This window comes from Aldersonia sp. NBC_00410 (assembly GCF_026342035.1).
Lineage (GTDB): Bacteria > Actinomycetota > Actinomycetes > Mycobacteriales > Mycobacteriaceae > Aldersonia.
This window is the reverse complement of sequence record NZ_JAPENM010000001.1, coordinates 171789-227768: the sequence shown is the minus strand read 5'-3', so window position 1 is coordinate 227768 and position 55980 is coordinate 171789. Positions and strand designations below refer to the sequence as shown.

Here is a 55980-nt window from a genome sequence, read left to right as displayed (position 1 = left end):
CGGAGCCTCGGTGGTGTCCGTCGCGCTGGACCGGGCCGATCGCTCGCTCGTGCGCCAGACCGGCACCGGGCTGGCAGGCCGGACCGCCGCGGTGATCGGTGCGGGCTCGATGGGTGGACTTTCGGTCGCACATCTCACCCGCGCCGGAATCGGGCGCATCATCATCGTGAACCGCACCCGCGAGCGCGCCGAACGTCTCGCTGCGACCGCCGTGGCCAACGGCGTCGAGTCGTCCGTGATCGACCTCGCCGACCTTGCCGACGCAATTTCGGCCGCCGACGTCCTGGTCACCTGTACCGGCGCGGTGGGTGCGGTGGTCACCATCGGCGACGCGCACCGCGCGTTGTCGCAGCGCGACGCCGTATCTCGACCGCTGGTGATCTGCGACCTGGGCCTGCCGTTCGACGTGGAACGCGCCGTCGGCGGCCTGCCCGGCGTCTCCGTCATCGACATGGAGACGCTGCAACGCGATCCCGCCGCCGGTGCCGCCGCGGCCGACGCGGAGGCCGCACGGGCGATCGTCGCCGAAGAACTCTCCGCGTATCTGACCGGACAGCGCCAGGCCGAAGTCACCCCGACCGTCACCGCCCTGCGGCAGCGGGCCGCCGAAGTGGTCGAAGCCGAACTGTTCCGCCTCGAATCTCGGCTACCCAACCTCGACGACCCGCAGCGCGACGAGGTCGCCCGCACCGTGCGCCGCGTGGTCGACAAACTGCTGCACGCACCGACCGTGCGGGTGAAGCAGCTCGCATCCACGCCGGGCGGCAACAGCTACGCCGAGGCACTGCGCGAGCTGTTCGCCCTCGAGCCCGGCGCGGCGGAGGCAGTGGCCGCGCCGATGGAGATCCGGACTGCTGCGAGCGACGAATTTCTCACCGCCGTTTCGGGCGAATTCCGCGCCGCCGACCTCGCCGACGACTTCACCACGGGTGGACTGCACGACGATCGGGGTCACACTCCGTGAGCACGTACACCGAAACGGCCTCCGGCCCTCGCCCGGGGAATACCGGCCGGGTGCTGCGCATCGGCACGCGCGGTAGCCAGCTCGCCACCACGCAGGCGGGCACCGTGCGCGATGCGCTGATCGCGGCCGGACACGCGGCCGAGCTGACCATCGTGCGCACTGCGGGCGACGCGTCCGCCGCGCCGGTCGCGGAGATCGGCGTCGGGGTGTTCACCACCGCGCTGCGCGAGGAACTCGCGGCCGGGAACATCGATATCGCGGTGCACTCGTTCAAGGATCTGCCGACCGCTCCCGACGAGCGGTTCACGATCGCCGCGATCCCGCCCCGCGAGGATCCGCGCGACGCGCTCGTGGCCCGCGACGGGCTGGTGCTCGGCGAACTGCCCGCCGGCTCGCGGATCGGCACTTCGGCGCCGCGCCGGGTCGCACAACTGCTCGCCCTCGGCCTGGGTCTCGAGGTCGTGCCGCTGCGCGGCAACCTGGACACCCGGCTGCGCAAAGTTGCCGACGGCGAACTCGACGCCGTGCTGGTGGCCAGGGCCGGTCTGTGCCGGATCGGCCGCGCCGACGAAGTAACCGAGGCGCTGGAGCCGGTGCAGTTGCTTTCCGCGCCCGCGCAGGGAGCGCTCGCGGTGGAGTGCCGCAGCGACGAACCCGACCTGGTGGCCACTCTCGGTGCGCTCGACGACGAGTCGACGCGCGCCGCGGTGATCGCCGAGCGCGCGCTGCTGGCCGAATTGGAAGCAGGCTGCACCGCACCGGTCGGCGCACTCGCCGAGGTCGTCGAATCACTCGACGACGACGGTCGGGTGTTCGAGGAGATCTCGCTGCGCGGTTGTGCCGCCGCCGCGGACGGCAGTGACGTGCTGCGCGCATCCGGGGTTGGCCCACTCACCGACGCCGCCGGTCTCGGCCGTGCCGTCGCGCGCGAGTTGATCGACCTCGGCGCACACGAACTGATGGGCGTCCGAACCGAATCGTCGGGCGCGAGCGGGGGTGCGACATGACCGACCTACCACGGGGTCACCGGCGAAAACGCCGATGGCCCCAGACCCCAAGAACCGACCGCATCAAGCTGGACGCTGGAAATGCACTGGAGAACCACCGATGAGCCGAGCACGTAAGCACACGACCGGACGGATCCTCTTCGTAGGATCGGGACCGGGCGACCCCGCGCTGCTGACCGTGCGCGCACGCGAGGTGTTGACACAGGCAGTACTTGCCTTCACGGACCCGGATGTCGACAGGGGCGTCGTCGCCCTCATCGGCACCGCGATCGACCCCGAGGCACACGGCGAGACGGCCGACGGCGAGGAACTCGTCGCCGATATCCGTCCCGCGCTCGGCGATCCAGCCGAGGTGGCCAAGACCTTGGTCGCCGAGGCCCGCAACGGCCATGACGTGGTCCGGGTCGTCTCCGGTGACCCGCTCACCACCGACTCGGTGATCGCCGAGGTCAACGCGGTCGCCAGGGCGCACGTGCAGTTCGAGGCGCTGCCCGGGCTGTCGTCGGGTACCGCGGTGCCCGCCTACGCCGGGCTCGCACTCGGCTCCGGGCACACCGAGGCCGATGTGCGCGGTGAGGTCGACTGGGCCTCGCTCGCCGCGGCACCGGGACCGCTGGTGCTGCATGCGACCTCGGGTCATCTCGCCGAGACCGCCAGTGCACTGGTGGAACATGGCCTGGCCCCGCAGACCCCGGTCGCGGTGACCGTGCGCGGGACGACGCGTCAGCAGCGCACTGTCGAAGCCACTCTCGCCACGCTCAACGAGTCCGCCTCCGAACTGGTCGGGCCGTTGGTCGTCACCGTCGGCAAGATCGTCGGCCAGCGCGCGAAGATGTCGTGGTGGGAGTCGCGCGCCCTGTACGGCTGGACCGTGCTCGTACCGCGCACGAAGGATCAGGCCGCCGAGATGAGCGAGCGACTGGTCACGCACGGCGCGATCCCGATGGAGGTGCCGACCATCGCGGTCGAACCGCCGCGCAGTCCCGCGCAGATGGAGCGCGCGGTCAAGGGCCTGGTCGACGGCCGCTACCAGTGGGTGGTGTTCACCTCGACCAACGCCGTGAAGGCGGTGTGGGAGAAGTTCGCCGAGTTCGGTCTCGATGCCCGCGCGTTCTCCGGTGTCAAGATCGCCTGCGTCGGTGAGGCGACCGCGGACAAGGTGCGCTCCTTCGGTATCAAGCCCGAACTGGTTCCCAAGGGTGAGCAGTCCAGTCTCGGCCTGCTCGACGAGTTCGCGGACTACGACGAGATCTTCGACCCGGTCAACCGAATTCTGTTGCCGCGCGCAGACATTGCGACGGAAACCCTCGCCGAGGGTCTGCGCGAGCGGGGCTGGGAGATCGACGATGTGACGGCGTACCGTACCGTGCGTGCGGCGCCGCCGCCGGCCGAGACCCGCGAGATGATCAAGACCGGTGGATTCGACGCCGTGCTGTTCACCTCGTCCTCGACGGTGCGCAACCTCGTCGGCATCGCCGGGAAGCCGCACGCGCGCACCATCGTTGCGTGTATCGGTCCCAAGACCGCCGAGACGGCAACGGAATTCGGTCTGCGCGTGGATGTGCAGCCGGAGACCGCGCAGGTCGGCCCGTTGGTCGAGGCGCTCGCCGAGCACGCTTCCCGGTTGCGCGCCGAAGGTCTGTTGCCGCCGCCGCGTAAGAAGAGCCGCCGCCGCTGACGTTCGGCACTCCAAGGAGGCCCGTGTTTCCTGCCGATCGTCCCCGTCGGTTGCGCGGCAGCGCTGCAATGCGCCGTCTCGTCGCCGAAACATCGCTGGAGCCAAGGCATCTCGTGCTTCCGATGTTCGTCGCCGACGGCATCACGGAGCCGCGTCCGATCTCCTCGATGCCCGGCGTGGTACAGCACACGCTCGATTCGCTGCGCAAGGCCGCCGTGGATGCGGTGGACGCCGGGGTGGGTGGTCTGATGCTGTTCGGGGTGCCGCGCCCCGACGACAAGGACGCCGACGGCACTTTGGCCAGTGCGCCCGAGGGCATTCTCAACCGTGGCCTCGCGGCGCTGCGTGCCGAGGTCGGTGCCGACACGGTCGTCATGGCCGACACCTGCCTCGACGAGTTCACCGACCATGGTCACTGTGGCGTGCTCGCCGCCGACGGCTCGGTCGACAATGACGCGACGCTGCGACGCTACGTGGATATGGCTCTGGCCCAAGCCGAATCGGGTGCCGTGCTGCTCGGTACGAGCGGGATGATGGATGGGCAGGTCGGCGTGATCCGGTCCGCTCTGGACGAAGCAGGCCACATCGACACCGGGATCCTCGCCTATGCCGCGAAGTACGCCTCGGCGTTCTACGGGCCGTTCCGGGAGGCGGTCGGCTCATCGCTGCAGGGCGATCGGCGTACCTATCAGCAGGATCCGGCGAACCGTCGCGAAGCGGTGCGCGAGGTCGATCTCGACCTCGTCGAGGGCGCCGACATCGTGATGGTGAAGCCGGCGATGGCCTATCTCGACATCCTCCGTGACGTCGCCGACCGTTCGACGGTTCCCGTTGCGGCATACCAGATTTCGGGCGAGTACTCGATGATCACGGCCGCGGCCCAGAACGGCTGGATCGACCGGGATGCCGCGGTGCTGGAATCGCTGCTTGGTATTCGTCGCGCCGGTGCGGACATCGTGCTGACGTATTGGGCCGCCGAAGTCGCGCGCCGACTCTCGTGACCCAACCGCCACGGCCGACGCCGGACGATGTCGTTACTGCGTTCCAATTGTGGTGGCTGGTGGCCGGGTTCGGCTTCGCGCAGTTGCTCTGCGCGCTGCTCGGTGCGATCGGTGACCGCGACGCACTCGTCGATCAGCTGCTCTCGGATATGGCCCGCCGCGATGCCGAATTTGCGTTGACTCGCAGCACCGCGGAGCTGTTTCTGTACGCCGGGCTGTTGATCGCGGTCGTTATCGGCGTGGTGGTCTGCACCGTGGTGCTCGTGGTCGCGTATCAGATGCGGCGCGGCCGTGGCTGGGCCCGCACGATTCTCACTGTGCTCGGTTCGTTTCTCGTCGTGCTCGCCGTGCCGTCGGTGTTCGGCCTGGGCACCGCGACCGGCGCGGTCGCGGTGCTGGCGGGCGGGCTGGCCATCCTCGGTGGGGTCGCGGCGGCCGGCGCGATTGTCCTGATGCATCGCCGAGAGTCGAATTCCTACTTCCTGCCGGGACCTCCGGTGCGCTGATCAGCGCAGCGATTGAAGATTTGTGTAGTGGGTATCGATGTGATTGTGTGAAGACCATCACAGGATGTGGTATCCGGGAGGAGCACGGCGGTATGCGGGTTGTGATCGAGCAGAGGCACAGTGCACGACGTGAAGTGGTGTTCCTGACCTTGATGATCCTGTTCGGTCTGATCACCGTCGCCGTGCTGCTGGTTCCCAGCCTGGTCGGCTGACCCCCCGCCTCATTCCGCACCGCATGCGTCACGCAGGATAGTTCCGTGTCGTCTTCTGCCAGTCCTCTGGAGTCTCCGCAGCGTCCGAACGTGGTGACCGCCGCGTATTGGGTCTGGATCGTCGCCGCCGCTGCGCTGGTGTTCTTCGGTGTCATGGCGTTATTCATCGCCGGCGATGCGACGCGCGAGTCCATGCTGGACAAAAACCCCGACGCCGACGTCGATGCCGCGCTCACCCTCATTCGCGGGTTCGGCGGCATCACCATCGTCGTCGGGCTGGTCATCGCGGCGCTGGTCGGGCAGGTCCGCAAGGGGAAAGCCCGGATGCGGCGCGCGCTCGCCGTCCTCTCGGTGGTGTTCGCATTCATGCTGGTCGTGACCACCACCATCGGCATCGCGTACTTCCCGCTGGTGATCGTCGCGGTGGCGATGCTGGTCGCCACGTTCCTTGTCTATCGTCCGGCCGCTGCGCCCTGGTTCCACCGTGTCCAATGACGGGCCCGACGGCACGCCGCCGATCGTGCTGTTCGCCGAGCCGGGGGCGCGTTGGCGCGTGGCCGGCTACGGGCCGCTGCTGTGCCTGGTCGTGCTGATCGTCGAACTCTCCACCGGGTCCGGGGTGCACTGGCTGACGTTGCCGATCTGTGCCGCCGTCCTGGCCGCCGCGGTGTCGGTACAGATCGTCGCCGCGCGCAGACACGCGAGCGTCGTGCTCACCCCCGAGGTGCTGCGCAATGGCACCGAGGAGCTACCGCTGCGCCACATCGTCGAGGTGTTCGGGCCGCGCGACGAGACCTCCCGGCAGTTCGCGCCCTGGGAGACCGCGCGCACGCTCGGTGAGTTGGCCGAGGTGCCGCGTCGGCGCAATCCGATCGGCCTGCAGTTGAAGCGTGGACGGCTGGTGCGCGCTTGGGCGAAAGACGAGACGATGCTGCGGCTGGCGCTTGTCGCCGCCCTCGGTGGCACCGGTGACCACTGGCGTGCCGAGTCGGCCCCGCGGCACGACGAACCCCGCCGCGAGGAACCGGCCCCGAGTGTGGACGAACCGGCCAACCTGCCCGATGACGAGGCCGCCGAATGATCCGCCGCACGGTGGTGGTCGCCGAGGTGGTGGGGTCGGTCGGACTGCTGGTTCTGACGGTGTTCTGCTGGCAGGCCGGCGTGCAGGTGACGCATTTCGGGCCGGTCCGGGAGGACGGGCCTGCCTTCGACAGCACCTATTACTCCGGGCCGTGGATCATCGCGGCGTCGGTATCGGTCGCGCTGGCCGGAGTGCTGGTGATCGACCTCGTTCGGCGGCTGCGCACCAGCTCGGAAACCCGGCCGGGAGTACCCGCCGGGGGTACCGTGGAGAGATGAACTCCTACTCGCCGGAGAAGGACGAATTGCTCAAAAGGCTTCGTCGGATCGAAGGTCAGGTCGCCGGTATCTCCCGGATGGTCGCCGAGGATCGGTACTGCATCGACGTCCTGACGCAAGTGTCGGCGGTGACCAGCGCGCTGCAGTCGGTCTCGCTCAAGTTGCTCGACGCCCACCTCGCCGGCTGCGTGGTCGAGGCCGCGAAACAGGGCGGGCCGAACGCGGACGCGAAGGTGAAGGAGGCCTCCGAGGCGATCGCGCGTCTCGTTCGCTCCTGATCGCTCCGGCGTATTTCGTCGAGTTCGGTCGGCTGCAGTCCACAACCGCGCTCGGCGATGGCTCGTTCCTGCTCACCACCGACAACGGTGGTGGTACGGATCAGGTGCTGCTCGTCAAGCCCGCGGGCTAGTCAGCCTTCGCCACCGCGCCCCTACGCCCTTTGTTGATCACGAGCCGGTGGCCCCCGTCCCGAGTTGATCACGAGCGAATGGCCTCAGTTCTCGGCGTGTCGGAGGCCAGATCAACACGGGCCGGCGGCCAGATCAACACGGCATCGGGGCGGGCCGCGCACCCCCCGTCAAAGTGCGCGGCCTGCGCCCGTCAGCCGTCGGTGCCCGGGCCGTCGAGCAGAGCGGCACCGAGCAGGTATTCCGGCACGCCGAGTCCGGTGGCGATCGTGTCGACGTGCGGCCGTAGCGAGCGGCAGCGCTCGTTGACGCCGCGGGTCACGGCCTTCGCGCGTTCCACCGACAGCCGCCGGTGTTCGATGAACCAGGCCTTGTTGTCCTCGATGACGGTCAGCGCGTAGATGTCGCAGAGTTCGCCGAGCAGTTCCTTGGCGGTTTCGTCCTCGCACTCGTCGATACCGGCGACGAAGGCCTCGAGCACCACCCGGTCGATATGCGCGCGCGCCGCCTCGAGCACATGGTCCTGGACGAAGTTGAACGCGTCGAACGGATCGTCCTCGCGCTTGAACGCGCCCTGAAGCCGGCGCGCCGCGCTGGCGAGCAGGTACTCCTCGCGCTCGCCGAACATGTCGAGCTGGGTGCCGCGGTTGAACAGGCTGCCCTCTTCCTCGTTGTCCTGGCGGGTGTCGAGCAGCGTCTGGATGATCTGCGTTGCGGCGGTGCGCTTCTTGACGACATCACCGACGGTGTCCACGGCGAACCGCATCCATTCCACCGGGCTCATGCCCTGCACCTCGTCGGCGTAGCCGGTGAGCAGCTCCTTCGCGACGAGCTGGGTGAGCACCGTGTTGTCGCCCTCGAACGTGGTGAAGACGTCGGTGTCTGCCTTGAGTGCGACGAGCCGGTTCTCCATCAGATAGCCGGCGCCGCCGCACGCCTCGCGGCATTCCTGGATGGCCCTCGTCGCGAAGGCGGTGTTGGCTACCTTCAGCCCGGCGGCGCGGTTCTCCAGTTCGCGTTGCGCCTGCGGGTCCTGGTCGGGCGAGGTCTGCAACCGGTCGAGGGTGGAGACCAGCTCGTTCTGCGCGAACGCGAGCGCATAGGCCTGCGCGATCAGCGGCAGCAGCCGTCGCTGATGGGCCAGGTAGTCCATGATCGCGATTTCAGTGTCGCCCTCCGGTGAGCTGAACTGCCTGCGCTGCAACGCGTACTTGGTGGCGATGGTCAGGGCCACCCGCGCTGCGGCCGCAGCCGAGCCGCCGACCGTGATCCGGCCACGGACCAGCGTGCCGAGCATGGTGAAGAACCGCCGGCTGACATTGTCGATCGGCGAGGTGTAGTTGCCGTCCTCATCGACGTCGCCGTAGCGGTTGAGCAGGTTCTCGCGCGGTACACGGACGTGATCGAAGACGATGCGACCGTTGTCCACGCCGGGCAGACCGCCCTTGTGCCCGCAGTCCGAGGTGGTGACACCGGGCAGGTCATTGCCCTCCTCATCGCGGATCGGTACGAGGAGACAGTGCACACCCTTCGATTCGGTTTCCTCGCCGTCGGTGCCGGGCACCAGGAGTTGCGCGAACACTGCCGCCATCGTCGCGTGCTGGGCCGCACCGCCGATGTAGTCCTTGCGCGCGGACGGGGTCGGGGAGTGGATGACGAACTCCGCGGCGTCGGGGTCGTAGGTCGCTGTGGTCTCGAGGGACTGCACGTCGCTGCCGTGCCCGGTCTCGGTCATCGCGAAGCAGCCGAGCAGGTCGAGATCGATGGTCGGTTTGACGTAGCGCGTGTGGTGCCGCTCGGTACCGAGGTTCTCGACCGCGCCGCCGAACAGGCCCCACTGCACGCCGGCCTTCACCATCAACGACAGGTCCGACATGGCGAGCAACTCGATGCTCGTCACGGCCGCGCCAACATTGCCGGTGCCACCGTGCTCGATCCGGAAACCGTTGGCGGCGTTGCCCGCTGCGGTGAGCAGCGCCATCTGCTCCAGTGTCTTGGCGCGCGCCTCGGCGAGGTCCGGGGTGTAATGCGGGAGAAACTCATCGCGGTTCAGATCGACGCGGACCTTTTCCTTCGTGTCGTGCCACGCTCCATCGAGCGTGCGGCGTAGATGATCCGCGGTGGTCAGCGTCGGTTCGCGGGTGATGGCCATGCCCGACGGTATCCCCACGGGCGAAGGCGTCGAAACCAAATCGGCGTTCGGCGGACGACGATCAGTTCGCGCGCAGACCGCGGCGGTCTTCGCCGATGGCCTCGGTGGCCTGTGTCCAAGCAACGCGCCGCACGGCTGTACGACGCGTACGTCCATGGCCGTGGCGCAGGCCCGCGAGCGGGTGGCTTCCGCCACAAAAATCCTCGAAGAAGATGCCGTGTTCCAGGCTGCGCAGCGCCGGAAATCGTTTCTTCGGCGCCTGACCTACGCGCTGCGCCACTGAGCGTGGCCCAGACCACTACACCCTGTCGTTTCCGATTTGCCATCGACTGAGACACTGGAAGTCGTGTCTTTCAGTTCCACGAAGTCGGCCGAGTTGTTCGAGCGGGCCAGTGCGGTGATTCCCGGCGGAGTCAATTCGCCGGTCCGCGCGTTTTCGGCGGTCGGGGGGACGCCGCGGTTCATTGCCAAGGCCGCCGGCGCGACGCTGACCGACGTTGACGGTAACTCCTACATCGACCTGGTCTGCTCCTGGGGTCCGATGATTCTCGGCCACGCGCATCCCGCCGTCGTCGAGGCCGTGCAGCGGGCCGCCACCGGCGGTCTGTCCTTCGGCGCGCCGACCGTCGGAGAGGTCGAACTCGCCGAGGAGATCATCGCGCGGGTCGACCCGGTGCAGCAGGTCCGGCTGGTGAACTCCGGCACCGAGGCGACGATGAGCGCGATCCGGCTCGCCCGCGGATTCACCGGCAAGACGAAGATCATCAAGTTCGCCGGCTGCTACCACGGTCACGTCGACGCGCTGCTCGCCGACGCGGGCTCCGGTGTCGCGACGCTCGGGCTGCCGACCTCGCCCGGTGTCACCGGCGCGCAGGCCGGCGAGACCATCGTCGTGCCCTACAACGATCTGGACGCGGTCGCACAGGCCTGTGCCGCCAACCACGGACAGATCGCCGCGATCATCACCGAGGCCGCAGCAGGAAACATGGGCGCGGTCGCGCCGGAGCCCGGCTTCAACGAGGGCCTGCGCCGCCTGGCCAATGCGCACGATGCGCTGCTCATCGTCGACGAGGTGATGACCGGCTTCCGGGTGAGCCGATCCGGCTGGTTCGGCATCGACGGCGTCGCGGGCGATCTGTACACCTTCGGCAAGGTGATGAGTGGCGGGCTGCCCGCAGCGGCATTCGGTGGCCGTGCCGACATCATGAACCACCTCGCCCCGGCCGGCCCGGTTTATCAAGCGGGCACGTTGTCGGGTAATCCGGTGGCCGTCGCGGCCGGCCTGGCCACGCTGCGCGCCGCCGACGACAGCGTCTACGCGAAACTCGATGCCAACGCCTTCCGCCTCGGTGACCTGCTCGGATCGGCGCTCAGCGCCGCAGGCGTGCCCCACCGGGTGCAGTTCGCAGGCAACATGGTGAGCGTGTTCTTCTCGGCCAAGCCGGTGACCGACTACGCCTCGGCGAAGGCGGCGCAGACCTGGCGATTCGCTCCGTTCTTCCACGCGCTGCTCGAGCGCGGCGTGTACGCCCCGCCGAGCGCGTTCGAGGCCTGGTTCGTTTCCGCCGCGCTCGACGACGCGGCGTTCGAGCGAATCGCCGACGCACTGCCCGCCGCAGCGGCTGCTGCTGCAACAGCTCCCGAACCCGAAGGAACGACGTCGTGACCGAACCCAAGTCCGAGCAACTGCGCACGATCGTGCACGTGCTGCGGCACGGCGAGGTGCACAACCCGCGCGGGATCCTCTACGGCCGGCTGCCCGGCTTCGCGCTGTCGGTGACCGGCCGCGCACAGGCCGCCGCGGTGGCCAAGGCGCTCGCAGGCCACGACATCACCCATGTGATCGCCTCGCCGCTCGAGCGCGCGCAGGAAACGGCGACGCCGATCGCCGCCGCGCACGGGCTGTCGGTGGAGACCGACGAGGACCTGATCGAGGCGGGCAACACGTTCGAGGGCCTGCGCGTCTCCGTCGGTGACGGTGCGCTGCGCAAGCCGCGGCACTGGTGGAAGCTGCGCGACCCGTTCACCCCGTCCTGGGGCGAGCCGTACCTGCAAATCGCGCACCGCATGCTGGCCGCGGTGAACAAGGCACGTGCCGAGGCCGCCGGGCACGAGGCGGTCGTCGTCTCGCATCAGCTCCCGGTGTGGACACTGCGCCGATTCCTGCAGGGCCAGCGGCTGTGGCACGACCCGCGCCAGCGGCAGTGCTCGCTCGCGTCGCTCACCTCGCTCGTCTATCTCGGCGACACGCTCGTCGACATCGTCTACTCCGAGCCGGCCGGCCAGTCGGATCCGAGGGTGACCGGGGCGTGACCAGGATTCGCCGTCGAACGGTGGCTGCGCTTGTCGCAGCCGTCGCGATGGGCGCTGTCCCGGCCTGCTCGACCGGCTCCGACGCCGTCGCTCAGGGCGGCACGTTCGATTTCGTGTCCCCGGGCGGCAAGACCGAGATCTTCTACAACCCGCCGGAGACCCGCGGCACGCTCGGCGACCTCGCCGGGCCCAGCCTCACCGAGGACGGCAAGACGGTGTCGCTCGACGACTTCGCGGGCAAGGCCGTCGTCATCAACCTGTGGGGCCAGTGGTGCGGACCGTGCCGTGGCGAGGCCGATGACCTCGAGCAGGTCTACCAGGACACCAAGGATTCCGGGGTGGCCTTCCTCGGCATCAACGTTCGTGATTTCCAGCAGGACAAGGCGCGCGACTTCGTCACCGACAATGCGATCGGCTACCCGTCCATCTACGACCCGTCGATGCGCACCCTGATCGCGCTCGGCGGCAATTTCCCGACCAGCGTCGTGCCAACCACGCTCGTGCTCGACAAGGAGCATCGGGTTGCGGCGGTGTTCCTGCGCGAGCTGCTCGCCGACGACCTCGAGCCGGTTGTCACCCGGGTGGCGGCGGAGCAGAGCTCGTGAACCTCGCGGGCATCGGGGACAGTTTCCAGAGCGCGGCGGCCGACGGGCCGCTGTTGCTCGCGCTCGGTGCCTGTGTGCTCGCGGGTCTCGTGTCGTTCGCGTCGCCGTGCGTCATCCCGCTGGTGCCGGGTTACCTGTCGTATCTCGCCGGCGTCGTCGGTGCCGACGCACCACCGGTGACGGTCGCGGAGCGGGGTAATACAGGCGCGGAGCCTGCGGAGCGCCCCAGAGGCACGGCGACGGCGGTCCGATCCGGCCGCATGCGGGTGGCCGGTGCGGCGGGATTATTCGTCGCCGGGTTCACCGTCGTTTTCGTGCTCGCCACCGCATCGGTGTTCGGACTCATCCAGACGCTTGCGGTGAATCGCGAAGTGCTGCAACGTATCGGCGGCGTCGTCACCATCGTGATGGGTCTGGTGTTCATCGGCCTGATCCCGGCGCTACAGCGCGACACCCGGATGGAACCGCGCCGGCTGACCGGCCTGGCCGGCGCACCTCTGCTCGGCGCGGTGTTCGCCCTGGGCTGGACGCCGTGCCTCGGGCCGACACTGGCGGGCGTGATGTCCGTGGCCGCCGGCACCGAGGGCACCACCGCGGCTCGCGGCGTCGCACTGATCGTCGCGTACTGCCTCGGGCTCGGCCTGCCCTTTGTGATCCTCGCGTTCGGTTCGGTGAGTGCGTTGCGCGGCGTCGGTTGGTTGCGGCGCAACGCGCGCACGATTCAGGTCGTCGGCGGCGTGCTGCTGGTGTGCGTCGGCGTCGCGCTGGTCACCGGCGTGTGGGACGACTTCGTCGGCTGGATCCGCGACGGGTTCGTGTCGGAGGTGACGCTGCCGATATGACGACCGTGCAAGCGCCGCCGAGCGCTCCCACCCCGCCGCGGCGCCAGTCGCTGTTCGGCCGGATTTTCGCGTTCGTGCGCAACACCTGGCGCGGGCTCACCAGCATGCGCACCGCACTGGCGCTGCTGTTCCTGCTCGCGCTGGCCGCGATCCCCGGCGCGCTGTTGCCGCAGCGCAGCCTCAACGCGCAGAAGGTCGACCGGTACATCGCCAACCGGCCGACGCTCGGTCCGTGGATGGACCGGCTCGAGCTGTTCGATGTGTTCTCCAGCTTCTGGTTCACCGCGATCTACGTGCTGCTGTTCGTGTCGCTGGTCGGCTGCATCCTGCCGCGCTGCCTCGACCACTACCGTGCGCTGCGCACCGATCCGGTACCGACGCCGCGCAACCTGGCTCGGCTGCCGCACCACTTCGAGGCAGGCGTCGACGAAACGCCCGAGCAGGTCGTCGAGCGGATCCGCGCCCGTCTGCGCGGCTGGCGCACGGTGGTGCGTCGCGGAACGGCGCGGTCCGCGCATTCGGGCGAGGTGACGCTGTCCGCGGAGAAGGGCTACACCCGCGAACTCGGCAACCTCGTGTTCCATCTCGCACTGGTGGCGCTGCTGGTGTCGATCGCGGTCGGCAAGCTGTTCGGCTACGAGGGCAGCGTCATCGTGATCGCCGACGACGGCCCGGGTTTCTGTTCCACTTCGCCCGCGGCGTTCGACTCGTTCCGTGCGGGCAATGTCCGCGACGGCACCGGAATGACGCCGGTCTGCGTCCGGGTCAAGGACTTCCAGGCCGACTACCTCGAGAACGGCCAGGCCGAGATGTTCACCTCGAACATTCAGTACCAGGCCGGGGACGATCTGGTATCCAACACCTGGCGCGACGACAAGTTGCAGGTGAACCACCCGCTGCGGGTGGCAGGCGACCGGGTGTATCTGCAGGGCCACGGGTACGCGCCGACGTTCACCGTGACGTTCCCGAACGGCGAGACCCGCACCGAGACGGTGCAGTGGCGGCCCGACGACGCGACCACGTTCCTGTCCAGCGGTGCGCTGCGGATCGACCCGCCCGCCGGGATGTACCCGGACGGCGACGAGCGCCGCAAGCAGCAGATCGCGATCGAGGGCCTGTTCGCGCCGACCGCCAGCTTCCACGGCTCGCTGCTCACCTCGGTGTACCCGAAGATGACCGATCCGGCCGTCGCGGTGGATGTCTACAAGGGCGACGCCGGCCTCGATACCGGTAAGCCGCAGTCGCTGTTCTCGCTGGACAAGGACCTCGTCGAACAGAACCGGCTGATCAAGCAGGCCAGGGTGAACCTGAAGCCGGGGGAGGCCACCACGCTGCCGGACGGCACGCAGGTGCGCTTCGACGGCGCGAAGGAATTCGTCAACCTGCAGGTGTCGCACGACCCTGCGCAGGGCTGGGTGCTGGTCAGCGCGGTGACGATGATGGCCGGGCTGCTGGTGTCGCTGCTGATCCGGCGGCGCCGGATCTGGGTGCGCGCTTACCCGGCCGATGGTGAGCAGCCCCATTCACCCGGGAGCGGAGCCTGCGGAGCGACCTATTCACGACGTACCGTAGTAGAGCTTGGCGGGCTCGCGCGGACCGATCATGCCGGTTGGGGCGACGAGTTCGACCGGCTGCGCAGCCGCCTACTTGAGACCGAAGCGGAGAAGGACCACCATGCCGATCGATGAGACCATCGCCGGATACAGCGACCTGGCATTCGAATCCGCCTGGGCGGTGTACCTGATCGCGTTCGTCCTGCTGATCTGGCAGTACGCCGGGGCGCGGTCGCAGCAGGTCCAGGCGCGCGAACTCGTCGGCGCGGGTGCAGCGGCGCCGCCCGCGGCCGGTGTGCCGGGGCGGATCATCGAGCAGCCGCGCAAACCGCTGTCCGAACGGCTCGGCAACATGGCCTACGCGGTGCTCGTGGTCGGCGTCGTGCTGCACGTGTCCGCGATCGTGCTGCGCGGCTTCGCCACGCACCGCTTCCCGCTCGGCAACATGTACGAGTTCGTCACCATGGCGACCGCCGCGGCGATGATCGTCGGGCTCGTGTTCCTGCGTGGTCAGCGCTACCGCGCGATGTGGGTGTTCCTGCTCGTGCCGGTGATGGTGTTGATGTTCCTGGCCGCGACGGTGCTCTACGCCGATGCCGCACCGGTGGTGCCTGCGCTGCGGTCGTATTGGCTGCCGATCCACGTCACCATCGTCAGCACCGGCAGCGGCATCTTCCTGGTCTCCGGAATCGCGAGCCTGCTGTTCCTGCTGCGGCTGCGTCAGCCCGAGGGCGAGGAGCGCGGTCGCCTCGGTGCCATCGCGCGCCGGCTACCGGATGCGCGCACGCTCGACCGGCTCGCCTACAAGACGACGATCATCGGCTTCCCGCTGTTCGGCGCGGGCGTGATCCTCGGCGCGATCTGGGCCGAGGCGGCCTGGGGCCGGTTCTGGGGCTGGGACCCCAAGGAGACGATGTCGTTCATCACCTGGGTGGTCTACGCGGCGTACCTGCACGCGCGGGCGACGTCGGGTTGGCGGGACACCCGGGCGGCCTGGATCAACGTCGCCGGGTTTACCGCGATGTTGTTCAACCTGTTCATCATCAACATGGTGGTGTCCGGGCTGCACTCGTACGCGGGGCTGAACTAGCCGGTGTGCGACTACTGCGGGTCGCGCTTGTCCGGCTCGGTGCCGTCCGTCCGGCGCGGCCGCGACATCCGCCAGATGAAGTCGGGATCGTCCTCCGGTCCGACGACGCGCTTGGGCGCGCTCGGCGCGCGCAGCTGGGGACCGAACGCCTTCCAGCTCAACACCGCCAGCGTCACCAGCACGATCAGGGCCAACAGGTAGATCACGACGCTCACCTCCTACACCCGAGACTAGCCCTCGCACAGCCGAGAAGGCACATACGTCGTCCGACGTGGGATTAGTGTGCGACTTTCGGTCGCCGCCGCACGGTGCGCAGCATTGCCTCGACGGATTCCACGACAATCGGCCGCAGCAGCGCGGGGTCGGCGTCGCCGTGTTCGACGACCGCGCTGTACATGCTGCCGAGCACCATGCTGGCCACGATCCGACAGGGCTCGTCCATGTCGGCGCCGAGCAGCACGGTGTCGATCCGGTCCTGGATTCGTTCGGCGCGGGCGAGCACCACCGGGTTCGCGCGGACCGCCGGATCGCGGGTGATGAAACCGATCATCTGGTGGTGCGCGATGAGTCCGTCGAGGAATCCGGTCAGTGCCGCACGGCGCGCCGCGGGGGAGGGCTTGCCGATCTGGGCGGCCTGCAGGCGCGCTTCGAGGTCGGCGAAAACGGGCTCGACGAGCGTGGCGAGCAGGTCGTCCTTGGACCGGAAGTGGTAGTACACCGCCGCCTTCGTCACCGGCAGGACATCGGCGATCTGCTGCAGCGACGTCGCCTCGAATCCATGCTCGGCGAACAGGTCGACGGCAGCGGCCAGAATGCGCTCTCTGGTGCCTTCCCTGGTGGGCGATGGGGCGGTCATCGTGCGAATTCTCTGTCCTCGGTCTCGTCGGCCTCGGTGGGCTGCCGGGCACGGGACCGCTTCCCGAACAGTACGACGACCGAGAGTGCGATCGCCAACAGCGCGGCACCGGCGACGGCGTCGAGCAGGAAATGATTGCCGGTCGCCATCACCACGACGATGGTGATGATGGGGTGCGCCAGTCCGAGCACGCGAACCCAGATCGGTTGCGCACAGGCGAAGATGACGAGGCCGACCCAGATCGCCCACATGCAGTGGACGGACGGCATCGCCGCATACGGGTTGGAGATCGCGTCGGAGGCGGGCGCCCCGCTGGGGGGCCACCAGCCCCAGTCGGCGAACTCGGCCATGATGTCGTGCAGTCCGAAGGCACCGCCGATGAGACGTGGTGGCGCCGTCGGGGTCAGGTAAAACCCGATCAGTGCAGCGCCGGTGGCCAGCATGAGCACGGTGCGTGCCCGGGGGTAGACCTGCGGGCGGCGAACGTAAAGCCAGATCAGCAGCGCCGGCGTGACCACGAAATGCAACGAGGCGTAGTAGAAGCAGGCCGGTACCGCGAAGACGGGGTTGCCGTGCAGCCAGTCGTTGAGGAAGCGCTCGACATCGAGCGCCAACGTGTTCTCGATGTGGCCGATCGTGTCCGCGTTGGCGTAGGCGGCAACGCGCACGTTTCCGACGTGGTTGCGAATCATGCTGTATATCGCGTAGCAAGCGGCGATCAGTGCGATCTCTAACCACCAGGCGGGACGCCGCGCTGCGCCGACCGTGCGCCGGGGGTGTGGGGCCCGCACGCCGGCGGTGAGCGGGAGATCGGGTGGCACGAGCTCCGCCGGCTTGCCACGCACGCTATCGGTGGGCGTGCGGCCCGGCCGGTCGGCCGAGTCGAATGACCTGACGCTTGGTGTCATCGGACCCTCCTGTGGACCCGAAATTACACCTGCTGTTAACCGTCCGGCAAGTAAGTTCCCTACCGGACGTTTGTTCAGCTACTGGAGAACGAACTCAGCCGACGGACGCCTCGGTGGTGAGCGACGCGAGCAGATTCATGACCTCGGACTCGCGGAACCGGCGATGTCCGCCCGGCGTACGCAGCGAACTCAGTCGTCCGGCGAGCGCCCACCTGGTCACGGTCTTGGGATCCACGTGGAAAAGCGCTGCCACCTGACCAGGTGTCATGAGCGCTTCGTGGCCACCATGGAACGCAGGTGAGGTCATTGGTTCGTACCCCCGGGGTAGACGGTCGGTTGACGTCGCCATAGTGGCACTCGGGACCGCAGGTACTCGAACTCTCTAATTCAGGTAAAGGGGAAGTAATGGACAAAACGGATACCGGGAGACGGCCCGGCGAAGCGTGGATCCCGGCGACAAAGCGGCGCGGCGGCATCGCCTACGCTGACCTGGTGGCCGAAGATACTCCGAACTCCGACGCGACGCCGAGCCCGGGCGGTCGGCTCGCGCGCAATCTCGCGCTCTACACGGTGGCACGGCTGTTGCTCGTCGTCGTTCTCGCGGCCGTCATCTTCGGTGTGGGCAAGTTGGCCGGAGTCACGATCCCATTCCTCGTCGTGCTGATCTTCGCGGTGGTCATCGCGCTGCCGCTTTCGCTGGTTTTGTTCAAGAAGCTGCGGATTCAGGTCAACGAAGCCATCGCCGACGTCGACGAGAAGCGGCGCAGGGACAAGGCCGACCTACGCGCGCGGCTGCGCGGTGATGAAGAAGGCGGCGACGCGTCGCGATGACCGCATGTGACCGCAGTACCCCCCGCACCTGGGTGGACAATGCGGTCCGGCTCATCGACGCGGACGCTCAGCGCAGCGCCGACACCCACCTGCTGCGCTACCCGCTACCGGCCGACTGGCCGGTCCAGCTCTATCTGAAGGACGAGTCGACCCACATCACGGGCAGCCTCAAGCATCGGCTGGCCCGATCGCTGTTCCTGTATGCGATCTGCAACGGCTGGATCACCGAGGGGACCACCGTGGTCGAAGCGTCCTCGGGATCCACCGCGGTCAGCGAGGCGTACTTCGCGAGCCTGCTCGGCCTCGAGTTCGTCGCGGTGATGCCCGAGAGCACCAGTCCGCGAAAGATCGCGCTGATCGAATCCCACGGCGGGCGTTGCCATTTCGTCGATCGCCCGTCGGAGATCTACGCCGAGGCGGCGCGCCTGGCCGAACAGGCCGGCGGGCACTATCTCGACCAGTTCACCTACGCGGAGCGGGCCACCGACTGGCGCGGCAACAACAACATCGCCGAATCGATCTACGAGCAGATGCTGCACGAACTGCACCCCGTGCCCACCTGGATCGTGGTCGGCGCAGGCACCGGGGGGACGAGCGCCACCATTGGTCGCTATATCCGCTACCGCCGCCACGGCACTCGCCTCGCGGTTGTCGATCCGGAGAATTCGGCGTTCTACGGCTCCTACGAGACCGGCGACCCGGGCTATCGGACCGGAATGCCGTCGCGAATCGAGGGCGTCGGCCGCCCGCGGGTCGAGCCGTCGTTCGTCGCGCAGGTGGTGGACCGGATGATCGCCGTGCCCGACGCGGCCTCGATCGCCGCGATGCGGCATGCCAGCACCGTGCTCGGCCGGCGCATCGGTGGCTCCACGGGCACCAACCTCTGGGGCACCTTCGCGCTCATCGCCGAGATGCTCGAACAGGGCCGGTCCGGCAGCGTCGTCACCCTGCTCTGTGACGGCGGAGACCGTTACGCCGGAACGTATTTCGACGACGCCTGGGTGCAGGCGCAGGGCCTCGACCTCGCCCCGCACGCCGTCGTCCTGGAGGAATTCGTCAAGACCGGGCGTTGGCCTGCTGGCTGACCGCACTGCTCGCTCTGCCACCCCCGTTGATCACGACCGAATGGCCCTGCATCCGCGGTGATCACGAGGAAATGGCCCCGATTTGCCCCGTTTTGGAGGCCATTTGTTCGTTGTCGCGAGCCCGAACAAGTGGCCCCTCTGCTGCGGTGATCACGACCGAATGGCCCCCGACACGCCGAATCCAGGGGCCAGTTGCTCGTGATCACCGAGGTCCGAGGGCTGTCAATAAAGGTTGACACGGAGGTTCTGTCAACGTAAATTGACAGCCATGACCGAGGCAACGAGTCTTGCCGCCGCAGCAGGCAGTCCCGACCCGAATGTCGGGCTCCGGGCAGTCATCGCACTGCGCAGGCTGGCCGAGCGACTGGAGGCGATCCAGGTGGACAACGCGCGCGCTCAGGGCTGGTCCTGGCAGCAGATCGCGGACTCGCTCGAGGTGAGCAGGCAGGCGGTCCATCAGAAGCACAATCGAAGAGGGAGGGCCCGCTGATGTTCCAGCGGTTCAGCAACAGTGCACGGGCAGCCGTGCTTGCCGCGCAGGAGCAGGCGCGCGCCGGGAACAGTCCGGTGATCGACGTCGAGCAGGTGCTGCTCGGCATCATCGCCACCGCGGACGCCCCGCTCGCGACACTGCTCGACGACCTCGGCCTGAGCCGGGACGCGGTGCAGGAGGCGCTCGACGAGGCCGGGCGTGCACAGCCGCTCGGCGAGGCGGACGCGGAGGCATTGCGCTCGATCGGGATCGATCTCGATGCGGTGCGCCGCAGCCTCGAGGAGACGTTCGGCCCCGATGCTCTCGACCGGACCTCGCCGGCCGAGGAGTCGCGCGGCTTCCTCGCCCGCCTGCGCGGCAACCACATTCCGTTCACTGCCGGCGCGAAGAAGATCCTCGAGCTCGGCCTGCGTGAAGCCATCGCGCGCAAGGACGACCGCATCGAGACCGAGCACCTCCTGCTCGGCGTGCTGCGCGCACCGAACGACACCACGCGCGCTCTCATCGAGGCTCATATCGCGGTCGCGGATCTGCGCGCCAAGGTGCTCGACCTGCTCGATCGGGCCGCCTGAGACAGCCGGACGGCGACTATGCCAGCATCGCAGCATGATCTTCCTCGCACGTCTGGTCATCAACGCAGTCGCGATCTGGCTTGCCGCGGCCTGGGTTTCGGGCATCGACATCTCCAGTTCGGACAACGGCACGGGCTGGGACATCGTGGTGCTGCTCGGCATCGCGGCCGTGTTCACGGTGGTGAACATGCTGGTGAAGCCGCTGGTTCAGCTGCTGTCGATCCCGTTGGTGCTCGTCACGTTGGGGTTGTTCCTGATCGTCATCAACGCGCTGATGCTGTTGTTGACGTCATGGATCACCGAGAGCACCGATTACGGCCTGCACGTCGACGGGTTCTGGACCGCCGTGTGGGGCTCGATCATCATCTCGATCGTGAACTGGGTGCTCGGGATGCTCGTGCCGGATCGCGACTGACCTCAGCCGATCGCGAGCGCGATCCCGGTCGCGACCGCCCACAGCAGCATCGCCAGGCCCGAATCGCGCAGCGCAGGAATCAGTTCCAGGCCGTGTCGGCCGGACCGAACCGGTGCGTTGGCGCGCACCGAGAACGGGACGGCGAGCAGCCCGAGCAGCGCCCAGGGGGTCCGCGCGACCAGCACGAGAGTCGCGACCACCGGCACTACCAGGAGCGCCAGATGCAATGTCCGCGTGCGCGTATCGCCGAGCCGGACCGCCAGCGTGACTTTGCCCGAGGCGGTGTCGGTCGGAATATCGCGCAGGTTGTTGGCCACGAGGACCGCGCTGGAGAAGCTGCCGACCGCGACCGCGCACACCAGGCCGGCCCAGTCGACCTCGTCGGCCTGCACGAACTGGGTGCCGAGCACCGCGACGAGGCCGAAGAACACGAATACCGCGATCTCACCGAAGCCGCTGTAGCCGTATGGTTTCCGCCCGCCGGTGTAGAACCACGCGCCGGCGATGCAGAGCGCGCCGACGAGCACCAGCCACCACGCGGAGGTGACGGCGAGAACCAGGCCGGCCACGGCCGCGACACCGAGGCTTGCGACGGCGGCGTTGCGCACGGAAGCGGGCGTCGCCAGACGCGAGCCGACCAGCCGCAACGGACCCACCCGCTCGTCGTCGGTGCCGCGGATCCCGTCCGAGTAGTCGTTCGCGTAGTTCACCCCGATGATCAGCGCCAACGACACGACCAGCGCGAGGAGCGCCTTCCACCACACTGCGCCATCCAGCGACGCCGCCGCGCCGGTGCCCGCGAGCACCGGGGCGATCGCGTTCGGGAGGGTGCGCGGGCGGGCGCCTTCGATCCACTGGGCCATTGAAGCCATGACCAGATCCTTGCACGGCCGGCCGGCGACCCCGCCTGGTGGCCGCACACCCCTTCGCACGAATACGATTCGGAGCACCGTGTCAATACAGTCAGCCGCGATGGGGAGCGACCCGGCGGAGCTCGACAACGCATCGGTCGTTGTGGCTCTGCTGGGTGAGGTGTGCACCCGTCGCAACGGCGACCTGGTGCCGCTGCCCGGCGCGCGGGCCCGCAGCTTGGTGGCGGCGCTGGCGCGGCGCCCCGGACACAGTCGCAGCGCGCAAGGTCTCATCGACGATGTGTGGGGTGACGCGCCGCCGCGGTCGCCGATGAACGCCCTGCACACCCAGGTGTCGCGGCTTCGTGCGGCGCTGCCCGAGGGCGCGCTGGAGATCGGGCCGGCGGGCTACCGCCTCACCCTCGACGATCGGGAGGTCGATCTGACGCTCGCCCGTGTGCTGGCGCGCAAAGCCCGCACCGCCGCCGAGCTGGGCGACGCGCGGGGCTGTCTCGACGCCGTGGCGCGGGCGCGCGAGCTGTGGCGCGGCGAGCCGGGGGCGGATCTGCCCGACGGCGAGCCCGCCCGCGCGGTCCATCAGGAGGCGCAGGCGTGCCTGGACGCGCTCGGTGACCTGGAGATCGCGGCGCGCCGCACGCTCGGCGATCTCGAGACCGCACTACCGCTGGTGCGGGCGCGGGCCGACCGCAACCCGCTCGACGAGCCCGCGCATCTCGAGCTGATGCACGTGCTGGCCGAGTTGAACCGCGGCAACGAAGCGCTCGATGTCTTCGCGGCATTGCGCGAGCGTCTCGCCGACCAGTTCGGGGCCGATCCCGGGGCCGAGCTGGTGCAGCTCAACACCCGGATCCTGCGCGGCGAAACCGAGACCCGCACCGTCGATCGGCTGCCCGCCTCGATCGGGCTGCGCGCGGCCCCGAATGCGCTGCTCGGCCGGGAGGACGACCTGGCGGCCATCGAACGGTCGGTGCAGCAGGCGCGGGTCACCACCATCCTCGGCCCGGGCGGAGCGGGCAAGACCAGGGTGGCAAACGAGATCGGTCAGCGGATCGCGCAGCACCGCCCGGTGGTGCTGGTCGAGCTGGCCTCGCTGCGCAGCGGGGACGACGTGGTCGCCTCGATCTGCGCGGTGCTCGGACTCAGCGAGACCGACCTGCAGCCGGGCATCCGGGTTCGCGCGCAGTTGCACACCGCCTACGAGCGACTCAAGGTCGCGCTGTCGCTGCGGCCGATGTTGCTGATCCTGGACAATTGCGAGCACCTCGTCGACGCGGTCGCCGACGTCGTCGCGGACCTCGTCGCCGCCGGCGACACGCTCTCGGTGGTCACCACAAGCCGTGCACCACTGATGATTTCGGCCGAGACGGTCTACCCGCTGCCGCCGCTGGAGATCGACGAGGCGGGTTCGCCCGCCACCGACCTGTTCCACGTGCGGGCGCGGGCGGTGCGGCCCTCGGCCCGGCTCGACCCCGCCGAGGTGGCCCGGCTGTGCCGCACCCTGGACGGGCTGCCGCTGGCCATCGAACTCGCTGCGGCCCGGGTGCGGACGATGTCGGTGGAAGAGATCAATAACCGGCTCGCGGACCGCTTCGCGTTGCTGCGCAGCGCCGATCGCACCTCGCCGGATCGGCACCGCACGCTGCGCGCCGTGATCGACTGGAGCTGGCAACTGCTCGATCCGCAGCAGCAGGCGGCGTTGCGCCGGCTGTGTCGCTTTCCTGCCGGGTTCACGCTGGAATCTGCTGCTGCAGTGGCCGAATGGGGCGTTGTCGACGATATGGCGTTGGCGCTCGACGGTTTGGTGAACCAGTCGCTGCTCGACATTCAGGAGACCGCGAACACGGGTCTGCGCTACCACATGCTCGAAACCGTCCGCGAATTCGGCGAGGAACTGCTCGAGCAGGAGCCGAACGAGGCCGACGAGGTGGCGCGGCGAACGGCGCAGTGGGCGTGCGAATTCGCAGTGCGGGTCGCCGAATCCGCGGTCGACGAGCAGGTGCGCACCGTGCAGCGGATCGAAGCCGACCATGACAATCTGGTCGCGGTGCTGCGTGCGGCCGTCGCCCGGGACGACGTCCGGACCACGCATCACGTGTTCGCGGTGCTCGCGACATTGTGGGCGATGCGCGGCGCCCACTCGGAGGTGTTCAACTGGGCGCCACGCGTACTCGCTCTCGGTCCGGCATCCGATGCGCCCGACGACATTCCCGTGGATCTGCTTGCCCTGAGCTACATGATGGCGGGCATGCACATGGCGATCGGTGCCAACTTCCGGGCATTCGCCCGCGCCCGGAGCAAGGTTCGCGCGCTGCAACGCACCGAGCTGTCCGAGGCGGCGCGTTTCGTTTCCCGGCTGATGCTTATCGGTCGGGAGGGGCGCGGACTGTCGCGCCTACTCGCCGTCGGGGTGCGGTCGTCCGACCGTACAACTCGAGTCGCGGCGTTGATCGCCCGCGCGAATTTCAGCGAGAACTTCGGTCGCGCATACTTTTCCCGGCGAGACGCATTGGCCGCGTTGGTCCTTGCCGAACAGGGCAACGACGTATGGACCACCGCGATGGCAAGCCAGCATCTCGGCAGCCTGTACGGGCAGTCCGCGCAGTATGCGGAGTCCGTCGAGTATTACCGGCGCGCCCTGGATGCGACCACGACTTTGCATGCGCACGAGGAAACCATTTCGATCCGCGCATACCTGGATGCCTCGTTGATCGGTGCCGGCCGGGTCGCGGAGGCGCGCCGCGACCTCGCCGATCTGGTCGGTACGACGGATAGCCTGATCGGATCCGAGGTCGGGGCGGGCACGGAGGCGAGTCAGCGCCTGGCGAGCGTGCAGGCGGCCCTCGCCGAAGCCGATCTGGCCGAAGGCCGGATCGACCGTGGACTCGCCGCATATCGCAACGCCCTCACCATCGTTGGCTGGCCGCACACGGTGCAGCCCAACCCCGGACCGTCCGAGACGATGATCGCCAGCGGAGTGATCGGCGCCCATGTGCAACACGGTCGGGCAGCCGAGATCACCACAATCGCAGCCGATCTCACCGCGAGTGCATTGCAGTGGATGGCCATCTATCCCGACCTGCCGCAGATCGGCGCGCTCGGTGCGGCGATCGGCAGCTACCGGATCGCCACGGGCACGGACCAGGAAGTGGGTCTGCGAATGCTCACGTTGGCGATGAATACCCATGCCCGACAGGATCTTCCGTCGATGGCGATCGTCAATCATCTCGCCCGCGCGCGGGAAGTTCTGGGCGACGCGCGGGTCGAAGAAAAGCTGGCCGCGGCCGTCGGGATACCTCGGCAACGGGCGGCCGACGAAATTCTCGATCTGCTGGGGCGCTGAGCGCACGAATTCGCTAGGGCGTCAGCTTGCGGACGCTGCCGTCCCAGCCCGTGGCGTACAGCGAATTCGGATCCCAGCCGGGCCCCGCGCCGAGGCGCACCGACGAGGTGAGGGTGAGACCCTGTGCGATCGTGCACTGCGCACCGGTCGCGGGGTTCAGGCGAATCACCTTGCCCGCCAGGTTGAGTGCGATGTAGACATTGCCTGCCGCGTCCGTCGTCAGATCGTCGCCGATGTTCAGCAGACCGAACCCGGGGACCGGCCACTCGCGCGCGGGCGCACCCGGAGCGGCGATGTCCACACCGAACACCTTCGTGGTGGGATCGAAGGTGCTGTCGGTGTAGAGCCACCGCCCGGTGGGATCGACCGCGAGCCCGTTCGTGCTGACCCCGGCCAGGGCGTACGGCTCGGGCCGGGCGGGATCGCTGCGGTGCACCACGGTGAGCCGCTGGTTGCCGCTGACCACGAGGTCGCCGTCGGGCAGCGTGGTGAGGCCGTTCGGCATGGTGAGACCGCGAGCGTAGGTCTGTCGCATCCCGGAGTCGAGGTCGTAGGTGTCGACGGTGCCGTCCTTCGCGCCGGTCAGCAGGGACACCGGCGAGTTTCCGGTGGCGAAGTAGACGGTGTTGCCCGCCACTGTGATCCCGCCCGGCGACTCGACCGAAGCCACCACGGTGGCGTAGTTGCCTGCCGGATCGAGCCGGTCGATCGAACCGGGCGAGCCGAATGCCAATCGGGACAGCAGCATCGCGCCGCGTCCATCGAAGGCGAGGTTCTCCAGCATGCCGTGGCCGCTGCTGATGGTGGTGGCAGTCCACGGCCGGCAGGTATCGGGCGCCGGCTCGGCCTGCCCGACGCCACCGCCGATCACGGACGTGCCGATCAGCAGCGCAGCGGCGACTGCCGTGCGATACGAAGACGTCATCGTTCCTCGGTTCAGCGTCAGCAGGGCCACTGGATGGCGCTGCGGTGCACGGGCGGTGGCCGGGTCGAGTGCATTCAACACCAGTTGCAGGGTGCGCTGCGGGAAACACGGCGGACCCCCGGTGAGTACCGCATACTCGCCGGGGGTCCGCAGTGGGTGCGTGCTCAGGCCTTGCGCATGTACATCTTCACGGTCAGCGGTGCGAAGATCGCGACGATAATCGCGGCACCGAGGACCGACCAGCCGAAGTGCGAGCCGATGTGGCCGTTGTTGGCGAGATCGCGCACCGCGTACACGAGGTGGCTGATCGGGTTCACGTTGACAAAGGCCTGCATCCAGCCGGGCATGGTCTCGACCGGCACGAACGCGCTCGACATGAAGGTCAGCGGGAACAGGATCAGCATCGAGATACCCTGCACCGCAGAGGCCTTGCTCATCAGCACACCCATGAGGGCGAAGATCCAACTGACGGCGAACGAGCAGCCGATCACCAGCAGGCCGGCGGCGACGACGCCGAGGATCCCGCCACCGGGCCGGTAGCCCATGATGTAGCCCATCACGAAGGTCAGCACGGTGGCGATGCCGTAACGCACCATGTCGGCGGTGAGTGCGCCGGCGAGCGGGGCGATCCGGGCTATCGGTAGCGATTTGAACCGGTCGAACACGCCCTTGTCCATGTCTTCGCGCAGCTGTGTGCCGGTGACCACCGAGGTGATGATCACGGTCTGCACGAGGATGCCGGGGATGATGACCGGCAGGTAGCTGTGCACATCACCGGAGATCGCGCCGCCGAAGATGTAGGTGAACATCAGGGTGAACAGGATCGGCTGCAGCGTCACGTCGAACAGCTGCTCGGGGTTGTGCTTGATCTTGATGATGCCGCGGTAGGCCATCGTGAGGGTGTTCTCGACGGTCTGCCGCAGGCTGATCCGGTGCCGCGCCGCCGGCCGCGTGACCGTGCTTTCGCTCGGCGCGGTCAGTGTGGTTGTCATACCAGGCTCCGTTCGGTATCGGCCGGATCCGCGTCGTCGGCGGGATGGCCGGTGATGGTGAGGAAAACCTCGTCGAGGCTGGGCTTGGACACCGTGATCTCGTCGACGTCGATGCCGTTGTCGCGCAGCCGAATCAGGATCTCCGGCGTGGCACGGGCATTGTTCATCGGCGCGGTGAGGCGGCCGGCTTCCGGCGTGATGGCCACCTCGGTGCCGAGTTGTTCGGCGATCAGGCGGCGGGCGTCCTCGGTGCGAGTGCGGTCGACGAGGGTGAGCAGCAGCGTGGAGACGCCGACCGACGATTTGAGTTCGTCGGCGGTGCCGTCGGCGATCACCCGGCCGCGGTCGATCACGGCGATGCGATCGGCGAGCTGATCGGCTTCGTCGAGGTACTGCGTGGTGAGCAGGACGGTCGAGCCGTCGCGGACCAGCCGGCGGATCGTCTCCCACATCTGGGCGCGGGTGCGCGGGTCGAGTCCGGTGGTGGGCTCGTCGAGGAACAGCAGTGGGGGAGCGGCGATCAGGCTGGCGGCGAGATCGAGCCGGCGCCGCATACCACCGGAGAAGTTCTTCAACGGCTTGTTCGCGGCCTCGACGAGATCGAACTCCTCGAGCAACTCTGCGGACTTGCGCTTCGCGGCGGCGCGGGTGAGGCCGAGCAGTCGGGAGAAGATCACCAGGTTCTCGGTCGCGGTCATGTCCTCGTCGACCGAGGCGTACTGCCCGGTGACGCCGACGAGCGAGCGGACGGCGGTCGGTTCGCGCACCACGTCGTAGCCGAAGATGCGGGCGTTGCCGGCATCCGGGCGCAGGAGGGTGGCGAGCATGCGGATGGTCGTGGTCTTGCCGGCACCGTTCGGCCCGAGCACGCCGTAAACGGACCCGGTGGGCACGGTGAGGCTGACTCCGTCGACCGCGCGCTGCTCTCCGAACGTCTTTACGAGGCCCTCGGCCTCGACGGCGAACTGCGTAGCTGGATTGGTCATGGCATCAGATTGCCGGGCCCGGCTTGCACCGCCCTTGCGTGATACTTGCGCCCGCTTTCAGTTCGACGAGCGGGCTGCAAGCGCGGCCCGCAGCGCGGCGCGATCGACCTTGCCCGGGCCGCGCAGCGGCAGCGCATCGAGCAGGTACAGCTCGCGCGGCGCCGCGGTCGGGTCGAGCCGCGCGATGACATGTTCGCGCAGCTCATCGAGGGTGGGCGGGGTTGCGGACGGGACCACCGCCGCCACTACCCGCTGACCGAGGCGAGGATCGGTGAGACCGACGACCGCGCATTCGCGCACGCCGGCATGCGTACTCAGCGCGGCCTCCACCACCTGAGGCACCACGGTGAGGCCGCCGGTCGAAATTGCCTCGTCGAGGCGCCCGGAAATGGTGAGCACACCGTCGCGCACGCTGCCCGCATCGTCGGTGCGGAACCAGCCCCGCTCCGCGAACGCGGGGTGCTCGGGCAGTCCGCGATACCCCGATGCGAGCACGTCGCCGCCGAGCAGCACGCGACCGCCCTCTGCGATCCGTACCTGCACTCCGTCCAGCGGGACGCCGTTGTACACGCAGCCGCCGCAGGTCTCGCTCATTCCGTAGGTCCGCACGATCGTGATGCCCGCCGCCTCGGCCCGCTCGCGCAGCACGACGGGGGTCGCCGCGCCGCCGATCAGTACCGCGTCGAGATCGGCGAGCGCCGCGGTCGCGGCGGGGTCGTCGAGCGCCTTCACCAGCTGGGTGGGCACAAGGGAGGTGTAGCGCCGCGACCCGGACATGGCCTCGATACCGCGCACCAGATCGGCGGGGTCGAAGCCGGACGAGACATCCAGCACGACGGGTTCGGTGCCGGCGAGCAGCGAGCGCAGCAGCACTTGCAACCCGGCTATGTGGTGCGCCGGCAGGGCGAGCAGCCAGGCACCCGGCCCGCCCAGGAAGGTTTGTGTCGCGGTGCCGCTGGCTCGCAAAGCTGCCGCCGAGAGCATCGCGCCCTTCGGCACACCGGTGGTGCCGGAAGTGGCCACCACCAAGGCGATCCCGTCCTCGATTGGCTCGCCTGGCCGCAAAGCCGAAGTCAGGCGATCGATCTCGCGCGGATCGTCGGCGGGCACGGGCAGGACTGCGGGATCGTCGCCGTGCAGGATGTCCCGCAGGGCGGGGAGCACGTCGAGGGCGCGCTGCCCGGCGGGAATCGTCAGGGTGCGCAGGGAAGGCGTCACGCGGGCCGTCGGCTCAACTGGCCTCGTCGATGCCGGCGGTCGGCCAGCCGCCGGATTCGAGATGGGTGCGCACGCGCTGTACATCGCTCTCGAGCGGCATCTCGTCGGTGACTCGGGTGATCATCACGCCGATATCGGTCTTTTCGACGGGCAGCACGCCGATCTCGACAAGCTGGTCGGTGATCTGCTGCACCTCGTCGTCGGAGAGCCGACGAGTGAGTATCGCGAGCAACGGAATGTAGTCGGCTTCGGGAACCCCTTGCGGATATCCAGCCCGGAGCCAGCCGACGATGTTGCTCAGGATGGGAGGCAGATCGATAGCCACGGCCGCTATTCCTTCACGGCCTCGGCGAGAACCCACCCACCGGCGGCGAGGCGCGCCTGGACGCGTGCGACGTCTTCCTCGCACGGCTCCTGCAGCGACAGTTCGGCGATTGTAGCCTCGATCTCCTCGGGATCGATCGGCTCGCCGTTTTCTCGTTCGGCGGTGAGCGCCGCCGCGACCTCGCGGACCTCGACATCGGTCAACTTGTGCCGGAGCACGGCGAGCAGCGCAACGTAATCTTCGCGTGGCACACCCTCGGGATAGCCGCCACGCAGCCAGTTGAGTGCTGCACTCAGCGGATTGAACGCCACGAAAATCCCCCTTTCGGCAAGTGACCATGGCTCGTCAGAAGATATGAATCCCCAGGTCATTGGCCAAGAAGTCCTTCATGATGAACAGTATTCCCGTGATCACGGTGATCAGCACGACGGCGAAGCACGCGCCGGCGGCGATCGTTGTGCGCACGTTGCGTTTCGCGGTTCCGTCGGCGTCGACGTCATCGCCGTGCGCGCTCAGGAACCGCAGTCCGCAGGCGAACATCAACGGGACGCCGGCGCCGAACGCGACGCCGACGGCCAGCACCTGCCAGAGCGAGTCGAGGGTGTTGGAAATGGTCTGCATGCGGAATACCTCTCAGACCTTCCCGGCGTCCGATACCGACCCTGCAGGCGGTTTCCGGACGGCCGGTTTCGCAACGGCAGGGTTCGCAACGGGTGACGGGGTGTCCTCGTCCCAGTCCGCGGTGACGTTGGTGGTGTCGACCGGATTGCGGCGCGAGCGCACCCACATCGCTGAGGCACTGGCAATCAGCAACGCGAATACCACGATGACGCCCGGCAGCCCGCCGATGGCGTTCGCGATGACCCAACAGATGGCACCGACGATGCCGGCCGCGGGCAGGGTCAGCAGCCAGGCGACGGCCATTCGGCCGAGTACCTTCCAGCGCACCTCGCCGCCGGGCTTGCCGAGCCCGCTGCCGAGGATCGAACCGGTGGCGGTCTGTGTTGTCGACAGTGGAAGCCCGAAGTGGCTCGAGGTGAGGATGATGGCCGCCGAACTCGAGTCGGCGGAGAAGCCCTGCGGCGAAACGATCTCCACCAGCCCCTTGCCGAGGGTGCGGATGATTCGCCAGCCGCCCAGGTAGGTGCCGAGTGCGATGGCGAGCGCGCACACCACCTTCACCCAAAACGGCATGCCCTCATTGGGATCGACGGTGCCGTAGGCCACCAGCGCGAGGAAGATGATGCCCATCGTCTTTTGCGCATCGTTGGTGCCGTGCGCCAGCGAGATCATCGACGCGGTGCCGATCTGGCCGAAGCGGAATCCGCGGACCCGATCGTCGTCACGGATGCCGCGCGTGATCCGGTAGACGCCCCAGGTGCCGAGGGCGGCGATCATGGCCGCGACCGGCGGTGCCAGCACGGCGGGGATCACGATCTTGCTGACGACGCCGGACCAGTCGACGCCGCTGGCGCCGAGCGAGGCGATCGTGGCGCCGATCAACCCGCCGAACAGGGCGTGCGAGGAACTCGACGGCAATCCGAACAGCCAGGTGAGCAGGTTCCACAGGATGCCGCCGACCAGGCCGGCGAACACGATGACGAGCAGTTCCTCGCCGCTCGCGTCACCGAGGTTGACGATTCCCTTGGCGACGGTCGCAGCGACTGCGACGGAGAGGAATGCGCCGAGCAGATTCAATGCGGCCGACAGGGCGACCGCGACTCGCGGTCGAAGAGCCCCCGTTGCTATGGAAGTTGCCATCGCGTTGGCGGTGTCGTGGAAGCCGTTGGTGAAGTCGAACGCCAGGGCCGTTACGACAACGATGGCTAGAACGAGGAACTCTGCGCTCACACTCATGGAGTGTGCCTACTCGGCAGGTTAAAACCAAACTGTTCGGCGACGTTGTCAGCGTGTGTTTGATGGCCGATCAAAAGCGTTGGAGGCACCACGCCTCGACGATTCTCTCCGCCGAGGTCCGTTCAGCGCGAATCCGACTGGCGACTATCGCGTCGGATGGGATGGTCTGTCGGCACCTCGACCAGGACTATCGCGACGCCGTCCGGATCTGTGATCCACATCTCGTGCAGCCCCCAGGGCTCTTGCTTGGCGGGACGGTCGATCTCGACGCCGTTGCGTTCGAGTTCGGATTGTGCCGCCGCGATGTCGCGGACCTGGAGCCAGAACGCGCCCTGGAAGTTGTTCGGTCCCGTGCTGCCGCCGTGTGCGGCTACCTCGATCAGGCTCTGCCCGGCGAAGAACACGGTGCCGCCCGGGTATTCGCGGGCGATCGCGAGGCCCAGCGCGTCCCGATAGAAGGCCAGGGTGCGCTCGTAGTCGGCGGGACGCAGGAGGGTGCGGCTGCTGAGGATGTCCACGGCTCATGTTTACCCGGTGTGCGCAGTCCATTGCCGTGTCCTGGCCGTCAGAAGTACCAGGGGTAGGACGACCAGTCCGGCTCGCGCTTCTGCAGGAACGAGTCGCGACCCTCGACCGCCTCGTCTGTCATGTACGCCATCCGGGTCGCCTCGCCGGCGAACAATTGCTGGCCGACAAGCCCGTCGTCGGTGAGGTTGAAGGCGTACTTGAGCATCCGCTGCGCCTGCGGCGACTTGCCGTTGATCGTGGCCGCCCAGTCGATGGCGACGTTCTCCAACTTGTCGTGGTCGACCACCTTGTTCACCGCGCCCATCCGGTGCATCTCCTCGGCGGAGTAGGTCTCGCCGAGGAAGAAAATCTCGCGGGCGAACTTTTGCCCGACCATCTTGGCGAGGTACGCGCTGCCGAAACCACCGTCGAAACTGCCCACGTCCGCATCGGTCTGCTTGAAGCGGGCGTGTTCGCGGCTCGCGAGGGTCAGGTCGCACACCACGTGCAGGCTGTGCCCGCCGCCCGCGGCCCAGCCGTTCACCAGAGCAATGACGACCTTGGGCATGGTGCGGATCAGCCGCTGCACCTCGAGAATGTGCAGCCGGCCGGCGCGTGCCTTGTCCACCGTGTCGGCCGTCTCGCCGGCGGCGTACTGGTATCCCGAGCGACCGCGGATCCGCTGATCGCCACCGGAGCAGAACGCCCACCCGCCGTCCTTCGGGCTCGGGCCGTTGCCGGTGAGCAGCACCGCGCCCACATCGGCGGTCATCCGTGCGTCGTCGAGGGTGCGATACAACTCATCGACGGTGTGCGGCCGGAACGCGTTGCGCACCTCCGGCCGGTCGAAGGCAACCCGCAGGACGGGGACCTCGACGTGCCGGTGGTAGGTGATGTCGGTGAGGTTCTCGAAGCCGGGAACCGGGCGCCAGAGAGTCGGGTTGAAGGTCACGCCCCGAGATTACGACCCGGTCGCTTTCAGTCCGGCAATGCGCCCGCTCACTCGGTTGGCCACCGCGCGCAGGTAGCCCTCGCGGAGCGGGTGGGCGAGCACGGTCGGTGAGTCCGGGGCATGCCGGGCGAGCATGTCGGCGATGCGCTCGTCGAGGTCGAGTTCGGCGCCGTCCTGGCTGGTGGTCTGGTCGGCCAGCGTGAGCGCATCGGTGGCCTCGTCGTCGGTGTCGGTGAACTCGCGTAGCTCGGTGGCGAGCCCACGAAGGGGGGCGATGAAGCGGCTGCCCGAGTGATAGGCGACGAGGTTGTACACCCGTGCCGGCCAACCCGAGCGACGCAGGAAGCGCGCTCCGTCGACCCCATGAAGGCCAGTGTCGTGGAGCGCGGGCACCTTGCCGATGTCGTGTAACCAGGCGGCCGCAATGAGCGCGTCGCGGTCATCGGCGGGGACGGTCGGGGCGAAGGATTCGGCGCGGGCGGCAACACCGCGTAGGTGATCGAACAGGCGTGGCTCGTCGGTCGTGAGGCGTCGCGCGAGGTCTTGTGCGGCCAGTGCGAGCGGCCGCGAATCAAGTGGTGCTTCCTGCATCGCACCTCCTGCGAATTCGGTCTCGCCCACGCCGTTGGAGGCGGGCCGTGCGGTCCGATTCGGTCCCGTGCAATCCGGTGATGGTCGCGACCGTAGCGCAGTGATCGGATCGTTGCCTGTCCAATTCTTCTCTCTTACCCGTTGGCGGCGCTATGGTGTGCGCGCACTTGTGCGACGGAAGGGAACGCCCATGGCCGCCATCGGTCCCGATGACCACGAACGAATGGTCGAGTTCGAGCTGCGCTGGTACAGCCTTGGCGGCGGCCCGGCAGCCGATATCCGTACGGAATTCGGCGTCGGGGAGGCGGACTTCTTCCGGGAACTCGACGTGGCGTTGGGCTGCACGCCGCCGCGCGGTGTCCCGATGGGCGTGATCGACGATATGAAACGTGTTGTGCGGCGCAGGCTCTGGCTCGTCGCCTGACGTGTTGGCCGTCTCACAGGTTGTCGAGCCGCGACGGTAGGGAATGCTGTCGGTATGACCGAATATCTCGAGCGCGAGGACAAGTACGACGTCGCCGAGGACTTCGTCCTGCCCGATCTGGTGACGGCCGTCGACGGGGCACGCCGCAAGCACGTCGAGGTTCGGCTGGAGAACACCTACTTCGACACCGCGGACGGGTCGCTGCTCGCCCGCGGATTGCTGTTGCGCCGCCGGATCGGCGGCAGCGACGAGGGCTGGCAGTTGAAGGTGCCCGAAGGCAAAGCGCGCGTCGAATTGCAGGAACCGCTCGGCGATCGCGGCCAGATTCCGCAGCGGCTACTCGACGTCATCGAGGGCGTCCGGCTCGGTAAGCCACTCGACGTGGTCGCGCACATGGTCACCCGCAGATCGATCGATCGGATTGTCGACGCCGAGGGCGAGGCGCTCGTCGAGGTCGCCGACGATCGGGTCGAGGCGGAGGATCTGCGCGCCGACGCGGAGCCGATGCAATGGCGTGAGGTCGAGGTGGAAGTGGTCGCCGCCCCGCCGAGCGTGTTGCGCGCTGCGCGCAAGCAGATGCTCGCCGCCGGTGCGTCGACGGCGGCTTCGTCGTCCAAACTTGCCCGCGTCCTCGGCGCGCCCGCGCGCCCGGCGATCGAGGGCACGCGGGCCACGTCCGCCGTCGCCGCGTACGTCACCGAACAGGTCGAGGAGATCCTGCGCGGTGACGTCGGTTTGCGGCGCGGCGTCGACCCGATTCACGCCACCCGCGTGGCGATCCGGCGGCTGCGCAGCACGTTGCGTGTGTTCGGCGACTTCACCTCCGCCGCGCCCGAGGTCGACGAGGAGCTGAAGTGGTTCGCCGGCACGTTGGGCGAGGTGCGCGACCGGCAGGTGCAGCGCGAGTACTTCACCGGGGCGCTGGCCACGTTGCCGCCGGAGCACGTGCTCGGGTCGGTTGCGGCGGACATCGAGCAGACGCTGCTCGGCGAAGAGTTGCGCGCCCGCACGGTGGTCACCGAAGTGATGGCCGGCGAGCGGTACCGCGCGCTGCTCGCGCTGCTGACCGAGTGGGCTGCACGGCCGCCGGTGGTCGCCGACGCCGAGGACGGCAAGCTGCGCGACGCGATCGCGGCCGCGGAGCACAAGGCGGACAAGCGGTTGAAGCAGGGCATTCGCGCGCGTGAGGACGAGCCGCTGCACCGCGCGCGAAAGGCGGCCAAGCGCGCCCGATACGCGGCCGAACTGGGCCGGCCGGTGCTGGGTAAAGCGAAATCGAAGCGGCAAGTCAAGCACTACAAGAAGATTCAGACCGAACTCGGCGATCATCAGGACGCCGCGGTGGCGGCCGAGACGCTGTGGCGGCTCGGTGCGCGGACCGGTACCTCGGGCTCCGCGAACGGCTTCACCTACGGCTTGCTCTTCGCGCGCGAGCAGGCCCGGGGAGCAGCGGCCGTCGCCGCAGTGCGAGGCAAGTAACACGGGCCGCTCGTCGAAACTCCGGAAAGCATCGTTAACCTGCTTCTATGACCGATAACGCGCCGCAGCGCGCGCCGTTTGCGCCGAAGGACGACACCTACGAGCATCACGGTGGCTTCCCGAAGTACACCGCCGCTGACGATGCGCCGGAGGCCTTCGGCAACTTCGTGGCCGAGATGCGCCGGGTTCAGGATCTCGCCGTATCGATCGACGCTCCCGCCGATGTGATCGAAAAAGCGTATTCGCTGGCGCACGAACTCGCGGAGTTGCTCGATCCCTACGAGGCCCCCGAGGGTGTCGGCCCGGCTGGCCGGCTGCCCAGGCTGCCCGGCCGTGGCAGCCTGCTGATGCTGCCCTGGACGTGGGAGAAGCTCGGGCCCGAGGGCGTGCGCAGCACGGGCATGTTCACCCGCTACCACCTCGGCGGCAACGCGGCCGTGCACGGTGGCGTGCTGCCGCTGCTGTTCGACGACCTGTTCGGCGTGATCGTGCACGCGGCGGGCCGGCCGATCAGCCGCACCGCATACCTGCACATCAACTACCGCGCGGTCACCCCGCTCTACACCGAACTGGTGGTCGAGGGGCAGGCCGATCGCGTCGAGGGTCGCAAGACATTCGTCAGCGCGAAGCTCACCGACACCTCCGGCAAGCTGCTCGCCGACTGTGAGGCGCTGATGGTGCAACTGCTGCCGCACCAGCCCTGACCCCCACGGCACACCCCCATTTTTCCGGAGTGAACGGAAGCGTTCACTCCGCTGAACGCACCAAATCTTCCATTCATGACCTGATGCGCGGAGTCGGCGCTCAGCAGAGCGGGCTGACGTCCGAGCGCCCGCCGGTGGTCGGCGAAGTCAAAAAGACGCACCCGTTGTAGCCCGCGTCGGCGATCGCGGTGCGCGCCGCGCGCCATTGCGCGTCGGTCAGCGCCGGGGTGCGCGACAGCAGGAATCCCGAGGTCCGGAATGGATCGCCGACCAGCGCCCAGCTGTAGTCGGGCGCGATCGCGGTGACGATGTAGTTGGGGAACACGTCGGTGGGGTCTGCGGATCCGTTCTGCGGGAACGTCACGCGCAGCTGCGCCTTGGTCACCGGGTCGACGACCTGCGCGGTGCCGGTGATCGAGTTCGGGGTGTTGGCCCAGGTGGTGCAGTCATTGCGCACCGAGACGTTTCCCTCCGGCGTGAGGCCGTATTGCGCCGTCGTGTCCCGTGCGCAGATCACGCTGAACGGTTGCGGGATGGCGGCGAGCTGATGCCAGCGGCCGAGGTAACGGTCGAGGTCGAGGCTGGAGATCGGTTGGAGGGGTCCGGGTGCGGCCGGCTGGGCGGTCGCCGTCGCCGTTCCGAAACCGATCGCGGCCAGGCCGGCCAGGGCAACTGCCGCGGCACGAAAGGTGTGTCTCATGCGTCTGAGTTAACCCGTACGTCCGATGCGTAAACGATGCGCCCCCGCGCAGGGACAGAATGGACCCGTGCTCGACCTGCCGCCACTGTCCGAGGTACTCGCCGATCTCCATGTCCTGCGCCTGCCGATGCGCGTGCGGTTCCGGGGGATCACCACCAGGGAAGTCGCGCTGCTGCGCGGGCCCGCCGGGTGGGGGGAGTTCTCGCCGTTTCTGGAGTATGACACGGCCGAGTCCGCGAACTGGCTGCGATCGGCCATCGAGTCCGCGTGGCTCGGCCCGCCGACCCCGCTGCGCGACGCCGTCCCGGTGAACGCGACCGTCCCCGCCGTCGGCGCGGAGCGAGTGCCCGAGATCCTGGACCGCTTCCCCGGCGCGGACACCGCGAAGGTGAAGGTTGCCGAGCCGGGGCAGACATTGGCCGACGATGTCGCACGGGTCGAGGCGGTGCGCGCCCTGCTCCCGAATGTTCGGGTCGACGCGAACGGCGGGTGGACCGTCGAACAGGCCGTGCGGGCGCTGCGCGCGCTGACCGTGTCGGGTCCGTTGCAGTACGCCGAGCAACCGTGCGCGACGGTCGACGAACTGGTCGAGCTGCGCCGCCGGGTCCCGGAGGTCCCGATCGCGGCCGACGAGAGCATCCGGCGAGCAACCGACCCGCTGCGGGTCGCCAGGGCAGGCGGCCTGGACGTCGCTGTGGTGAAAGTGGCGCCGCTCGGCGGAATGCGCGCGACGGTGGCGCTGGCCGGGCAGCTGCGTGAGCTCGGCGCCGATCTGGTGGTGTCGAGCGCGCTGGATTCGGCGGTGGGTATGGCGGCGGGCGTGGCGGCGGCGGCAGCGTTGCCCAACCTGAGCCTGGCCTGCGGGCTCGGCACCGGCGGCTTCTTCGAGACCGATGTCGTGCCGGTAGGGGGAATGAATGCCGGTGTGGTGCCGGTGGATTCGGTCGAACCGGACCCGGACCTGCTAACTCGCCTGGCGGCACCACGAGACCGTAGGGTGTGGTGGACGCAACGCGTCAGTGATTGTTACTTCCTAGTAAACTATGGTTGAACAGTAGGTTAGCTAAAAACCGACTGACAGGTATTCGGAGGAGAGTCCGGTGGTCGCAGTCACTACGCTCTATGACGCGCTGCTAGTCACGCGTCACCCGGCGTTCGTCAAAGATGCGGTTGCCGTCATCGACGCCGAAGTTGCCGGCAAGCGCGGCGCAGCCGGGCTCGCGGTGAAGGCCGGCTACGGCGCGGTAAACCGCATGAACCCGGACCTGGTGTCCGATGCACTCGTCGCGTTGCTGCCGGAGCTCGTCGGCCGGCTCGAGCGGCACTGGTACGACTATCGGGTCTCAGGTACCGGAACCTTCGGCGAGTTCCTGGTAGAGCGCGCCGACGACGTCGCCGAGGAACTGCTCGAGGTGACCGACGGTCGCGTAGCCGCCAGCACGATGCAGGCCGTCAAGCGGGTGTACGCGACCATGCGTCCTGCCGCGAAGCGACACGTCATCGACGCGTTACCGCGCGTCGGACACGTGATCGAGCGACACGCGGGCTAGAAACGAAGCGTGCGCGCGGTCTGTGCATGGCGACCTCGGTCGGGGGATGCACTGGCCGCGCGCACGAACGTTCATCGATCGATCTCAGCCCTGCGCCTTGCCCCTGCGCCAGAAGCCGGTGAACGAGACGTCCTCCTTGGCGAAGCCGCGGTCGGTGACCAGGTGACGGCGGACGCCGGTGGCGAGGTCGCGCTCGCCGGCGACGAACGCGAACCCGCGTCCCTCGGGGAGCGTGGCCGCCTTCAGGGTCGCCAGCGCCAGGTCGCCGGTGCGATCGTGCGGATCGCTGCGCACCAGCCAGTGCACGTTCACGCCGGCGGGCGCGTCGACGTCCTGGGTGTCGTCCGCGTGCGGAATCTCGATGAACGCCTCGCCGCGCAGATCGCGCTCGGCGGATCGGAGAATGCCGAGGATCGCGGGGAGCGCGCTCTCGTCACCGACGAGCAACTGCCAGTCCGCTTCCGGGTCGGGGTTGTAGATCAGACCCTCGTCGAGCATCGCGAGCTCTTCCCCGGGATCGGACGAGTTCGCCCATGCGGAGGCCGGGCTCGCGTCGCCGTGTGAGACGAAGTCGATATCGATCTCCGGTCCGTCGCCGAACAGGCCGGCGCCGGCCGGGCGGAAGTCGCGCACGGTGTAGTTGCGCACGGTCGGCTTGTCCTTGCCCATCATCAGGTACTGCGCGTACCAGAGCATGCTGGTCTGCGTCGGCAGCTTCAGCTCGGTCTGGCCGTCGCGCTTGATGAACAGCCGGAACCATTGATCGAACCCCATCGGCGTGAAGCTGTTCAGCTCGTCGCCGCCCACGGTGACGCGGACGAAGTTCGGGCTGATCTGCTTGCTCGCCAAAACCTGCGCGCGCAGCAGCGTGGGCTCTTCGGGCTTGACGTATTTGGTGCGTTTGGCCATGGGTTCCTCGCTCATACGGATGTGCAGCCGAGCTTAGGTTAGCGAACCCTAATTTGGAAGCGCTGAATGCATTTTCCGTGGGTTCTGACAATCTGGTGAGGTGAATCCGTCCACCGCGCAGGCCACCGTCGTCGTCGATGAACTCGTTCGCGGCGGTGTTCGCGAGGTGGTGCTCTGTCCCGGCTCCCGAAACGCGCCGCTCGCGTTCGCGCTGCAGCAGGCCGATGTGGACGGGCGACTGCGCCTGCACATGCGGATCGACGAGCGGACGGCGGGATTTCTCGCCGTCGGCCTCGCGGTGTCGAGTGGGCGCCCAGTTCCAGTGGTGATGACCTCGGGCACCGCGGTCGCGAATCTCGGTCCCGCCGTGCTGGAGTCGAACTACGCGCGCGTCCCGCTGGTGGTGCTCTCGGCCAACCGCCCATACGAGATGCTCGGTACCGGCGCGAACCAGACGGTCGAGCAACTCGGTCTGTTCGGCAGTCAGGTGCGCGCCACGATCAGCCTCGGGCTCGCCGAGGACGACCGTGACGAGATAGGTCGCGAACAGAACAGCAAGTGGCGCTCGGCGGTCTGTCGAGTGCTCGCCGCGGCGCGCGGCACCCGCTCGGGCAATGCCGGCCCCGTGCATTTCGACATCCCGTTGCGCGAGCCGCTGGTCCCCGACGTGCATTCGGGCGCAGGGGCACCCGCGGGCCGACCCGACGGCGCACCGTGGACCGCGACCCAGCACGCCACCTTGGATGTGCCGGTCGAGATCGACCTGACGCCCGACACCGTGGTCATCTCCGGTCACGGCGCTGCCTACCGGCCCGAACTCGCCGGGTTGCCGACGGTCGCCGAGCCGACCGCCCCGCTGCACGGACCTGCCCTGCATCCGCTGGTGCTGCCGTTGCTCGAGCCGCGGCAGGCGATCATCACCGGCCGCCCGACCCTGCACCGCCCGGTCTCGAAACTGCTCGCCGATCCCGCGGTCGCGGTGTACGCGCTCACCACCGGTCCGCGCTGGCCGGATGTCTCGGGAAACGTGCTCGCGACCGGGACGCGCGCCCTCACCTCGGGCGCGCCGCGGGATGCCTGGCTGGCGCGATGCGCGCGAGTGAGCGCGAGCGCCGACCGCGCCGTGCGCGAAGAACTTGCCGCACACCCCAAACCGACCGGGCTGCATGTCGCTGCGGTGGTGATGGACGCCCTGCACGAGGGCGATCAGCTGTTGCTCGGCGCGTCCAACCCGGTCCGCGACGCGGCCCTGGTGAGCCATCCGAAGCCGGGCGTGAAGGTGCTGTCCAACCGCGGTGTCGCGGGGATCGACGGCACGGTGTCGACGGCGGTCGGCGCCGCGCTCGAACACGACGGCCGCACCGTCGCGCTGATCGGCGATCTGACCTTCCTGCACGACGCGGCCGGACTGCTCATCGGGTCCGGTGAGCCGCGACCGCGCGACCTGACCATCGTGGTGGCCAACGACGACGGCGGTGGCATCTTCGAACTGCTCGAACAGGGCGACCCGCAGTACGCGGGCGTGTTCGAGCGGGTGTTCGGCACGCCGCACGGCATGGATTTGGCCGCGCTGTGCCGCGCCTACCGGGTGCCGCACGCCCTCGTGGACCCCGCCGAGTTGGCCGTCGAACTCGGCGAGTCGACCGACGGCTTGCGGGTGCTCGAAGTCGCCACCGAGCGGTCCGGGCTGCGTGAACTGCACGCCGCGGTCCGCGCCCGGCTGTGATCGACCACGCGCCGGACGTCCCGACGACCGACGATCCGCAGGCAGGTCGTCGCTCCCGGCTCGCCACCACCATTCTCGTGGCCGCGATCTCGGTGACGGTGCTCGCGATTCTGCTGCTGCTTGCCGCGTGGCGCGACGACCAGAAGATCTCCGCCGATATGGGCACGGCCACCGCCGAGGTGCTGTCGGCCGGCAAGCTGCGGTCGGCGGTCAGCTTCGTCACCCCCGACGGTGTCACGCACAATCCCGAACTCGGCGTGCTCTACCCAACCAACCTCACCAGTGGCGAGCACATCGATGTCGAGTATTCGCGCACCGATCCCGACCTGGTCCGGGTCGCCGGTCGCGACGCCCGGGTCGCGATCATTCCCACCGCGTCGGTGGTCGTGGTGACCTGGGCGATCGCGCTGCCTGCCTTGTATCTCGATCGCCGGATCCGGCGCGGGCGCGCGAGCGATCTATCGGTCGAGCGCGCGCACGATTAGGTCCTTTACTTCCGCCAGGTGCTCGTCGATGGAACGGATCTGCCCGATCGAATCGGTGACGGTGCGCTGCACCTCCGACAGGGCTTGCTCGACACCCGATAGCCCGTCCTCGACCGCGTGGACTCGGTCGGAGTGCTCGCGTTGATTCGCGCCCAGGGCGTTGATCGCGCTGAGTACCGCGCGGTAATCGGCACGCTCGGCTTCCAGCGCCGCAACTCGCGCTTCCAGTTCCTCCAGCGTTGCTGACATGCGGCCAGATTACTGCCGCGCGCCGACACGTACCGTTCGTCTTATCTTCCACCCACCTTCACGTCCTGGTGGGCCGATCCGGAGCTGCCGCGGTCACACTCGCGTATGTGCGAGTAGCAATAGTCGCGGAATCGTTCCTGCCGAACATGAATGGCGTGACCAACTCGGTGCTGCACGTGCTCGCTCACTTGGAGCGCCGTGGACACCAGGCGATCGTGCTCGCTCCCGGTCAACCTGCGGGCGCACCGGTCGGCCCGGCGACCAGCCATCGTGGTGTGCCGGTGCACCGGTTTCCCGCGGTGATGGTGCCCCGGATCAACTCGCTGCCGATCGGTTTGCCGCAGCCAGGAATGACCTCGCTGCTGCGCGACTTCGACCCGGACGTCGTGCACCTCGCCTCGCCGTTTCTGCTCGGCGCGGGTGGCCTGGCCGCGGCGCTGCGAATCGACGTGCCCGCGGTCGCGGTGTTCCAGACCGATGTCGCGGGCTTCGCCGACAGCTACGGTCTCGGCCTGACCAGCCGGGCCGCCTGGGCCTGGACCCGGCGTATTCACAGCCGCGCGGCGCGGACCCTCGCCCCGAGCACCGCCGCGGTCGCCGACCTCGAACGCCACCGCATCCCGCGCGTGCAGCGGTGGGGCCGCGGGGTGGATCTGGAGCGGTTCGGGACCCATGCCCGCCGCAGCGCGCTGCGCGCGCAGTGGTCGCCCGACGGTCGGTTGATCGTCGGATTCGTGGGTCGCTTGGCGCCGGAGAAGCATGTCGATCGACTCGCCGTGCTCGCTCGTGATCGGCGGGTGCAGCTGGTGATCGTGGGGGACGGCCCCGAGCGGGCGCGGCTCGAGCAGCTGCTGCCCGGCGCGATATTCACCGGTCACCTCGGCGGTGACGAGCTCGCCCAGGCCTACGCGAGCCTCGATGTGTTCGTGCACCCCGGCGAGCACGAGACGTTCTGCCAGGCGGTGCAGGAGGCGCTCGCCAGCGGGGTGCCGGCCATCGGCCCGGACCAGGGTGGACCGCGAGACCTCATCGCGCACTGCCGAACCGGGTATTTGTTGCCGCCGCAGCGATTCGCCGAACTGCTGCCTGCCGCGGTCGGTGCGCTGGCCGATCCGGCGCTGCGCGCAAAGTTCGCCACCGCCGCCCGGCGATCGGTGTTGCGCCGCAGCTGGCCGGCGGTCTGCGACGAACTGCTCGGGCACTACTCCGACGTGCTCGGCGTCGACCCGATCCGCGCGACCGCATAGTTCTTCCTGCTCTGGCCGCCCCCGCAGCCGGAAGAAGTGTGCGCTCGGCGAACCGGTACGGTCTGGGGCGTGGCGGAAACCGAGGGTTCGCGCGCGTCGCTGGAGAAGGCACCGCACGAGGTGGCCTCGATGTTCGACGGGGTGGCCAAGCGATACGACATCACCAACACCGTCATCTCGATGGGCCAGGACCGGTATTGGCGCCACGCGACCCGCAAGGCGCTCGACCCGAAGTCGGGGGAGCGGGTGCTCGATCTGGCGGCCGGCACCGGTGTCTCCACCGTCGAGCTGCGCAAGTCCGGCGCATGGTGTGTGGCGACCGACTTCTCCAAGGGCATGCTCGCCGCCGGACGGTCGCGCGGAGTGCCGATGGTCGCGGGCGATGCGATGGCGCTGCCGTTCGCGGACGCCGTGTTCGACGCGGTGACGATTTCGTTCGGCCTGCGCAACGTCTTCGATTTCGAGGCCGGCCTGCGCGAGATGGCGCGGGTCACCAAGCCCGGTGGCCGGCTCGTCGTCTGCGAGTTCTCCACCCCGGTCAACGCCGCGTTCCGCACGGTGTACCTGGAGTACCTGATGAAGGCGTTGCCGCAGGTCGCGCGCCGTGTCTCCAGCAATCCCGACGCCTACGTCTACCTGGCCGAATCCATCCGGGCGTGGCCGAATCAGCGCAAGCTCGCCGACCGGATCGACAACGCCGGCTGGTCCGGCACCCAGTGGCGCAACCTCACCGGCGGTATCGTCGCGCTGCATCGCGCGCACAAAGTGTGAGACTCATCTCACCACCACGCTCGGCCGGCAATTCGCGCGCTGACCTGCTCGTTCCCCCTCCTCACCCGGAATTGTCCACGCACGTGAGCCAGCCGTGACACATCGCTAACGTCGTTGTCGATCAAGTGGAACGCGCCGCCGTAATCATCGGTGGCGATGGCCGAGACATCAGCAACGACGACCAGGACTCGAACCGCGTGCTCGTACTGCGGTGTCGGGTGCGGTGTCGTGGTCGAGACCAAGCCCGACGCGATGGGCAATCCGCTGATCGCCAAGGTCAGCGGCGACAAGTTGCATCCGACGAACTTCGGCAGGCTGTGCACGAAGGGCGCGACGCACGCGGAGATGATGGCGGCCGTCGACGGCCGGATGTCCACCGCGTACATCCGTCCCCAGCGCGGCGGCGAGCCGACGCCGGTGCCGGTGGACGACGCGGTGACCGAGGCCGCCGAGCGGATCAGGGCGATCGTCGACGAACACGGCCCGGACGCGGTTGCGCTCTACGTCTCGGGACAGATGTCGATCGAGGCGCAGTACCTGTCGAACAAGCTGGCCAAAGGCTTCCTACGCACCGTGCACATCGAGTCGAACTCGCGGCTGTGCATGGCCTCTGCCGGGACCGGCTACAAGCAGTCGCTCGGCGCCGACGGCCCGCCCGGGTCCTACGAGGACTTCGACGTCACCGACCTGTTCTTCGTGATCGGCTCGAACATGGCCGATTGCCATCCGATTCTGTACCTGCGCATGGCCGATCGGCTCAAGGCAGGTGCGAAGCTGATCGTGGTCGACCCGCGCCGCACCACCACTGCGGAGAAGGCGGACCTGTTCCTGCAGATCAAGCCGGGCACCGATCTGGCACTGCTGAACGGGTTGCTGCATCTGCTGGTGGAGTCGGGTGACATCGATGAGACGTTCATCGCCGAGCACACCGAGGGCTGGGAGGCGATGGGCGAACTGCTCGCCGACTACCCGCCCGCCCGGGTCGCCGAGATCACCGGGCTCGCCGAAGACGACATCCGCACCGCCGCTCGGATGATCGCGCACGCCAAGTCGTGGATGTCGTGCTGGACGATGGGCCTCAACCAGTCGACGCACGGCACCTGGAGCACCAACGCGATCTGCAACCTGCACCTCGCGACCGGCGCGATCTGCACACCCGGCAGCGGGCCGATGTCGCTGACCGGGCAGCCGAATGCCATGGGCGGCCGCGAAATGGGTTATATGGGACCGGGTTTGCCCGGCCAGCGCGCGGTTCTCGCACCCGCCGACCGGGAGTTCTGCGAGCAGGAATGGGGCCTCGAACCCGGCACCATCCGCAGCGACGTCGGGCCAGGCACCATCGAGCTGTTCGAGCGGCTCGGCACCGGCGACGTCAAGGCGTGCTGGATAATTTGCACCAATCCCGTTGCCTCCGTGGCAAATCGCAAGACGGTGATCAACGGACTGGAGAACGCGGAACTGGTGATCGCACAGGACGCCTACACCGAGACCGCGACGAACGCCTACGCCGACATCCTGCTGCCCGCCACGCTGTGGTCGGAAGCCGATGCGGTGATGGTGAACTCGGAACGGAACATGACCCTCCTGAAACGCTCCACGGAGCCGCCCGGTGACGCGCGGCCGGACTGGCAGCTGATCGCGGACGTGGCCTGCGCGCTCGGTTTCGCCGACGATTTCAGCTACAAGTCCAGCGAGGAGATCTTCGACGAGATCCGTCGGTTCTCCAACCTGCGCACCGGATACGACCTGCGCGGGGTGAGCTATGAGCGCTTGCGACGCGAGCCGGTGCAGTGGCCCGCGCCGCCCGCCGACGACAACCACCGGCACCCGATTCGGTATCTCAACGACGGCGTCAGCCAGGACCTGTTCGTCGCCGGGGACGGACACACCCCACGACTCGCGTTCCCCACGCCGAGTCGCCGTGCGCAATTCTTCGCCCGCCCGCACATGGACGCGCGCGAAATGCCCGACGACGAGTACCCGATCGTGCTGAATACCGGTCGGCTGCAACACCAGTGGCACACCATGACCAAGACCGGCAAGGTCGCGAAGCTGAACAAGCTGAATCCGAAGCCGTTCGTGGAGATTCATCCCGAGGATGCGCAGCGACTGGCGATCCGCGATGGCGTCGAAGTGGAAATCGCCTCACGGCGCGGCCGGGCCGTGCTGCCCGCGGTGGTGACCGATCGCGTGCGTCCCGGCGGTTGCTTCGTGCCGTTCCACTGGAACGACGAACACGGCGAGTACCTGACCATCAACGCGGTCACCAACGACGCCACCGATGCCGCGTCGCTGCAACCCGAATTCAAGGCGTGTGCGGTCGCCCTGCGCCCGGTCGAAGTGCCGGTGCAGGTACCGGCCGCCGCGCCCGCGATGGGAAACCTGCATGCGATGCTCGGGCTCGACGACTTCGCGCCGCCGACGCCGACCGAGAACGAGAAGTACTACCTCGCCGGCCTGCTCGCCGGGATCGGTGCCGAGCCGGTGGGCGTACCGACGGTGCCCGCGTCGGCGCCGTTGAGCGAATCGATGCGGATGTGGGTGGACGGCGTGCTGGCCGGCATGTTCAGCCGGTCCGGCGAGGTCGCGCCCGCGGTGCTGACCGAGACGGTCGAGGATACAAAATCAGTTGGTGTACTTGTGCTCTGGGCATCGCAGACCGGAAATGCCGAAGAATTCGCCGCGCATGCCGTGTCGACGTTGACCGATTGCGCAATCCCGGTCCGGTCGCTCGGGATGGACGACGCGGCCCCGGCCGACCTGGTCGGAATCCGCGACCTGCTGGTCGTGACGAGCACGTTCGGCGACGGTGGACCGCCCGACAACGGCGCCGACTTCTGGTCCCAACTCGACGCCGACGATGCGCCGCGACTCGACGGCGTGCGCTACGCGGTGCTCGGCATGGGCGATCCCTCCTACGACAACTTCTGCGGGCACGCGAAGAACATCGACGCACGGCTGGAGAACCTCGGTGCGCGCCGGGTACGCGAGCGGGTCGAATGCGAGCCGGACGACACCGAACCCGCCGACGCCTGGCTCGCGGAGATGGTGACGCTGCTGGGTGCGGACGACGATGGCGGCGCGGTCATGCCGTCGGGCCCCGAGCCATTCGGTGCGGGTGCCGGTCCCGCACCGGGCGGTGTCGCGACGCTGGCCCCGCCGACCCCCGCGCGGGTGATCACGCCGGCCGCGCCGCCGGTCGGCACGCGAGCCAACCCGGTGCTCGCGTGCCTGGTCCGCAACGAGTTGCTCACCAGCGCGGATTCGGCAAAGGAGGTGCGCCGGTTCGGTTTCGATCTCAGTGGTACTGCGGTGACCTATGCGGCGGGGGATTCGCTGGGCATCTATCCCACCAATACCATTCCCGCGGTGGATAATTGGCTCACGGCTACAGGACTGAACGGCGATCGCCGAATCGATCTTGACGGTGTGGAGATCACGCTCGCGGAGGCGCTGCGGACCCGGTTCGACATCAGCAAGATCACCCCCGACCTGTTGAAGTTCGTCGCCGCGCGCAACTCGGATCCCGAGCTCGCGCGACTGTTGCGGCGCGACAACAAGAACGACCTCGCAAAGTTCATGTGGGGCAGGCACGCGCCGGACCTGTTGCGGGCGTTCCCGGTGCAGGCCGACTTCATCGAATGGCGCAGTGTGCTGAAAAAGCTTGCCGCGCGGCAGTACTCGATCTCGTCCAGCCCGCGTACGACGCCCAGCGAGGTGCAACTGACGGTGTCGGTGGTGCGCTACCCGGGCGACGACGGCGCACCGCGTGACGGCGTGTGCTCGACATTCCTCGCCGACCGCGCCGCAGACGATCCGGTGCCGGTGTACGTGCAGAGTGCGCCCGCGTTCAAACCGCCCGAAGACCCGGCCGGCGCGATGATCATGATCGGACCCGGCACCGGGATCGCACCGTTCCGCGGGTTCCTGCACGATCGGCGAGCCCAGGGGCACACCGGGAAGAACTGGCTGTTCTTCGGCGACCAGCACGCCGCACACAACTTCTACTACCGCAGCGAGCTCGAGGACATGTTCCGCGACGGCTTCCTCAACCGGCTCGATCTCGCGTTCTCCCGGGACCAGCGCGAACGCATCTACGTGCAGCACCGGATGATCGAACACGGCGCGGAGCTGTGGTCCTGGTTGCAGGACGGTGCGCACCTGTACGTGTGTGGGGACGCGTCCCGGATGGCCCGTGACGTGGACGAGGCACTGCTCGAGATCGCGGAGGTACACGGCAAGCTCGACCGGGACGCCGCGCTGGCGTTCAAGAAACGGCTCACCAGCGAGAAGCGTTACCTGCGCGACGTGTACTGACTAATCTTTGTGCATGGCCTCCGAGAAGCCCGGGAAAACCGGCACCGCTGACGTAGAGACGCGCGTACTCACCAAGAAGGAGTACGAGAAGGAACTCGAGCGCCTGCAGACCGAGCTGGTGCGGATGCAGGAGTGGGTGGTCTACCACAAGAAGCGCGTGATGGTGATCTTCGAAGGCCGGGATACCGCGGGCAAGGGCGGCACGATCAAACGCATCCTGGAGCGGCTCAACGCCAGGTACGCGCACGTCGTCGCGCTCGGCACGCCGTCCGAGCGGGAGAAGACGCAGTGGTACTTCCAGCGCTACATCGCGCAACTGCCGTCCGGCGGTGAGATCGCGCTCTTCGACCGCAGCTGGTACAACCGCGCCGGCGTGGAGAAGGTGATGGGCTTCTGCACCCCCGAACAGCACGAGGAGTTCATGCGGCAGTGCCCGGTGATCGAGCGCGGGCTGATCCGGGACGGGCTGATCCTGGTCAAGTACTGGCTCTCGCTGTCCGACGACGAGCAGGAGCGCCGATTCCAGGCCCGGATCAAGAACCCGGAGAAGCGCTGGAAGCTGAGCCCGATGGACCTCTACGCGCGCGAGCGCTGGGTGGACTACGCGGAAGCCAAAGACGAGATGTTCGCCTACACCGACACCAAGGAATCACCCTGGTACGTCGTCGACGCCGACGACAAGAAATCCGCCCGGCTCAACGTGATCAGCCACTTCCTCAGCCTGATCCCGTACGAGGACGTGCCGCACGAGAAGATCGAGCTGCCGCCCCGGCAGGAGCGGTCGTACGCGCGCCCGCCGATCGACTCGCAGAACTGGATTCCGCGGCGGTTCGAGGTGGGATAGGGCGTTTGACCGATAGGACCGGGTTCCGCTCGACCGCCGAGCGGCTGCGCGCTGCGCGCCCCAAAACTTGACAGTGTGGGCGAATCTGTAACGGCATCAAGCACCCTGACGATGTTGACGGACAGGATCGAGTCGTTCGCACACGGGGACGCTGCCGCGTCGACGTTTGGGGAGTTCGTTGGTATCTGGGCCGCGCGGCGGATTGGCCGACACTCGGCCGGACGTGACGCAAAGACCTTCTCGCGTTGCCTCGGAACGGTATGGGACTGGCGCCTTTCGGTGGCCGGTCGATGTCGCGGTCGGTCTCGCTGTTCTGCTTCTGATGCTGTGGCGGATCGGTACACCGTCGCTATGGCGTGACGAAGCCGCCACCGCGGACAATGCTCAGACCGGTTGGCGCACAATCCTCGAAGTGAGCAACGATATCGACGCAGTGCATGCGCCGTACTATTTGCTCGAGTCGGTGTGGACGAGCGTTGCCGGTTGTTCAGAGGTTTCGTTGCGTCTGCCCTCGGCGGTCGCAATCGCCGTCGCGGCAGTTGCGCTCATGGCGATTGCGCGGACCTACACCACGCAGTCGAATGCAGTGCTGTGTGCGTTCATCTTCGCGTTGATGCCTGCGGCCACAAGGTATGGGCAAGAAGCTCGCGAAGGCGCGCTGGTTATCATGCTGGCGGTCGTTTCGACCCTCACTCTTCATATAGCGGCACAGCGGAACTCGCGGTGGCCGTGGATCGTCTACGCGATTGTTGTTGCCTGCATCCCGCTGTTCAACTTGCTCGGTCTCTACCTTCTCGTGGCGCACCTGCTGTACGGGTTGTACGTCAAACGTGGCAAGAGCCTTGCTCTGGCTGCGGTACCGGCGGTCCTTGTGGCTGGAGCGGTTGCGGCGATCAGCTACGCGCAGCGCTCCACGATGCTGGACGTCTACCTTCCGCGGCCCACGCCCAGGGAACTCATTGCATATACCGATGCGCTGCTCACCAACAGGACGATCGCGCTGATATTCGTCGGGGCGTCGGCGTGGTTCATACTCGCCACGCTGCGTCGACGACAAATAACGGAATATTCCTGGATTTTGGCGATCGCGATCTTTCCCGCTCCGCTCTGGCTGATTTCGCAGGTGCAGAACGTCTTCTTGTTTCGGTACGGTCTTTTCGCGGTACCGTTCTTCGCGCTAATTGTCGTGCTTGCGTTTCGGAAGTGGTACATCAACGCAGTATTCGCGGTCCTGCTCGCGGTCTTGTCCGCACCGATCGTGCTGGATTACCGCAACGCAGATGGTCATGGCGAAGACTTCAGGGCCGTGTTCGAACGTATCGAAGCGGAGGCACGCCCCGGCGACGCAATCGTCCTGGACCACTGGCTCGGGCGGTCCGCGATGCATTACTACCTCTCCGACAGAGACGTTGCAGATCCGCTGAATCCGCACGGAGACAATAGCTTCACCACGCTCGAACGCGGCGGACTGGAATGCACACAGGAGGCCTTAGCGCCCTACCAGAGAGTGTGGCTCGTATGGTTCGAGCGCGCGTCGAAGAAGGAACCTACGGATTGGCCCGATGACTGCGACGAAGGCCTTCGAGAAGTGTCGGTTGACGCCCGCGGGGTCCTCACCACCAAACTCTTCGCCCGATAGTCCGGCGAGCCCGGCGGCACCCAGGGCGGATTCGTGCAACGACGTGGCGCTGATGCGCGATGGCTTCATCACGGTCCAGGATGGCCGTCGCGGTCGCCCTCCGATGAGGAGCAGGACTGACCGTTCAAGGCGCCGATCGACAACCCTCCGGGAGAAGTGCCGGTCCGAGGCCCATGACAGGACGTTCGCTCGGCTGAACGTGGTCAGCCACCTGCCCAGATCCATCACCCACGACGATCCCGGTACGGGATGAATCCGCGGCGGTTCGGACTCGGGGAGGTGGCAACTGCCGGGGTATGTGCGGTTCACCCCCCGGTCAGCGCGGGTCTCCCGCCCGCGAGGGCGAATTGCCCGAGTGTTGCTCGTAACATCGGGTGAGCGGCGGGCGACAAAGCAGCCATAGCTGAAGTTCTTTGTCACACCCACTGATGAATCGAGGGGCTGGGTGCGCTGCCGACTGTGTGATTCGACCCGTTTGCTGAGCGTCCTCGACCTTGGCGCTACGCCGCCATGCGAGAAATTCCTGGCGGCCGAGGAGCTTGATCTTCCAGAGCCAACATATCCGCTGCATCTGCGGCTGTGCGAGGACTGCCTGCTCCTGCAGATCCCGGCGCTGATCACGCCCGAGGAGACGTTCACGGAGTACGCCTACTTCTCCTCCTACTCCGACAGCTGGGTTGAGCACGCGAAGCGATTCGTCGATCAGTCGATCGAACGTCTCGGTCTGGCTGCCGACTCGTTCGTCGTCGAGGTCGCGAGCAACGACGGCTATTTGTTGCAGCACGCGGTCGCGGCCGGGGTGCCATGCCTCGGGATCGAGCCGTCGGTCAACGTCGGTGCCGCCGCCCGCGACCGTGGTGTGCCCACCGAGACGGCATTCTTGGACGAGGATCTCGCCGCAAGAGTCCGTGCCGAGCATGGTCCGGCGAACCTCGTGGTCGCGAACAATGTCTACGCGCACATCCCTGACCTGCTCGGATTCACGCGTTCACTACGTGGTCTGCTGGCCGACGACGGGTGGCTGAGCATCGAAGTGCATCATGCCCTGAATCTGGTCAGTCTCGGCCAGTTCGACACCATCTACCATGAGCATTTCCAGTACTACACCGTGCTGTCCGCCAGCCGAGCGCTCGCCACAGCCGGGCTCAGCGTGGTCGATGTCGAACTGATCCCCACCCATGGCGGGTCGATCAGGGTCTGGGCACGGCCAGCGGAGTCGGCGGGCACGCCGAGCGAGCGCGTCGCCGAGGTCTTGCGCATCGAAGAGGAGGCAGGGCTGCACGAGGTCGCGGGATATCTGGAACTGCGTCCGCGCACCGAGGCGGTCCGGCAAGAGTTGTTGCGTTTTCTACTCGAGGCAAAGGCCGAAGGCAAGCAGGTCGTCGGGTACGGCGCCCCCGGCAAGGGAAACACTTTGCTGAACTATTGCGGAATCCGGAGCGACCTACTCGGGTACACCGTCGACCGCAACCCGTACAAGCACGGCAGGTTCACTCCCGGAACCCGTATCCCGATCCACGACCCCGCGGAAATCACGAAGGACCGCCCCGACGTGGTCCTCGCCCTGCCGTGGAATCTCGAGACCGAGCTCACCGAGCAGCTCGGCTACATCGCCGAATGGGGCGGCGAGCTCGTATTCCCGCTGCCGACGTTGCACAGCGCGGACCTGTCCGTTTCGGAAGCCAGTGGAAGGCAAGAACAATGAAGGTCGTCCTGTTCTGTGGTGGGTACGGAATGCGGATGCGCAACAGCAGTGAGGACGCCGTACCGAAGCCGATGCAGATGGTCGGACCGCGGCCGCTGATCTGGCATGTGATGCGCTACTACGCGCACTTCGGGCACAAGGACTTCATCCTCTGCCTCGGCTACGGCGCTTCGCATATCAAGAACTACTTCCTGACCTACCAGGAGGCCGCGTCGAATAATTTCGTGATGCGCGGCGGCAAGGTCGAACTGATGCACTCCGATATCAGCGACTGGACGATCACCTTCGTCGACACCGGCCTCGAGTCGCCGATCGGCGAGCGGCTGCGCCGGGTGCGTGGCTACCTCGACGGTGACGAATACTTTCTCGCCAACTATGCCGACGTATTGACAGACGCCCCGATGGATCACATCGTCGATCGAATGCAGGCGTCCGGTGCCGCGGCTTCGATGATGGTCGTGCCGCCGCAGTCCTCGTTCCATTGCGTCGAGGTGAGCGAGTCCGGCGAGGTCAAGGACATCACTCCGGTCTCGGAGTTGCCGATCTGGGAGAACGGCGGATTCTTCGTGCTGACCCAGGAGATCTTCGACTACCTCCCGCCGGGCGGCGACTTGGTGGCCGACGTCTGCGGAACGCTCGCGGGCGAGGGGCGACTGTTCGGCTACCGGCACGACGGATTCTGGAAGCCCGCCGACACCTTCAAGGAGCGCGCCGAACTCGAGGCCGGCTACCACAAGGGTGTTCGGCCGTGGATGGTATGGGAGGGCGAGGCCGAGGCGAAGCCGCCTTCGCCCGAAACCACCTTGGTGCGATGATCGCGCTCGACACCGGCGCCATCGAGGAGATCGCGGTGCTCGGCGCGCATTGCGACGACATCGCGATCGGCATGGGTGGCACGTTGCTGAGTTTGGCGGAGGCGGTCCCGGGTCTTCGGGTGCGCGCCCTCGTGCTGTCCGGCGCCTGGACCGAACGTGAAGCAGAGGAGCGTTCGGCTCTCGGCGCCTTCTGTCCGGGTGCAGATCTCGACATCACTGTGTTGGCCATTCCGGATGGCCGAGCGCCGGCGTATTGGGATCGAATCAAGAATGCGCTCAACGAGTTTCGGCAGAGCTGCGAACCGCAGCTGGTCTTCGGTCCGCACCGCGGGGATGCCCATCAAGATCATCGGCTGCTCGCCGAACTAGTGCCAACCGAATTTCGCGACCACCTCATTCTCGGCTACGAGATCTTGAAATGGGAGACGGACACACCTCGTCCTACGGCATTCCATCCACTTACGCTGCAGGTCGCCGAAGAGAAGGCGCGCCTGCTGTACAAGCACTATCCGTCCCAGACGTCGCACGATTGGTTCGACGAGCAGTCGTTTCTCGGGCTTTCCCGCCTCCGCGGGGTGCAATGCCGGAGCTCGCACGCGGAGGCGTTCGTACTGGAGAAGGCCGCCATCAGTTTCGGAAATCGCTGAAGGAGAACACGACGATGACTACCGTGTACTCGAATCCACAGATGGACGATGAGACGAGGCGTACAGAGCTGTATCGCGGTCGGGTCCTGGTGTTCCCGGCGTCGCCAGCCTCCCGGGCTCTCATCGAACACGCCGGAGTTCTGGTTGCCGAAGCGTTCGGAGACCTGGACCCCGAACTCGCTCAGTTCGTCATGCCGGTCGAAGAATTTGCTGGGGTGCTTGCCGACCTCAAGCCCAAGTTCATCCATCACCCGACGTCGAAATCGCTGATTCGCGACCTACTTGCCGAGTTCGACTGTGACCTCGACAAGACGTACTTCGACGTCCCGAGAATGCGTACCTCGACCTCGAACGACTACCTCAGTACCGGCATCTCATACGCGTTCCACCCACACCGCGACACGTGGTATTCCGCGCCGTTCTGCCAACTCAACTGGTGGATTCCGATTTTCCCGGTGTTGCCACAGAACGTCATGGCCTTCCACCCACGCTATTGGGACAACCCGGTTCGCAACGGGTCGCGCCGGTACAACTACTACGAGTGGAACCGCACCAGTCGAGCCACTGCGGCCCAGCACATCAAGACCGACACGCGCGATCAACCCAAACCCGAGGAGCCGATCGAGCTCGAACCGCAGGTGCGCGTGGTTCCGGAGGCCGGCGGTGTCATGTTGTTCTCCGGGAACCAACTGCACTCCACGGTGCCGAACGATTCGGGACGGACAAGGTTCAGCATCGACTTCCGCACAGTCCATCTCGACGACGTGGTTTCCCGTACCGAAGCGCCCAACGTCGATTCGGAATGCACAGGGACATCGCTTCGAGACTTTCTGCGCGCCCGTGATTTCGAGCGAATTGCCGAAGACGTCGCACTGACATATGAGGGCAAACAGCCGGCCCCGGCGTTCACCTGACAGCCCCGCCACACACCAAGACTGCTTCACACGAAATCTGAGGACACGAGATGCGCGTATTGGTCACCGGCCACCAAGGTTACCTCGGCACCGTCATGGTGCCGATCCTGCAAACGGCCGGTCACGATGTCGTCGGGCTCGACACCGGCTATTTCGCCGACTGCGTGCTCGGCGATGTGCCCAACGATCCACCCGGCCTGCAGGTCGACCTGCGGGACGTCACCGTCGACCAACTGTCCGGCTTCGACGCGGTGATTCACCTCGCCGCGCTGTCCAACGACCCCCTCGGGGCTCTCGCTCCACAGATCACCTACGACATCAACCATCACGCATCGGTCCGATTGGCGCGCCTTGCCAAGGATGCCGGCGTCGGCCGCTTCCTCTATGCCTCCACGTGCTCGGTGTACGGCTCGGCAGGCGACGATCTGGTCACCGAGAACGCACCGTTACGGCCGTTGACGCCCTACGCGGAGAGCAAGGTCCGCGTGGAGGATGACGTCGCCGCGATAGCCGATGCCAGCTTCTCCCCGGTATTCCTCCGCAATGCCACCGCGTTCGGCTTCTCCCCGCGGCTGCGTGCCGACATCGTGTTGAACAACCTGGTCGGTCATGCAGTGCTGACCGGCGACGTGCGCGTGCTGTCGGACGGCACCCCGTGGCGGCCGCTCGTGCATGCTCGCGACATCGCGAAGGCTTTCGTCATTGCACTCGACGCGCCGGTCGAGAAGATCCATTGCGCCGCATACAACGTCGGCACGGAGGCGAACAACCTGACGGTGGCGGAGATCGCGCAGTCGGTTGTGGATGTCGTGCCCGGCGCGCAACTGCTGATCACCGGCGAGAGCGGTGCCGACCCCCGCTCGTACCGCGTCGACTTCTCGGCCATCCGTTCGGCTCTGGCGTACGAGGCGGAGTGGTCGATCCCTGACGGGGCCGCAGAGTTGTACAAGGAATACACCGCAGCCGGGCTCACGAGCCACGACTTCTTCAACCGCTTCACACGCCTGCCGCACCTCGAAGGGCTGCAACGAGCGGGCGCGCTGGACGCATCGATGCGCCGTCTCGACAGGGAGTGAGTTCGTATCGTGTTACAGCCTCGCCACCAGATCTGCCCAACTACCGGCGTTGGCGTCGCGTGGGGAGATCATGGTGACCGCGAGCGGCCACTCGATGGCCAGATCCGGGTCGTCATGCGCCACCCCGAGGTCCTCGGCCGGGTCGTGCGGTCGATCGATCCGGTAGCACACGTCGGCCGTCTCCGTCAGTGCCTGGAAACCGTGCAGGAAGCCGGGCGGCACGTACAGGTGGCGAAATTCGACGTCGTCGAGCAGAAACGCCTGCTGCTTGCCGAAGGTCGGCGAATCACGTCTGATGTCGACAAGAACGTCGCTGACGGCGCCGTTCGCGCAGCGGACCAGTTTCGCTTCACCGCGCCCCGAAC

At 67.6% G+C, this 55980-nt stretch carries 61 protein-coding genes (2 of these 61 running past the window's edge); 40 read left to right on the top strand and 21 right to left on the bottom strand.

The window, feature by feature from the left end; translation table 11 throughout:
* The 10 genes from OG921_RS01040 to OG921_RS00995 form a co-directional block, all read left to right on the top strand.
* Positions 1-964, top strand: partial view of a glutamyl-tRNA reductase gene (locus OG921_RS01040; RefSeq protein WP_266110487.1) — the 3' portion only. It extends 482 nt beyond the left edge of the window; the window shows 964 of its 1446 coding nt (coding positions 483-1446); its start codon lies beyond the left edge, outside the window; it ends in the stop codon at positions 962-964.
* Positions 961-1971 carry a hydroxymethylbilane synthase gene (gene hemC / locus OG921_RS01035; protein WP_266110486.1) on the top strand — a complete coding sequence of 337 codons (1011 nt, stop codon included), beginning with the start codon at positions 961-963 and terminating at the stop codon, positions 1969-1971. The genes OG921_RS01040 and hemC overlap by 4 nt, the downstream gene beginning before the upstream one ends.
* Before the next feature lie 100 nt (positions 1972-2071).
* Entirely contained in the window at positions 2072-3649 is a 1578-nt protein-coding gene (locus tag OG921_RS01030) for a bifunctional uroporphyrinogen-III C-methyltransferase/uroporphyrinogen-III synthase (RefSeq protein ID WP_266110485.1), read from the top strand.
* Between the two features lie 23 nt (positions 3650-3672).
* A complete protein-coding gene (gene hemB / locus OG921_RS01025) occupies positions 3673-4650 on the top strand; it encodes a porphobilinogen synthase (protein ID WP_266110484.1) in 978 nt (325 codons plus the stop codon).
* The gene (locus OG921_RS01020; protein ID WP_266110483.1) at positions 4647-5156 is read left to right on the top strand and encodes a hypothetical protein; all 510 of its coding nucleotides are present in this window, start codon (positions 4647-4649) and stop codon (positions 5154-5156) included. The genes hemB and OG921_RS01020 overlap by 4 nt, the downstream gene beginning before the upstream one ends.
* Before the next feature lie 47 nt (positions 5157-5203).
* Positions 5204-5368, top strand: coding sequence for a hypothetical protein (locus OG921_RS01015; RefSeq protein ID WP_266110482.1), 165 nt, complete (start codon positions 5204-5206; stop codon positions 5366-5368).
* Between the two features lie 90 nt (positions 5369-5458).
* The gene (locus OG921_RS01010) at positions 5459-5863 is read left to right on the top strand and encodes a hypothetical protein (protein ID WP_266110481.1); all 405 of its coding nucleotides are present in this window, start codon (positions 5459-5461) and stop codon (positions 5861-5863) included.
* Positions 5853-6449 (top strand): hypothetical protein, encoded by a 597-nt coding sequence (locus tag OG921_RS01005; protein ID WP_266110480.1) that lies wholly within the window; start codon positions 5853-5855, stop codon positions 6447-6449. Before OG921_RS01010 ends, OG921_RS01005 begins: the two co-directional genes overlap by 11 nt.
* A complete protein-coding gene (locus OG921_RS01000) occupies positions 6446-6727 on the top strand; it encodes a hypothetical protein (protein WP_266110479.1) in 282 nt (93 codons plus the stop codon). Before OG921_RS01005 ends, OG921_RS01000 begins: the two co-directional genes overlap by 4 nt.
* Positions 6724-7005 carry a metal-sensitive transcriptional regulator gene (locus OG921_RS00995; protein ID WP_266110478.1) on the top strand — a complete coding sequence of 94 codons (282 nt, stop codon included), beginning with the start codon at positions 6724-6726 and terminating at the stop codon, positions 7003-7005. Before OG921_RS01000 ends, OG921_RS00995 begins: the two co-directional genes overlap by 4 nt.
* Before the next feature lie 322 nt (positions 7006-7327).
* Here OG921_RS00995 and OG921_RS00990 read toward each other — a convergent pair whose 3' ends face one another.
* Entirely contained in the window at positions 7328-9286 is a 1959-nt protein-coding gene (locus OG921_RS00990; RefSeq protein WP_266110477.1) for an acyl-CoA dehydrogenase, read from the bottom strand.
* Between OG921_RS00990 and OG921_RS00985 the strand changes: the two genes are divergently transcribed.
* Genes OG921_RS00985 through ccsB form a run of 7 tightly spaced genes read left to right on the top strand, consistent with a single transcriptional unit; the run spans position 9285 to position 15689 of the window.
* The gene (locus OG921_RS00985; RefSeq protein WP_266110476.1) at positions 9285-9569 is read left to right on the top strand and encodes a hypothetical protein; all 285 of its coding nucleotides are present in this window, start codon (positions 9285-9287) and stop codon (positions 9567-9569) included. The two genes, OG921_RS00990 and OG921_RS00985, sit on opposite strands and share 2 nt — an antisense overlap.
* Before the next feature lie 54 nt (positions 9570-9623).
* Entirely contained in the window at positions 9624-10952 is a 1329-nt protein-coding gene (gene hemL / locus OG921_RS00980; RefSeq protein WP_266111009.1) for a glutamate-1-semialdehyde 2,1-aminomutase, read from the top strand.
* Complete coding sequence (locus OG921_RS00975; RefSeq protein ID WP_266110475.1) at positions 10949-11599, top strand: histidine phosphatase family protein; 651 nt, start codon at positions 10949-10951, stop codon at positions 11597-11599. The genes hemL and OG921_RS00975 overlap by 4 nt, the downstream gene beginning before the upstream one ends.
* Before the next feature lie 47 nt (positions 11600-11646).
* Complete coding sequence (locus OG921_RS00970; RefSeq protein ID WP_266111008.1) at positions 11647-12204, top strand: TlpA disulfide reductase family protein; 558 nt, start codon at positions 11647-11649, stop codon at positions 12202-12204.
* Positions 12201-13046: a cytochrome c biogenesis CcdA family protein gene (locus OG921_RS00965; RefSeq protein ID WP_266110474.1), complete on the top strand. Its 846-nt coding sequence runs from the start codon at positions 12201-12203 to the stop codon at positions 13044-13046. The genes OG921_RS00970 and OG921_RS00965 overlap by 4 nt, the downstream gene beginning before the upstream one ends.
* The gene (locus OG921_RS00960; RefSeq protein WP_266110473.1) at positions 13043-14734 is read left to right on the top strand and encodes a cytochrome c biogenesis protein ResB; all 1692 of its coding nucleotides are present in this window, start codon (positions 13043-13045) and stop codon (positions 14732-14734) included. The genes OG921_RS00965 and OG921_RS00960 overlap by 4 nt, the downstream gene beginning before the upstream one ends.
* Positions 14721-15689, top strand: a complete 969-nt coding sequence (ccsB, locus tag OG921_RS00955; RefSeq protein WP_266110472.1) for a c-type cytochrome biogenesis protein CcsB — start codon at positions 14721-14723, stop codon at positions 15687-15689. Before OG921_RS00960 ends, ccsB begins: the two co-directional genes overlap by 14 nt.
* A gap of 11 nt (positions 15690-15700) precedes the next feature.
* On the opposite strand, the gene OG921_RS00950 is transcribed toward ccsB, so the two are convergent.
* From OG921_RS00950 to OG921_RS00935, 4 genes are all read right to left on the bottom strand, one after another.
* Complete coding sequence (locus OG921_RS00950) at positions 15701-15895, bottom strand: hypothetical protein (protein ID WP_266111007.1); 195 nt, start codon at positions 15893-15895, stop codon at positions 15701-15703.
* A gap of 71 nt (positions 15896-15966) precedes the next feature.
* Entirely contained in the window at positions 15967-16545 is a 579-nt protein-coding gene (locus OG921_RS00945; RefSeq protein WP_266110471.1) for a TetR/AcrR family transcriptional regulator, read from the bottom strand.
* Positions 16542-17453, bottom strand: coding sequence for a phosphatase PAP2 family protein (locus OG921_RS00940; RefSeq protein WP_266110470.1), 912 nt, complete (start codon positions 17451-17453; stop codon positions 16542-16544). Before OG921_RS00940 ends, OG921_RS00945 begins: the two co-directional genes overlap by 4 nt.
* Positions 17454-17547: 94 nt before the next feature.
* Positions 17548-17760 carry a BldC family transcriptional regulator gene (locus OG921_RS00935; RefSeq protein WP_266110469.1) on the bottom strand — a complete coding sequence of 71 codons (213 nt, stop codon included), beginning with the start codon at positions 17758-17760 and terminating at the stop codon, positions 17548-17550.
* 185 nt (positions 17761-17945) lie between these two features.
* Between OG921_RS00935 and OG921_RS00930 the strand changes: the two genes are divergently transcribed.
* The 5 genes from OG921_RS00930 (at position 17946) to OG921_RS00910 (ending at position 20849) form a co-directional block, all read left to right on the top strand.
* Positions 17946-18284, top strand: a complete 339-nt coding sequence (locus tag OG921_RS00930; RefSeq protein ID WP_266111006.1) for a DUF4229 domain-containing protein — start codon at positions 17946-17948, stop codon at positions 18282-18284.
* Positions 18281-19369, top strand: a complete 1089-nt coding sequence (locus tag OG921_RS00925) for a PLP-dependent cysteine synthase family protein (protein WP_266110468.1) — start codon at positions 18281-18283, stop codon at positions 19367-19369. Before OG921_RS00930 ends, OG921_RS00925 begins: the two co-directional genes overlap by 4 nt.
* Before the next feature lie 268 nt (positions 19370-19637).
* On the top strand, positions 19638-19859 hold the full coding sequence (locus OG921_RS00920) for a helix-turn-helix domain-containing protein (RefSeq protein ID WP_266110467.1): 222 nt from the start codon (positions 19638-19640) through the stop codon (positions 19857-19859).
* Positions 19859-20434 (top strand): Clp protease N-terminal domain-containing protein, encoded by a 576-nt coding sequence (locus tag OG921_RS00915; protein ID WP_266110466.1) that lies wholly within the window; start codon positions 19859-19861, stop codon positions 20432-20434. The genes OG921_RS00920 and OG921_RS00915 overlap by 1 nt, the downstream gene beginning before the upstream one ends.
* A gap of 34 nt (positions 20435-20468) precedes the next feature.
* Positions 20469-20849 (top strand): phage holin family protein, encoded by a 381-nt coding sequence (locus tag OG921_RS00910; RefSeq protein WP_266110465.1) that lies wholly within the window; start codon positions 20469-20471, stop codon positions 20847-20849.
* Positions 20850-20851: 2 nt separating this feature from the next.
* Here OG921_RS00910 and OG921_RS00905 read toward each other — a convergent pair whose 3' ends face one another.
* The gene (locus OG921_RS00905; RefSeq protein ID WP_266110464.1) at positions 20852-21721 is read right to left on the bottom strand and encodes a 1,4-dihydroxy-2-naphthoate polyprenyltransferase; all 870 of its coding nucleotides are present in this window, start codon (positions 21719-21721) and stop codon (positions 20852-20854) included.
* Positions 21722-21821: 100 nt separating this feature from the next.
* On the opposite strand from OG921_RS00905, the gene OG921_RS00900 reads away from it, so the two are divergent.
* Positions 21822-25061, top strand: a complete 3240-nt coding sequence (locus tag OG921_RS00900) for a BTAD domain-containing putative transcriptional regulator (protein WP_266110463.1) — start codon at positions 21822-21824, stop codon at positions 25059-25061.
* Positions 25062-25074: 13 nt separating this feature from the next.
* Here OG921_RS00900 and OG921_RS00895 read toward each other — a convergent pair whose 3' ends face one another.
* The 11 genes from OG921_RS00895 to OG921_RS00845 form a co-directional block, all read right to left on the bottom strand.
* Positions 25075-25986, bottom strand: coding sequence for an SMP-30/gluconolactonase/LRE family protein (locus OG921_RS00895; protein WP_266110462.1), 912 nt, complete (start codon positions 25984-25986; stop codon positions 25075-25077).
* Between the two features lie 164 nt (positions 25987-26150).
* Entirely contained in the window at positions 26151-26978 is an 828-nt protein-coding gene (locus tag OG921_RS00890) for an ABC transporter permease (protein ID WP_266110461.1), read from the bottom strand.
* Entirely contained in the window at positions 26975-27964 is a 990-nt protein-coding gene (locus OG921_RS00885; protein ID WP_266110460.1) for an ATP-binding cassette domain-containing protein, read from the bottom strand. Before OG921_RS00885 ends, OG921_RS00890 begins: the two co-directional genes overlap by 4 nt.
* A 57-nt stretch (positions 27965-28021) precedes the next feature.
* Positions 28022-29182, bottom strand: a complete 1161-nt coding sequence (gene menE / locus OG921_RS00880) for an o-succinylbenzoate--CoA ligase (protein ID WP_266110459.1) — start codon at positions 29180-29182, stop codon at positions 28022-28024.
* A 13-nt stretch (positions 29183-29195) separates the two neighbouring features.
* Positions 29196-29501 (bottom strand): DUF3349 domain-containing protein, encoded by a 306-nt coding sequence (locus tag OG921_RS00875; protein ID WP_266111005.1) that lies wholly within the window; start codon positions 29499-29501, stop codon positions 29196-29198.
* An 11-nt stretch (positions 29502-29512) separates the two neighbouring features.
* Positions 29513-29818: a DUF3349 domain-containing protein gene (locus tag OG921_RS00870; protein WP_266110458.1), complete on the bottom strand. Its 306-nt coding sequence runs from the start codon at positions 29816-29818 to the stop codon at positions 29513-29515.
* A 34-nt stretch (positions 29819-29852) separates the two neighbouring features.
* Entirely contained in the window at positions 29853-30128 is a 276-nt protein-coding gene (locus OG921_RS00865; protein ID WP_266110457.1) for a hypothetical protein, read from the bottom strand.
* 12 nt (positions 30129-30140) lie between these two features.
* Positions 30141-31358 carry an inorganic phosphate transporter gene (locus OG921_RS00860; protein WP_266111004.1) on the bottom strand — a complete coding sequence of 406 codons (1218 nt, stop codon included), beginning with the start codon at positions 31356-31358 and terminating at the stop codon, positions 30141-30143.
* A 128-nt stretch (positions 31359-31486) separates the two neighbouring features.
* On the bottom strand, positions 31487-31882 hold the full coding sequence (locus OG921_RS00855; RefSeq protein WP_266110456.1) for a VOC family protein: 396 nt from the start codon (positions 31880-31882) through the stop codon (positions 31487-31489).
* Positions 31883-31929: 47 nt separating this feature from the next.
* Positions 31930-32823 carry a 1,4-dihydroxy-2-naphthoyl-CoA synthase gene (locus tag OG921_RS00850; RefSeq protein ID WP_266110455.1) on the bottom strand — a complete coding sequence of 298 codons (894 nt, stop codon included), beginning with the start codon at positions 32821-32823 and terminating at the stop codon, positions 31930-31932.
* Positions 32824-32832: 9 nt separating this feature from the next.
* The gene (locus tag OG921_RS00845) at positions 32833-33414 is read right to left on the bottom strand and encodes an HD domain-containing protein (RefSeq protein WP_266110454.1); all 582 of its coding nucleotides are present in this window, start codon (positions 33412-33414) and stop codon (positions 32833-32835) included.
* A 190-nt stretch (positions 33415-33604) separates the two neighbouring features.
* On the opposite strand from OG921_RS00845, the gene OG921_RS00840 reads away from it, so the two are divergent.
* Genes OG921_RS00840 through OG921_RS00830 form a run of 3 tightly spaced genes read left to right on the top strand, consistent with a single transcriptional unit; the run spans position 33605 to position 36021 of the window.
* Positions 33605-33838, top strand: coding sequence for a hypothetical protein (locus OG921_RS00840; protein ID WP_266110453.1), 234 nt, complete (start codon positions 33605-33607; stop codon positions 33836-33838).
* Positions 33839-33892: 54 nt separating this feature from the next.
* The gene (locus tag OG921_RS00835; protein ID WP_266110452.1) at positions 33893-35317 is read left to right on the top strand and encodes a CYTH and CHAD domain-containing protein; all 1425 of its coding nucleotides are present in this window, start codon (positions 33893-33895) and stop codon (positions 35315-35317) included.
* A gap of 47 nt (positions 35318-35364) precedes the next feature.
* The gene (locus tag OG921_RS00830) at positions 35365-36021 is read left to right on the top strand and encodes a PaaI family thioesterase (protein WP_266110451.1); all 657 of its coding nucleotides are present in this window, start codon (positions 35365-35367) and stop codon (positions 36019-36021) included.
* Between the two features lie 100 nt (positions 36022-36121).
* On the opposite strand, the gene OG921_RS00825 is transcribed toward OG921_RS00830, so the two are convergent.
* A complete protein-coding gene (locus OG921_RS00825; RefSeq protein ID WP_266110450.1) occupies positions 36122-36721 on the bottom strand; it encodes a lipocalin family protein in 600 nt (199 codons plus the stop codon).
* A gap of 67 nt (positions 36722-36788) precedes the next feature.
* Between OG921_RS00825 and OG921_RS00820 the strand changes: the two genes are divergently transcribed.
* Together OG921_RS00820 and OG921_RS00815 are read left to right on the top strand one after the other, a co-directional pair.
* On the top strand, positions 36789-37772 hold the full coding sequence (locus OG921_RS00820) for an o-succinylbenzoate synthase (protein WP_266110449.1): 984 nt from the start codon (positions 36789-36791) through the stop codon (positions 37770-37772).
* Positions 37773-37821: 49 nt separating this feature from the next.
* Positions 37822-38271: a hypothetical protein gene (locus OG921_RS00815; protein ID WP_266110448.1), complete on the top strand. Its 450-nt coding sequence runs from the start codon at positions 37822-37824 to the stop codon at positions 38269-38271.
* Positions 38272-38355: 84 nt separating this feature from the next.
* Here OG921_RS00815 and OG921_RS00810 read toward each other — a convergent pair whose 3' ends face one another.
* Positions 38356-39180: a siderophore-interacting protein gene (locus OG921_RS00810; RefSeq protein WP_266110447.1), complete on the bottom strand. Its 825-nt coding sequence runs from the start codon at positions 39178-39180 to the stop codon at positions 38356-38358.
* Between the two features lie 100 nt (positions 39181-39280).
* Between OG921_RS00810 and menD the strand changes: the two genes are divergently transcribed.
* On the top strand, positions 39281-40906 hold the full coding sequence (gene menD / locus OG921_RS00805) for a 2-succinyl-5-enolpyruvyl-6-hydroxy-3-cyclohexene-1-carboxylic-acid synthase (protein WP_266110446.1): 1626 nt from the start codon (positions 39281-39283) through the stop codon (positions 40904-40906).
* 71 nt (positions 40907-40977) lie between these two features.
* The gene (locus tag OG921_RS00800) at positions 40978-41391 is read left to right on the top strand and encodes a DUF3592 domain-containing protein (RefSeq protein ID WP_266111003.1); all 414 of its coding nucleotides are present in this window, start codon (positions 40978-40980) and stop codon (positions 41389-41391) included.
* Here OG921_RS00800 and OG921_RS00795 read toward each other — a convergent pair.
* A complete protein-coding gene (locus OG921_RS00795) occupies positions 41365-41640 on the bottom strand; it encodes a hypothetical protein (protein ID WP_266110445.1) in 276 nt (91 codons plus the stop codon). The genes OG921_RS00800 and OG921_RS00795 overlap by 27 nt on opposite strands.
* A 107-nt stretch (positions 41641-41747) precedes the next feature.
* Between OG921_RS00795 and OG921_RS00790 the strand changes: the two genes are divergently transcribed.
* The 10 genes from OG921_RS00790 (at position 41748) to OG921_RS00745 (ending at position 55615) form a co-directional block, all read left to right on the top strand.
* The gene (locus OG921_RS00790; RefSeq protein ID WP_266110444.1) at positions 41748-42887 is read left to right on the top strand and encodes a glycosyltransferase family 1 protein; all 1140 of its coding nucleotides are present in this window, start codon (positions 41748-41750) and stop codon (positions 42885-42887) included.
* Positions 42888-42956: 69 nt separating this feature from the next.
* Positions 42957-43658, top strand: coding sequence for a demethylmenaquinone methyltransferase (locus tag OG921_RS00785; RefSeq protein ID WP_266110443.1), 702 nt, complete (start codon positions 42957-42959; stop codon positions 43656-43658).
* Between the two features lie 156 nt (positions 43659-43814).
* Positions 43815-47975 (top strand): bifunctional nitrate reductase/sulfite reductase flavoprotein subunit alpha, encoded by a 4161-nt coding sequence (locus OG921_RS00780; protein WP_266110442.1) that lies wholly within the window; start codon positions 43815-43817, stop codon positions 47973-47975.
* A 13-nt stretch (positions 47976-47988) separates the two neighbouring features.
* Positions 47989-48819 carry a polyphosphate kinase 2 gene (gene ppk2, locus OG921_RS00775; protein ID WP_266110441.1) on the top strand — a complete coding sequence of 277 codons (831 nt, stop codon included), beginning with the start codon at positions 47989-47991 and terminating at the stop codon, positions 48817-48819.
* A gap of 412 nt (positions 48820-49231) precedes the next feature.
* The gene (locus OG921_RS00770; protein WP_266110440.1) at positions 49232-50458 is read left to right on the top strand and encodes a glycosyltransferase family 39 protein; all 1227 of its coding nucleotides are present in this window, start codon (positions 49232-49234) and stop codon (positions 50456-50458) included.
* A 445-nt stretch (positions 50459-50903) separates the two neighbouring features.
* Positions 50904-52163 (top strand): class I SAM-dependent methyltransferase, encoded by a 1260-nt coding sequence (locus OG921_RS00765; RefSeq protein WP_266110439.1) that lies wholly within the window; start codon positions 50904-50906, stop codon positions 52161-52163.
* A complete protein-coding gene (locus OG921_RS00760; RefSeq protein ID WP_266110438.1) occupies positions 52160-52978 on the top strand; it encodes a glucose-1-phosphate cytidylyltransferase in 819 nt (272 codons plus the stop codon). Before OG921_RS00765 ends, OG921_RS00760 begins: the two co-directional genes overlap by 4 nt.
* Positions 52975-53625: a PIG-L deacetylase family protein gene (locus tag OG921_RS00755; RefSeq protein ID WP_266110437.1), complete on the top strand. Its 651-nt coding sequence runs from the start codon at positions 52975-52977 to the stop codon at positions 53623-53625. Before OG921_RS00760 ends, OG921_RS00755 begins: the two co-directional genes overlap by 4 nt.
* A gap of 14 nt (positions 53626-53639) precedes the next feature.
* Positions 53640-54539: a hypothetical protein gene (locus tag OG921_RS00750; protein WP_266110436.1), complete on the top strand. Its 900-nt coding sequence runs from the start codon at positions 53640-53642 to the stop codon at positions 54537-54539.
* Between the two features lie 50 nt (positions 54540-54589).
* Positions 54590-55615, top strand: a complete 1026-nt coding sequence (locus OG921_RS00745) for an NAD(P)-dependent oxidoreductase (protein ID WP_266110435.1) — start codon at positions 54590-54592, stop codon at positions 55613-55615.
* 12 nt (positions 55616-55627) lie between these two features.
* Here the strand turns inward: OG921_RS00745 and OG921_RS00740 are convergent, their stop codons facing one another.
* Positions 55628-55980 carry the 3' portion of a dTDP-4-dehydrorhamnose 3,5-epimerase family protein gene (locus tag OG921_RS00740; RefSeq protein ID WP_266110434.1) on the bottom strand. Its footprint extends 199 nt past the window's final position, so only the last 353 of its 552 coding nucleotides appear in the window; its start codon lies off the right edge, out of view — the gene reads right to left on this strand; the stop codon is at positions 55628-55630.

Bases quoted from the DNA above. Each gene is read 5' to 3' on its own strand.
- OG921_RS01030 (WP_266110485.1), top strand. From the start codon at position 2,072: ATGAGCCGAGCACGTAAGCACACGACCGGACGGATCCTCTTCGTAGGA.
- OG921_RS01000 (WP_266110479.1), top strand. From the start codon at position 6,446: ATGATCCGCCGCACGGTGGTGGTCGCCGAGGTGGTGGGGTCGGTCGGA.
- OG921_RS00995 (WP_266110478.1), top strand. From the start codon at position 6,724: ATGAACTCCTACTCGCCGGAGAAGGACGAATTGCTCAAAAGGCTTCGT.
- OG921_RS00985 (WP_266110476.1), top strand. From the start codon at position 9,285: ATGCCCGACGGTATCCCCACGGGCGAAGGCGTCGAAACCAAATCGGCG.
- OG921_RS00990 (WP_266110477.1), bottom strand. From the start codon at position 9,286: ATGGCCATCACCCGCGAACCGACGCTGACCACCGCGGATCATCTACGC.
- OG921_RS00970 (WP_266111008.1), top strand. From the start codon at position 11,647: ATGGGCGCTGTCCCGGCCTGCTCGACCGGCTCCGACGCCGTCGCTCAG.
- OG921_RS00960 (WP_266110473.1), top strand. From the start codon at position 13,043: ATGACGACCGTGCAAGCGCCGCCGAGCGCTCCCACCCCGCCGCGGCGC.
- ccsB (WP_266110472.1), top strand. From the start codon at position 14,721: ATGCCGATCGATGAGACCATCGCCGGATACAGCGACCTGGCATTCGAA.
- OG921_RS00945 (WP_266110471.1), bottom strand. From the start codon at position 16,545: ATGACCGCCCCATCGCCCACCAGGGAAGGCACCAGAGAGCGCATTCTG.
- OG921_RS00940 (WP_266110470.1), bottom strand. From the start codon at position 17,453: ATGACACCAAGCGTCAGGTCATTCGACTCGGCCGACCGGCCGGGCCGC.
- OG921_RS00935 (WP_266110469.1), bottom strand. From the start codon at position 17,760: ATGACCTCACCTGCGTTCCATGGTGGCCACGAAGCGCTCATGACACCT.
- OG921_RS00925 (WP_266110468.1), top strand. From the start codon at position 18,281: ATGACCGCATGTGACCGCAGTACCCCCCGCACCTGGGTGGACAATGCG.
- OG921_RS00920 (WP_266110467.1), top strand. From the start codon at position 19,638: ATGACCGAGGCAACGAGTCTTGCCGCCGCAGCAGGCAGTCCCGACCCG.
- OG921_RS00915 (WP_266110466.1), top strand. From the start codon at position 19,859: ATGTTCCAGCGGTTCAGCAACAGTGCACGGGCAGCCGTGCTTGCCGCG.
- OG921_RS00910 (WP_266110465.1), top strand. From the start codon at position 20,469: ATGATCTTCCTCGCACGTCTGGTCATCAACGCAGTCGCGATCTGGCTT.
- OG921_RS00905 (WP_266110464.1), bottom strand. From the start codon at position 21,721: ATGGCTTCAATGGCCCAGTGGATCGAAGGCGCCCGCCCGCGCACCCTC.
- OG921_RS00900 (WP_266110463.1), top strand. From the start codon at position 21,822: ATGGGGAGCGACCCGGCGGAGCTCGACAACGCATCGGTCGTTGTGGCT.
- OG921_RS00895 (WP_266110462.1), bottom strand. From the start codon at position 25,986: ATGACGTCTTCGTATCGCACGGCAGTCGCCGCTGCGCTGCTGATCGGC.
- OG921_RS00890 (WP_266110461.1), bottom strand. From the start codon at position 26,978: ATGACAACCACACTGACCGCGCCGAGCGAAAGCACGGTCACGCGGCCG.
- OG921_RS00885 (WP_266110460.1), bottom strand. From the start codon at position 27,964: ATGACCAATCCAGCTACGCAGTTCGCCGTCGAGGCCGAGGGCCTCGTA.
- OG921_RS00865 (WP_266110457.1), bottom strand. From the start codon at position 30,128: ATGCAGACCATTTCCAACACCCTCGACTCGCTCTGGCAGGTGCTGGCC.
- OG921_RS00845 (WP_266110454.1), bottom strand. From the start codon at position 33,414: ATGCAGGAAGCACCACTTGATTCGCGGCCGCTCGCACTGGCCGCACAA.
- OG921_RS00840 (WP_266110453.1), top strand. From the start codon at position 33,605: ATGGCCGCCATCGGTCCCGATGACCACGAACGAATGGTCGAGTTCGAG.
- OG921_RS00835 (WP_266110452.1), top strand. From the start codon at position 33,893: ATGACCGAATATCTCGAGCGCGAGGACAAGTACGACGTCGCCGAGGAC.
- OG921_RS00830 (WP_266110451.1), top strand. From the start codon at position 35,365: ATGACCGATAACGCGCCGCAGCGCGCGCCGTTTGCGCCGAAGGACGAC.
- OG921_RS00825 (WP_266110450.1), bottom strand. From the start codon at position 36,721: ATGAGACACACCTTTCGTGCCGCGGCAGTTGCCCTGGCCGGCCTGGCC.
- OG921_RS00810 (WP_266110447.1), bottom strand. From the start codon at position 39,180: ATGGCCAAACGCACCAAATACGTCAAGCCCGAAGAGCCCACGCTGCTG.
- OG921_RS00795 (WP_266110445.1), bottom strand. From the start codon at position 41,640: ATGTCAGCAACGCTGGAGGAACTGGAAGCGCGAGTTGCGGCGCTGGAA.
- OG921_RS00780 (WP_266110442.1), top strand. From the start codon at position 43,815: ATGGCCGAGACATCAGCAACGACGACCAGGACTCGAACCGCGTGCTCG.
- ppk2 (WP_266110441.1), top strand. From the start codon at position 47,989: ATGGCCTCCGAGAAGCCCGGGAAAACCGGCACCGCTGACGTAGAGACG.
- OG921_RS00760 (WP_266110438.1), top strand. From the start codon at position 52,160: ATGAAGGTCGTCCTGTTCTGTGGTGGGTACGGAATGCGGATGCGCAAC.
- OG921_RS00755 (WP_266110437.1), top strand. From the start codon at position 52,975: ATGATCGCGCTCGACACCGGCGCCATCGAGGAGATCGCGGTGCTCGGC.
- OG921_RS00750 (WP_266110436.1), top strand. From the start codon at position 53,640: ATGACTACCGTGTACTCGAATCCACAGATGGACGATGAGACGAGGCGT.
- OG921_RS00745 (WP_266110435.1), top strand. From the start codon at position 54,590: ATGCGCGTATTGGTCACCGGCCACCAAGGTTACCTCGGCACCGTCATG.